This window comes from Microbulbifer aggregans (assembly GCF_020524005.1).
GTDB classification, from domain to species: Bacteria; Pseudomonadota; Gammaproteobacteria; order Pseudomonadales; family Cellvibrionaceae; genus Microbulbifer; species Microbulbifer aggregans_A.
Genome location: NZ_JAIVKK010000010.1, coordinates 1 through 57671, shown reverse-complemented (window position 1 = coordinate 57671; position 57671 = coordinate 1). Strand labels below are relative to the sequence as shown.

At 55.7% G+C, this 57671-nt stretch carries 46 protein-coding genes and 1 pseudogene; 27 read left to right on the top strand and 20 right to left on the bottom strand.

Translation table 11 applies throughout. The features are described 5' to 3' along the window. Positions 1–269: 269 nt before the first annotated feature. Positions 270–1784 (top strand): arylsulfatase, encoded by a 1515-nt coding sequence (locus LC093_RS16670; RefSeq protein WP_319004943.1) that lies wholly within the window; start codon positions 270–272, stop codon positions 1782–1784. A 69-nt stretch (positions 1785–1853) separates the two neighbouring features. Here the strand turns inward: LC093_RS16670 and LC093_RS16665 are convergent, their stop codons facing one another. Next, a complete protein-coding gene (locus tag LC093_RS16665) occupies positions 1854–4175 on the bottom strand; it encodes a tetratricopeptide repeat protein (protein ID WP_226667570.1) in 2322 nt (773 codons plus the stop codon). 205 nt (positions 4176–4380) lie between these two features. Here LC093_RS16665 and LC093_RS16660 point away from each other — a divergent pair, with 205 nt between their 5' ends. The 11 genes from LC093_RS16660 (at position 4381) to tatB (ending at position 16564) form a co-directional block, all read left to right on the top strand. Next, positions 4381–5373: an AAA family ATPase gene (locus tag LC093_RS16660; RefSeq protein WP_226667569.1), complete on the top strand. Its 993-nt coding sequence runs from the start codon at positions 4381–4383 to the stop codon at positions 5371–5373. Positions 5374–5394: 21 nt separating this feature from the next. Further along, the gene (locus tag LC093_RS16655) at positions 5395–6420 is read left to right on the top strand and encodes a DUF58 domain-containing protein (RefSeq protein WP_226667568.1); all 1026 of its coding nucleotides are present in this window, start codon (positions 5395–5397) and stop codon (positions 6418–6420) included. 6 nt (positions 6421–6426) lie between these two features. Next, the gene (locus LC093_RS16650) at positions 6427–6996 is read left to right on the top strand and encodes a DUF4381 domain-containing protein (RefSeq protein ID WP_226667567.1); all 570 of its coding nucleotides are present in this window, start codon (positions 6427–6429) and stop codon (positions 6994–6996) included. Further along, the gene (locus tag LC093_RS16645) at positions 6993–8000 is read left to right on the top strand and encodes a VWA domain-containing protein (protein ID WP_226667566.1); all 1008 of its coding nucleotides are present in this window, start codon (positions 6993–6995) and stop codon (positions 7998–8000) included. Before LC093_RS16650 ends, LC093_RS16645 begins: the two co-directional genes overlap by 4 nt. Then, complete coding sequence (locus tag LC093_RS16640; RefSeq protein WP_226667565.1) at positions 7997–9673, top strand: VWA domain-containing protein; 1677 nt, start codon at positions 7997–7999, stop codon at positions 9671–9673. Before LC093_RS16645 ends, LC093_RS16640 begins: the two co-directional genes overlap by 4 nt. Beyond that, complete coding sequence (locus LC093_RS16635; RefSeq protein WP_226667563.1) at positions 9670–10914, top strand: BatD family protein; 1245 nt, start codon at positions 9670–9672, stop codon at positions 10912–10914. Before LC093_RS16640 ends, LC093_RS16635 begins: the two co-directional genes overlap by 4 nt. Before the next feature lie 129 nt (positions 10915–11043). Next, a complete protein-coding gene (locus LC093_RS16630; protein ID WP_226667561.1) occupies positions 11044–12051 on the top strand; it encodes an HAD family hydrolase in 1008 nt (335 codons plus the stop codon). A 45-nt stretch (positions 12052–12096) separates the two neighbouring features. After that, positions 12097–13686: an arylsulfatase gene (locus tag LC093_RS16625; RefSeq protein WP_226667559.1), complete on the top strand. Its 1590-nt coding sequence runs from the start codon at positions 12097–12099 to the stop codon at positions 13684–13686. Positions 13687–14252: 566 nt separating this feature from the next. Then, positions 14253–15911, top strand: a complete 1659-nt coding sequence (locus LC093_RS16620; RefSeq protein WP_226667555.1) for a GMC oxidoreductase — start codon at positions 14253–14255, stop codon at positions 15909–15911. A gap of 107 nt (positions 15912–16018) precedes the next feature. Further along, positions 16019–16231 (top strand): twin-arginine translocase TatA/TatE family subunit, encoded by a 213-nt coding sequence (gene tatA, locus LC093_RS16615; RefSeq protein ID WP_226667553.1) that lies wholly within the window; start codon positions 16019–16021, stop codon positions 16229–16231. A 24-nt stretch (positions 16232–16255) separates the two neighbouring features. Beyond that, positions 16256–16564 carry a Sec-independent protein translocase protein TatB gene (gene tatB, locus LC093_RS16610; protein ID WP_226667550.1) on the top strand — a complete coding sequence of 103 codons (309 nt, stop codon included), beginning with the start codon at positions 16256–16258 and terminating at the stop codon, positions 16562–16564. Between the two features lie 113 nt (positions 16565–16677). Here the strand turns inward: tatB and LC093_RS16605 are convergent, their stop codons facing one another. The 4 genes from LC093_RS16605 to LC093_RS16590 all read right to left on the bottom strand — a co-directional run bounded on the left by LC093_RS16605 (position 16678) and on the right by LC093_RS16590 (position 24905). Beyond that, positions 16678–19152, bottom strand: a complete 2475-nt coding sequence (locus LC093_RS16605) for an arylsulfatase (RefSeq protein WP_226667548.1) — start codon at positions 19150–19152, stop codon at positions 16678–16680. Positions 19153–19183: 31 nt separating this feature from the next. After that, complete coding sequence (locus LC093_RS16600; RefSeq protein WP_226667546.1) at positions 19184–21169, bottom strand: DUF3604 domain-containing protein; 1986 nt, start codon at positions 21167–21169, stop codon at positions 19184–19186. A 55-nt stretch (positions 21170–21224) separates the two neighbouring features. Beyond that, complete coding sequence (locus tag LC093_RS16595; RefSeq protein WP_226667545.1) at positions 21225–23237, bottom strand: DUF3604 domain-containing protein; 2013 nt, start codon at positions 23235–23237, stop codon at positions 21225–21227. Positions 23238–23369: 132 nt separating this feature from the next. After that, positions 23370–24905, bottom strand: coding sequence for an arylsulfatase (locus tag LC093_RS16590; protein ID WP_226667542.1), 1536 nt, complete (start codon positions 24903–24905; stop codon positions 23370–23372). A gap of 240 nt (positions 24906–25145) precedes the next feature. Between LC093_RS16590 and LC093_RS16585 the strand changes: the two genes are divergently transcribed. Next, on the top strand, positions 25146–26264 hold the full coding sequence (locus LC093_RS16585; RefSeq protein WP_226667540.1) for a cation diffusion facilitator family transporter: 1119 nt from the start codon (positions 25146–25148) through the stop codon (positions 26262–26264). A gap of 86 nt (positions 26265–26350) precedes the next feature. Here LC093_RS16585 and LC093_RS16580 read toward each other — a convergent pair whose 3' ends face one another. Both LC093_RS16580 and LC093_RS16575 read right to left on the bottom strand, forming a co-directional pair. Continuing rightward, positions 26351–26674: a TfoX/Sxy family protein gene (locus LC093_RS16580; protein ID WP_226667537.1), complete on the bottom strand. Its 324-nt coding sequence runs from the start codon at positions 26672–26674 to the stop codon at positions 26351–26353. A 496-nt stretch (positions 26675–27170) separates the two neighbouring features. Continuing rightward, positions 27171–28319 (bottom strand): sterol desaturase family protein, encoded by a 1149-nt coding sequence (locus LC093_RS16575; protein WP_226667535.1) that lies wholly within the window; start codon positions 28317–28319, stop codon positions 27171–27173. 215 nt (positions 28320–28534) lie between these two features. On the opposite strand from LC093_RS16575, the gene LC093_RS16570 reads away from it, so the two are divergent. Next, entirely contained in the window at positions 28535–30121 is a 1587-nt protein-coding gene (locus LC093_RS16570) for a PQQ-dependent sugar dehydrogenase (protein ID WP_226667532.1), read from the top strand. Between the two features lie 268 nt (positions 30122–30389). On the opposite strand, the gene LC093_RS16565 is transcribed toward LC093_RS16570, so the two are convergent. From LC093_RS16565 to purL, 5 genes are all read right to left on the bottom strand, one after another. Then, positions 30390–30758 (bottom strand): DUF3592 domain-containing protein, encoded by a 369-nt coding sequence (locus LC093_RS16565; RefSeq protein ID WP_226667529.1) that lies wholly within the window; start codon positions 30756–30758, stop codon positions 30390–30392. A 277-nt stretch (positions 30759–31035) separates the two neighbouring features. After that, positions 31036–31524 (bottom strand): hypothetical protein, encoded by a 489-nt coding sequence (locus LC093_RS16560; RefSeq protein WP_226667528.1) that lies wholly within the window; start codon positions 31522–31524, stop codon positions 31036–31038. Between the two features lie 34 nt (positions 31525–31558). Continuing rightward, on the bottom strand, positions 31559–32131 hold the full coding sequence (locus tag LC093_RS16555; protein WP_226667527.1) for a cation transporter: 573 nt from the start codon (positions 32129–32131) through the stop codon (positions 31559–31561). Positions 32132–32325: 194 nt separating this feature from the next. Beyond that, on the bottom strand, positions 32326–32910 hold the full coding sequence (locus tag LC093_RS16550) for a hypothetical protein (protein ID WP_226667526.1): 585 nt from the start codon (positions 32908–32910) through the stop codon (positions 32326–32328). 206 nt (positions 32911–33116) lie between these two features. Then, positions 33117–36995 (bottom strand): phosphoribosylformylglycinamidine synthase, encoded by a 3879-nt coding sequence (gene purL / locus LC093_RS16545; protein WP_226667524.1) that lies wholly within the window; start codon positions 36993–36995, stop codon positions 33117–33119. A 498-nt stretch (positions 36996–37493) separates the two neighbouring features. Between purL and mltF the strand changes: the two genes are divergently transcribed. From mltF to dld, 4 genes are all read left to right on the top strand, one after another. Further along, positions 37494–38972, top strand: a complete 1479-nt coding sequence (gene mltF, locus LC093_RS16540; RefSeq protein ID WP_226667520.1) for a membrane-bound lytic murein transglycosylase MltF — start codon at positions 37494–37496, stop codon at positions 38970–38972. 215 nt (positions 38973–39187) lie between these two features. Continuing rightward, entirely contained in the window at positions 39188–39616 is a 429-nt protein-coding gene (locus LC093_RS16535) for a hypothetical protein (RefSeq protein ID WP_226667515.1), read from the top strand. Positions 39617–39676: 60 nt separating this feature from the next. Further along, positions 39677–39949: a PepSY domain-containing protein gene (locus LC093_RS16530; protein ID WP_226667509.1), complete on the top strand. Its 273-nt coding sequence runs from the start codon at positions 39677–39679 to the stop codon at positions 39947–39949. A gap of 69 nt (positions 39950–40018) precedes the next feature. After that, on the top strand, positions 40019–41734 hold the full coding sequence (dld, locus tag LC093_RS16525; protein ID WP_226667504.1) for a D-lactate dehydrogenase: 1716 nt from the start codon (positions 40019–40021) through the stop codon (positions 41732–41734). A 20-nt stretch (positions 41735–41754) separates the two neighbouring features. On the opposite strand, the gene LC093_RS16520 is transcribed toward dld, so the two are convergent. Together LC093_RS16520 and LC093_RS16515 are read right to left on the bottom strand one after the other, a co-directional pair. Then, a complete protein-coding gene (locus LC093_RS16520; RefSeq protein ID WP_226667500.1) occupies positions 41755–42255 on the bottom strand; it encodes a DUF6702 family protein in 501 nt (166 codons plus the stop codon). A gap of 126 nt (positions 42256–42381) precedes the next feature. Then, positions 42382–44745: a M1 family metallopeptidase gene (locus LC093_RS16515; protein WP_226667495.1), complete on the bottom strand. Its 2364-nt coding sequence runs from the start codon at positions 44743–44745 to the stop codon at positions 42382–42384. 218 nt (positions 44746–44963) lie between these two features. Between LC093_RS16515 and LC093_RS16510 the strand changes: the two genes are divergently transcribed. Next, positions 44964–45395 (top strand): hypothetical protein, encoded by a 432-nt coding sequence (locus tag LC093_RS16510; protein ID WP_226667494.1) that lies wholly within the window; start codon positions 44964–44966, stop codon positions 45393–45395. On the opposite strand, the gene LC093_RS16505 is transcribed toward LC093_RS16510, so the two are convergent. Both LC093_RS16505 and LC093_RS16500 read right to left on the bottom strand, forming a co-directional pair. Next, positions 45379–46455, bottom strand: a complete 1077-nt coding sequence (locus tag LC093_RS16505) for a peptidase M42 (protein WP_226667490.1) — start codon at positions 46453–46455, stop codon at positions 45379–45381. The two genes, LC093_RS16510 and LC093_RS16505, sit on opposite strands and share 17 nt — an antisense overlap. 112 nt (positions 46456–46567) lie before the next feature. Then, complete coding sequence (locus LC093_RS16500; RefSeq protein WP_226667487.1) at positions 46568–47596, bottom strand: alpha/beta hydrolase; 1029 nt, start codon at positions 47594–47596, stop codon at positions 46568–46570. A 281-nt stretch (positions 47597–47877) separates the two neighbouring features. Here LC093_RS16500 and LC093_RS16495 point away from each other — a divergent pair, with 281 nt between their 5' ends. From LC093_RS16495 to LC093_RS16475, 5 genes are all read left to right on the top strand, one after another. Continuing rightward, the gene (locus LC093_RS16495) at positions 47878–48066 is read left to right on the top strand and encodes a hypothetical protein (protein WP_226667485.1); all 189 of its coding nucleotides are present in this window, start codon (positions 47878–47880) and stop codon (positions 48064–48066) included. Beyond that, positions 48067–49638, top strand: coding sequence for a cytochrome ubiquinol oxidase subunit I (locus LC093_RS16490; RefSeq protein WP_226667482.1), 1572 nt, complete (start codon positions 48067–48069; stop codon positions 49636–49638). A gap of 27 nt (positions 49639–49665) precedes the next feature. Then, positions 49666–50799, top strand: a complete 1134-nt coding sequence (gene cydB, locus LC093_RS16485) for a cytochrome d ubiquinol oxidase subunit II (RefSeq protein WP_226667480.1) — start codon at positions 49666–49668, stop codon at positions 50797–50799. A gap of 12 nt (positions 50800–50811) precedes the next feature. After that, a complete protein-coding gene (gene cydX / locus LC093_RS16480; RefSeq protein ID WP_226667478.1) occupies positions 50812–50931 on the top strand; it encodes a cytochrome bd-I oxidase subunit CydX in 120 nt (39 codons plus the stop codon). Positions 50932–51001: 70 nt separating this feature from the next. Continuing rightward, positions 51002–51262 (top strand): cyd operon YbgE family protein, encoded by a 261-nt coding sequence (locus tag LC093_RS16475; RefSeq protein ID WP_226667476.1) that lies wholly within the window; start codon positions 51002–51004, stop codon positions 51260–51262. Positions 51263–51287: 25 nt separating this feature from the next. Here LC093_RS16475 and nhaA read toward each other — a convergent pair whose 3' ends face one another. Continuing rightward, positions 51288–52733: a Na+/H+ antiporter NhaA gene (gene nhaA, locus LC093_RS16470; protein WP_226667473.1), complete on the bottom strand. Its 1446-nt coding sequence runs from the start codon at positions 52731–52733 to the stop codon at positions 51288–51290. Between the two features lie 137 nt (positions 52734–52870). On the opposite strand from nhaA, the gene LC093_RS16465 reads away from it, so the two are divergent. After that, positions 52871–53629: a TlyA family RNA methyltransferase gene (locus LC093_RS16465; RefSeq protein WP_226667471.1), complete on the top strand. Its 759-nt coding sequence runs from the start codon at positions 52871–52873 to the stop codon at positions 53627–53629. On the opposite strand, the gene LC093_RS16460 is transcribed toward LC093_RS16465, so the two are convergent. Together LC093_RS16460 and LC093_RS16455 are read right to left on the bottom strand one after the other, a co-directional pair. Beyond that, complete coding sequence (locus LC093_RS16460) at positions 53630–53860, bottom strand: DUF1272 domain-containing protein (RefSeq protein WP_226667468.1); 231 nt, start codon at positions 53858–53860, stop codon at positions 53630–53632. A gap of 121 nt (positions 53861–53981) precedes the next feature. Next, positions 53982–54326: a 4a-hydroxytetrahydrobiopterin dehydratase gene (locus tag LC093_RS16455; protein ID WP_226667466.1), complete on the bottom strand. Its 345-nt coding sequence runs from the start codon at positions 54324–54326 to the stop codon at positions 53982–53984. 197 nt (positions 54327–54523) lie between these two features. Here LC093_RS16455 and LC093_RS16450 point away from each other — a divergent pair, with 197 nt between their 5' ends. After that, a complete protein-coding gene (locus LC093_RS16450; RefSeq protein WP_226667463.1) occupies positions 54524–56380 on the top strand; it encodes a DUF885 domain-containing protein in 1857 nt (618 codons plus the stop codon). A gap of 113 nt (positions 56381–56493) precedes the next feature. Here LC093_RS16450 and LC093_RS16445 read toward each other — a convergent pair whose 3' ends face one another. After that, positions 56494–57183 carry a hypothetical protein gene (locus tag LC093_RS16445; RefSeq protein ID WP_226667462.1) on the bottom strand — a complete coding sequence of 230 codons (690 nt, stop codon included), beginning with the start codon at positions 57181–57183 and terminating at the stop codon, positions 56494–56496. A 347-nt stretch (positions 57184–57530) separates the two neighbouring features. On the opposite strand from LC093_RS16445, the pseudogene LC093_RS16440 reads away from it, so the two are divergent. Continuing rightward, a pseudogene (locus LC093_RS16440) lies at positions 57531–57671 on the top strand (transposase); the annotation flags it as partial.

The following is a 57671-nucleotide window of genomic DNA, read 5'->3' as shown; positions in this document are numbered from 1 at the left end:
CTATCTATTTTTTTCTTTTTAATAGGGTCATTTATTCGCCAGGGCGTAACCGTAATTAAACAATCCCCGATAAGAAAAATTACGATTACGCCTCCTTCTTTTATTTCAAATTTCAATATCCAACCATCTGCCCGCTAGGAAAACATTCTGCGGATCTCCCTATTTTTAGTCCTCACTCGGCGCAAATTTCCAAGTCCCTGGATTTCCTCAGCTATGCTGAAAAACATCACCGATAGTGAAATCCCTTACCCAATAGAGGAGGACATCCTTTGGGCAGTTTACGTAAGCGATTTGCTTCCATGGCGCTGCTGGTCGGGCTCGGTACCGCCGCAGCAGTACAGGCCGCCGAGAAACCCAACATTCTCGCCATTATGGTGGATGACGTGGCGTCGATATCACTCAGCGCTTACTCCCACGGCATGACCTACCCCACCCCGAATATCGATCGCATTGCAAAAGAGGGCGCGCTGTTTACCGACCACTATGCACAACCCAGCTGTACCGCCGGGCGCGCGGCGTTCTTTCTCGGCCAGTTGCCGGTGCGCTCGGGTTTGGCCACGGTCGGGCAGCCGGGCAATCCTCTGGGTATCGATGAAAAGGATCCAACCCTGGCGGAATTCCTGAAGGCCCAGGGCTATATGACCGCCCAGTACGGGAAAAACCATCTCGGTGATCTGGATCAGCACCTGCCCACCAAACACGGGTTTGATGAGTTTTACGGTAACCTCTATCACCTGAACGTGTCCGAGGAGCCCGAGCAGGAGGACTATCCGAAAGATCCCGAGTTCAAAAAGAAATTCGGCCCGCGCGGGGTGATCGAGTCCTATGCCGATGGCCGCGTCAAGGATACCGGCCCACTGACCCGCAAGCGCATGGAAACCTTCGACGAAGAAATTCTGGAGCGCAGCCTGAACTTTATGGAGAAGGCTAAAAAAGCCGGCAAGCCGTTTTTCATCTGGCACAATACCAGCCGCATGCACGTGTATATTCACCTCAAAGCGGAAAGCCGTCACCTGGCCACAAAAATCAGCTCTGAAGATGACCTCTTCGGCAGTGGCCTGATCGAGCACGACGCTCAGGTCGGCAAGCTGCTGGACAAGCTGGACGAGCTGGGAATCGCCGATAACACCATCGTCATCTACACCACCGACAACGGTCCGGAGCAAAGTTCATGGCCGGACGCCGGCACCACCGGATTCCGCGGTGAAAAAATGACGACCTGGGAAGGCGGCGTGCGTGTACCCTTCCTGGTGCGCTGGCCCGGCCATATTCCCGCTGGTCTGGAGCTGAACGGTATTTCATCTCACGAAGATGTGTTCCCCACCATTGCCGCGGCACTGGGAGAACCTAAACTGCGCGAAAAACTGATGAAATCCGACAAGGTCTATATCGACGGTGAAAACAACCTCGCTTACTGGACGGGGAAAAGCAAGGAATCTGCGCGTAACAAGATCTTCTACTACTACGAATCACAGCTGACCGCACTGCGCGTGGGCCCGTGGAAAATGCACTTCGCCACCAAGCCTGATGGTCTCTATTACGGCGACCTGGTCTTTCACACCATGCCCAAGCTGTTCAACCTGCGCAAAGACCCCCTGGAGCACTACGACGGTGTCACCGGCTTCCATCAGATCATGCGCAAAAGCTGGGTATTCCAGCCGGCGATCAGGATCCTGAATGAGCATCTGGCCACCTTCAAAAAATTCCCACCGCGCCATAAATCTGCATCGCTGAATATCAACAAGGCGATCGAGGCGGCGATGCAGACACAGGAAAACCATTAACAAGCCCCTTCCGTCAAAACTAAAAAGCGCGGCCTGACGGCCGCGCTTTTTTATTGAGACACCCAACAACTACTGAAGCTGCTGCTGATATTGCTGCGCCGTTTCCTCGTTACCCAATTCGTGATGGATAGAAGCCAACGCAGAGAGAATCTGCCGGTCGCCAGGAAACCGTACCAGCGCCTGCTCAAGTTCCTTGATTGCCTCTTCCGGTTTTCCCTGTGAATTCAAACCGATGGCATACACGTAGACATAGTGCGACGGCGCCGTATCGCTGTGGGCTGCCGCGCGCAGAAATCCCAATGCTTCCGGCATTTTCTTCTGACGCACCAGAGACAGACCCAACGAATGCTCCACCGGAGTCTTGTCGAAAACTGTTGCCAGGGCATCACGCAACACCTGTTCACTGTCCTGTTCACGTCCAGTTGCGCGATACATGTCCGCCAGGTTGATGTACGCCGGGCTATAGCCGGGTTGCAGATCGATGGCATCGCGGAAGTACTTTTCCGACTTCGCCGGCTGCCCCTGCTGGAAATACATGCCTGCCAAATTGGCCAACGACTCCGGGCGGTCACTGTTGAAAATTTCCGAACGCTGGTAATTCGCCAGGCCGTTATTAAACTGCCGGCGCACCTCCTCGGGATACTGCTCCATCGGCGCGCCGGCCATGGCATTGGCCGCCAACGAATTGATGACCTTTTCATCCTCATACAGTAGCGGGATCGCCACCGCCGGGCGGATCCGCTCGGGTATATTTTCCAGTGCCTGCGCCAGTCCCAGATGTAAAAGCGCATCGTCGCCCTGGGCGATTACCTGCAAAATCTGCGCGCTGGTTTGGGACAAATACCTTGGCAGCAGTGACACCGCCGTGGCGCGCACGATTTCTGGCTGAGCCTCGTCCATGACCACATTCAGAAGTCGGGCTTCCGCATCCGGCAGGCCGTAGCGACCGGCAAACAGCGCCTCGCCATAATGAGGCTCCGGCTTGCCGAATTTCTCTTCCAGAACCTGCGCAGCCCAGCTCGCGGGCTGGTCCGTGTGGCAGCCGGTGCAGGCGTTGGGCGAGCCAATGGACATCGACAGATCCGGGCGTGGCACCCGGAAACTGTGGTCCCGACGCGCATCCACCTGCATATAGTTTTTTTCCGGCATATGGCAGCTCACGCATTGCGCGCCCTCGGTACCGGTTTTGTGCAAGTGGTGCTCTGCGGTATCGAACTTCTGCGGCAGGTGGCACTGCGCACAGAGTGCATTGCCCTCGGCACGTACTTTTGTGGTATGCGGGTTATGGCAGTTACTGCAGGTTACCCCGGCGCCATGCATCTTGCTCTGCAGGAACGAGCCATAGACATAGACTTCGTCATTGATCTGGCCATCCGCGTGATAGAGGCCGTCAGTGAGTAATGCCGGATTGAAATGGTCGAGGAACTTGCTCTGTGGGTGGGCACCGGGGAAGGCTGTACTGCGACGGGAATGGCACTGGGCGCAGGTCTGGATTTCTTTCTGTATTTCAACATTACCGCCGTTATTCACCAGTTGCGCGATACCCGTTTCCAGATTCATCTGCCAGGCACCCTTGAGGCGATCCCGGTAAGAAACTTCCAATCCCAGGTTTTCACCGTAGCCAGCTTTCTGATCTTCCGATGCACTGGCCCAGTCCACATGGCGTGATGCCGGGCCATGGCAGGCCTCGCAGCCCACATTGATTTCCGACCACTTGCTGGCGAAAGTTTTTGCGCTCGGGTCGTAATTTTTCTGGAAGTTGGTGGAATGGCAATCGGCGCACATGAAATTCCAGTTCTGGTTTAGTCCGGTCCAGTGCAGCGGATCGCCGGGTTTGATTTCTTCCTCCGGGTAAAGGTGGAACCAGCGCTGGCCGCCCGCTTCCTTACTGCGGGAATCCCAGGCAACCGACAGTGCCTGCAGCTTGTCGCCAGGCAGTTCGATAAGGTACTGCTGCAACGGCTCGATACCAAAGGTGTAGGCAACCGTGAAATCCTGAAGTTTTCCATCCGGTCCATCGGTACGGACGATGTACTTGTCGCCGCGCTTGGAAAAGCGTGAAACGGTGCCGAAATAATCAAACTCCGTATTGTCGAAGTTACCCACCACCGTCTCCGGTGTCGGCAGTTTCATCGCCATATCGTGGTGGGAATTCTGCCAGGACTGAAATTCCTCCGTGTGACAACCGGCACAGGTTTCCGAGCCCACGTATTCGCGTTTGGCCAATGCAGAGGATGGACTGCTGATCCTGGCGGATGCTTTTTGCGGCTCAGGTGCAGGCGTAACCTGATTCTTTTTTTCGGTCCCAGGATGGCTATCGACGGCTGAACGCTGTTTATCGCAACCGAGAATCGGTAGCGCGAGCAGCAGGATACACAACAGTTTGCGCATAAAGCTTCCAGGTATCGTTATTCATTTATTTTCGCTGGGCCAAACATGGCCCGTGAGAACCGGACAGTCTTTCAGTATAGCGGTGTGTCGTGACGTTACTCGCAACTCGAGTGTTACGAGTCGTTCAATTCGACAGCGACGGGTTTTCAGCCATAGTTCTGCTAGCGTTTAAAGAACTTATCCATTTAATTTCCCGAGGTTTTTCATGTCGGCACGGGAACAAATTGCGCAGCTGGAGGGCAATATAGGCCAGGCCATTATCGGCCAGCGTGATGTCATCCGCCGCCTGGTCATTGGCCTGCTGGCGAATGGCAACCTGCTGGTAGAGGGTCTGCCGGGCCTCGCAAAAACCCGCGCCATCAAGTCCATGGCGAAAAATCTGGAGGCGGATTTCAGTCGCATCCAGTTCACCCCGGATCTGTTGCCCGCCGATGTCACCGGTACCGATGTACTTTCCAAGGACGCATCCGGTTCAGAATTCCGCTTCCACCCCGGCCCCATTTTCGCCAACCTCGTGCTAGCGGATGAAATCAACCGCGCACCAGCCAAAGTGCAATCGGCGTTACTGGAGGCAATGGAAGAGCGGCAGGTAACGGTGGCCGGCAAGACCCATAAACTGCCAGCACTGTTTATGGTGATGGCCACCCAGAACCCCATCGAGCAGGAAGGTACTTATCCCCTGCCGGAAGCGCAGATGGACCGATTCCTGATGCATGTACTGATCACCTACCCGCCGGTAACCGACGAAGTGGACGTGATCAATCTGGTTCGCGGCGAGGAAGTGCTGGCGGCGGAAAGTGCTGGCGAGACGGACATAACGGTCGAACGCCCTAATGTGATACCGCAGCAGGCCATCTTCGACGCGCGCCGGGAAATCGCCACCATCCATGTGTCCGACGCCATGGTGCGCTATATGGCAGACCTTGTGGATGCCACCCGGCGGCCGGGAGAAATCTCCGACAGCCTCGGCCGCTGGATCGATATCGGCGTCAGCCCCCGCGGCTCCATTGCGCTGGATAAATGCAGCCGCACCAACGCCTGGCTGGAGGGGCGGGATTATGTGGACCCGCAGGATATTCAGGCCATTGCCCACGATGTTTTGCGCCACCGGCTCGGACTCACTTTTGAGGCCCAGGGCGAAGGGATCAGCGCCAATGGCGCCATCGACGAACTGCTGCGCAACGTCGCTCTTCCCTGAGCCTTAACCTGAGCCCCGGCCATGTTCAGACTCTACGACCGCTTCCGCAATCGCGCCCGCGGCAATGCCCTGCCCAAACAGGCGCAACGCACGGAGCAGGATCCGCGTATCCACGTGGATCTCGCCCACCTCCAATCCCTCGAAGCCAGCGCGCGCCAACTGCAGTTGTTGCCACGGCAGAAAGCACGCAGTGTGCTGAGCGGCCGACACGCGTCTTCGCTGCGCGGGCGCGGCCTTAACTTCGAGGAATTGCGCGAGTACTGGCCGTCGGACGATGTGCGCACCATCGACTGGAAGGTAACCGCGCGCACCGGCGAACCCCATGTGCGCGTGTATACCGAAGAGCGCGACCGTCCCGCGCTGATCGTGGTGGACCAGCGCATGTCCATGTTCTACGGCACCCGCCACGCGATGAAATCCGTCACCGCCGCAGAAGCGGCCGCACTGGCGGCTTTTGCCATTCTCGAACAGGACGACCGCGTAGGAGGCATCGTCGTCACTGATACCCAGTTGCTGCGCCAGCGCCCTCAGCGCAACCGCCGCGCTCTCACCCGTTTTCTCACCGAACTGGCCGGAGCCAATCAGGCATTAAATGCCGATGCCCCTGTGGCCGAACCCACGTCCCTCGACCAGGTATTGCAGGCCGTGGCAAATATCGCGCGCCGCGATCACCTGGTGTTGCTGATCAGTGATTTCGATGTGGTGGGCCCGGCCACCGAGCGGCTGCTGAGCGGCATCGCCCGCCACAACGATGTGATTCTGGTGCCGGTGGTCGACCCCAGTGCGGAAACAGTGCCGCGGTCGCTGGTAAGCGCGATTTCCGACGGCGATCTGCAGGCCACGCTCGATACCCGCAGCACCGACACCCAGGAAGCCATGGCGCAGTTCAACCGCCAGCGCCGCCAGATCATCCACGACTGGCACCTGCGCTACGGTATACCAATAGCGCAACTGTCCACCGGCGAAGATACCCTGCCGCAATTACAACGGCTGCTGGGATTGATGCCCCGCTCCGCGCGAATCGCCGAGCCACCGGGAAAGGACTGAGCAACCATGCAGGACACCCCGGCCAAACCAGTCACGGGCAATAAAACGCCTCCCGACGCACCTGCGGGCGAAGAAACCCTGCCGGACATGATCGCGCAGCTGGTGCCGCCGCCGGAGCCACCGGCCATATCCATGTGGCCGGTAACCCCTTTCGCAAAAGGACTCGGCGCGCTGCTACTTCTGCTGTTGCTGTTTTTTATCTGGCGACAACTACAAATCTATCGCGCCAATGCCTATCGCCGTGCGGCCCTCGCCGAGCTGCAGCAAACTGGGGACGATCCCGCGCAAGTCGCCGAGATACTGCGGCGCACGGCGCTGGGCGCCTACCCCCGCACGCAGGTCGCGGCACTGACCGGAGACGAGTGGCTCGCATTTCTCAATCAGCATTACCCCGGCGATGCGTTCGCCGGCGAAGTCGGCCGCACCCTGCTGCAAAGTCCATACGCCAGAACGGTACCGACACAATCCCGCGCACTGGCCGAGGCCGCACGGGACTGGATTCGCCGACACAAAGTGACGCGCCCGACACTGCTCGCTTCCTACCTGTCGAACAGGGCTATGGAGGCTTCCCCATGATTACCTTTGCCGCACCCTGGGCTTTCCTGTTATTACCACTGCCGTTTCTGGTGTGGAAATTCGCCCCGGCCCACCGCGAGCGGGTGCGCGCGCTGCGCGTGCCGTTTTTTCGCCAGCTGGTGCAGGCCATCGGCATTCAACCGGGTTTCGGTGCAGTGGTGCTCGACCGCAGCCGCTGGCAGTGGTTGCTGGGCGCCTTGATCTGGGCACTGATCGTCACCGCACTGGCGCGCCCCGAATACGAGGGAGATGCGGTGAGCCTGCAGAAACCGGCGCGGGACCTGATCGTCGCCGTGGATATTTCCGGGTCCATGGAGCAGGAAGACTTTATCGGCGATGACGGCAAAAGGTTGCAGCGCCTGGACGGCGTGAAACAGGTATTGAAACCATTTCTGGAAGGGCGCGAAGGCGAGCGTGTAGCACTGATTGTGTTCGGCACCAAGGCCTTTGTGCAGGCTCCGCTCACCACCGACCTGGATACCGTACTGGAATTGCTGCAGGAAACCGATGTGAGCATGGCCGGCCCGCACACCGCACTGGGCGACGCTATCGGTCTCGCCATCCGCCAGTTTGAGAGCAGCGAAGTGGAACAGCGCCTGTTGATCCTGCTGAGCGACGGCAGCGATACCGCCAGCACCATGAGCCCGGTGAATGCCGCCGCCATTGCCGCCCAGCGCAAGGTCAAAATTCTCACCATTGGCGTGGGCGATCCCAACAGCGAAGAAAAAGAAAACCGGGTGGATGTGGATACCCTCAAGGCCATCGCCAAACGCACCGGTGGCCAATTCTATTTTGCCAACGACGAAAAAGCCCTCGCTGCGGTCTACAGCCAGATCGACAAGCTGGCGCCGAAAATGGTGGACAGTGAAACCTACCGCCCCCACCACTCCCTGGCCCACTGGCCCATGGGTATTGCCCTGTTGCTGAGCCTGCTCGGGCTGGCCAGCCGCCTGCTGCCAAATGCGGGCTGGCGCACTTCTGGACAGCGCAGGACGGTGTCATGAGCGACCTGTTCACGGGCCTTTCCGCATTTCATTTCCTGCGTCCGGCGTGGCTACTGTTGCTGCCGCTGATTCTGCTGTTGTGGTGGGCACTGCGCCGCGACCGGCGCAGTGCTGCCGAGGCCAGTGAACAGATCGCCCCGCACCTGGCCAGGGCGCTGGCGGTTGGTGATCGTACCAAGCGCCATTTCAAACCGGTGGACCTGATTGCCCTGCTGCTCGCGTTGCTGACCCTCGGCACCGCCGGCCCCAGCTGGACGCGCCTCCCCGACCCGCTGATGGCGAAAACCACACCGCTCGTGGTGGTGCTGAAAGTCACTGACAGCATGCTCGAGAAAGACGTCCCCCCCGAACGCCTCGCCCGCGCCAAGCAGAAAGTGCTCGACCTGCTGGAAACCCGCGATGGCGCGCCTACCGCGCTGGTGGCTTATGCCGGCACGGCCCACCGGGTGGTACCACTCACCGATGACCCGGACCTGCTGCGCCCTTATCTGGAAGGCCTCAATCCCGAGGTGATGCCAACGTCCGGGGAGAATGCCGCCAGTGCGCTGAAACTCGCCGAGCAGATCCTTGCCAAAGACAAAACACCCGGCGGCATCCTGTTTTTACTCGACGGGCTGAGCGACAGCGACGCCAGCGCCCTGTCACAACGGGACAACCAAAACGGCCTCGGCTTTCTACTGGTCGCGCCCGGCAATCTGAAAGGCGATGCGGTTTCCAAGGTACGCAGTGCCAAGGTGGAACGGGTGACGCCCGACAAGAGCGACCTGCGCGCACTCAACCGCTATTTCGACAGCGCCTTCCGCCAGGCGCTGTCATCTGACAAAAACCTGCAATGGGAAGACCGCGGCTGGTGGCTGGCATGGCCAGCGGCACTGCTGGCACTACTGTGGTTCCGACGCGGCTGGGCAATGTCCAGGAAAGGTGGATCCAGAAGAGACAGGTCACGCAAGGCGGCATCTGTCAGCACCAGCCTGATACTCGCTCTGCTGTTGCTGCAATTTTCCTCTGACCGCGTGGTGGCGCACCCGAGCGGACAGAACCAGGCATCGTCCGGCGGTGGCGGGCTGCTGGGCCTGTTACTCACCCCGGACCAGCAGGGACAGTGGTTCAGTTTCCGTAAGGACTACCGCCGCGCCGCCAGCCATTTTGAGGACCCATACAGAAAGGGCTACGCCCTCTATGAAGCCGGGCAGTTTGAAGACGCGGTTTTAGCCCTGGCCAAACTGGATACGCCGGAAGCGGTGTTCACTCGCGGTATGGCACTCGCCAAAACCGGGCAGTACGAACAAGCCATTGCAGCCTTCCAGCATGTACTGCAACTGGATCCGGAATTCCCCGGCGCACAAAAAAACCTGGCGCTGGCCCAGAAAATTCTCGCCTATATGGAATCTACCCGCGGCGAGGAGGACGAAGAACTGACGCAGTCGGATGAAGAAGCCGAAGAATCCGACTTTGAACAACCGGAGCAACAGCAACAAGAGCAAGAAAAAACGCAAAAAGACAAACCGGTCAGCGCAGACCAGTGGATGTCCACCCTCGACACCGACACCAGTGAATACCTCAAGCAACGCTTTGCTGCCGAGGCCAGCGGAGGCGACAGTACCCAGCCCAGTACCGAGCCGCGCAGGGACACCAATACCGAACAACCGAGCTCTGAGGAGGACAACCCGTGAAGCCCTGGATGGTCTCCCTCGCCTTCTGGCTGTTTGGCAGCGTCGCTGTGATCGCCGCGGAAGCGCCGCGGATCGACTCGAAATTGTCTGACACCGAAGCGGTTCCGGGCCAGTCCATTTCCCTGTTCGTCACCATACTGGTGCCCACCTGGATGACCCAGCCGGCGGATTTTCCGGAATTCGACCAGCCCAACCTGTCCGTTACTCTGCCGTCGCGCTCGTCACAGGCAGTGAGCCAGGTCATTGACGGCACCACCTGGTCCGGGGTCACCCGCGAATACCTGATCATACCGCTGGCACCAGGCACCTATCACCTACCCGCGGCGCAGATCAAACTCGCCTACAAAAACCCCGATGGCGGTGAAGATCTGCAAACGACGCTCGAACTCGCCCCGCCGCCAATCACGGTGAGCGCACCGCAGGGCGCTGAAGGATTGAATCCGTTTATCGCCGCCCGTGACCTCACGCTTACCCAGGAAATTGAAGGAGAGCCAGAAAAGCTACGCGCAGGCGATGCCTTCTCCCGTACCGTCACCGCCACCATCGATGGCTCGACGGTGATGTTTATTCCCCAACTGCTGAACAGCCGCAGTCCGGACGGCCTGGCGGCCTATCCCGATACCCATAAAGCCGAAGACAAAACTGATCCGCGCACCGATGCCACCACCGGCACCCGCACGGAGCGTGTTACCTACGTTGCAGAAAGCGGCGTGCGTGGCACGCTGCCCGCGGTGACGCTGCGCTGGTACGACCTGGACGATGGCACCATCAAGACCAGCAGCGTCGATGCCGTCGAAGTGCACGCCCGTGGCCCCGGGCCCTTGGCCGGCACCAGTCTGTGGGAAAAACTTCTCATGCTCATCGCCGCGATTGCCTTGTTGTGGCTGGTGTGGCAATGGGCTGTGCCAAAATTCCACACGCTAAAACAGCAGCGGGAATTACAGGCGAACCGTTCCGGGAAAATCGCCTGGCAGAACTTGCAAAAAGCCTGCGCTGAACGGGATTACCAGTCGTTGCTGCTGGCGCTCGCCGGATTCAAGGTCTACCGCCCCTCGGCCGCGAATGCCCTGCAGCCCGCACTTCTGGTGCTGGGCGCATCGCAATACGGCGCTACTTCCACCGGCGCCAATACGGGCTGTTCTACTGACTCGGCCTGGCAGCAGCTGGCACAGGCCATCGAAACATTACAACCATCCACCGCCCAGCAAAAAGCGTTTCCCCTTCCGCCGCTGAATCCGTAACGAAACCATCGCGTCATCGCTTTTTCCGGCCTATCCCCGCCTTTACACACGCGAGTGGGAAATTCCGTCTAAGGTAAATGGAGACGGCGTTCTATCCGCCAAATCCTCAAGCGGTTTAGAGGAACCTTCATGCACATGCGCTACCGGATTCAATCGTGGCTCGCTGTGAGCCTGCTTTTCATCTGCCTGGCGGCTACCAGTCTGGCTCAGGCCGCAGACCCACTGCCCTCCTGGAACGATGGCCCCACCAAAGACGCGATCACAGGGTTCGTGGAGAAAGTCACGAAAAAAGGATCCGCGGACTTCGTACCGGAAAACCAGCGCATCGCCGCCTTCGACAACGATGGCACTCTGTGGTCGGAACAACCGCTGTATTTCCAGTTCATCTATGGCCGAGATCAGGTCAGGAAAATGGCTCCCAAGCATCCGGAGTGGAAAACCGAGGAGCCCTTTGCCTCCATTCTCAAGGGCGATACCAAAAAGGTGCTCGCGAGTGGCGAGGCAGGCCTGATGAAGGTCATCGCCGCCACCCACGCCAATATGACCGCAGAAGAGTTCCGCGCTAACGCAGCCGACTGGCTCAAGACCGCACGTCACCCGAAAACCAAACGTCCATATACTGAAATGATCTACCAGCCCATGCTCGAGCTGCTGGACTACCTGCGCGCAAACGGTTTCAAGACGTTTATCGTCTCCGGTGGAGGGGCGGATTTTATCCGCGTATTCGCTGAGCAGGCGTACGGCATTCCCCCGGACCAGGTGGTGGGTACCAGCCTCAGGGCCAAATACGAAGTGCGCGACGGCAAGCCGGTGATCGTCAAGCAGCCGGAAATCAACCTGGTGGATGACAAGGAAGGCAAGCCCGTCGGTATTCACCAGTACATAGGCCAGCGCCCCATATTTGTTGCCGGCAATTCCGATGGCGATTACCAGATGCTCGAATGGGCCACCGCCGGTGATGGTCCACGCTTTGGCATCATCCTGCACCATACCGATGGCAAACGGGAATGGGCTTACGACCGCGACTCTCACATCGGCCAACTAAACAAAGGGCTCGACGACGCAGGCAAAAAAGGCTGGACCGTCATCGATATGCAAAAAGACTGGAAAACGGTCTTCCCTCCAAGCAAGCAGTAACCCTGTCACTGAAAACCTGTTGATGTATTCCTCCGGGAGGAAAAAATGGTTCGCTCCTATTTTAAACAGACGAAATGGCTCAAACGAATGCTGCGGGTTCCGCTCGCGGCCACCTCCATTGCTCTGATGTGCCTTGCCAATAGTGCCGCCCAGGCACAGGACAAACCCAACATCCTGGTGATCTGGGGCGATGACATCGGTGTATGGAATATCAGCTTCAATAGCCGGGGCATGATGGGCTACAAGACACCGAATATCGACCGCATTGCCAAAGAAGGCTTGTCGTTCACCGATTACTACGGCCAGCAATCCTGCACCGCCGGACGAGCCGCATTTGTGGGGGGCAACGTACCCATACGCACCGGCATGACGAAAGTTGGCCTACCCGGCGCGAAAGAGGGATGGCAGGAAACAGACGTCACCATCGCAACCGTAATGAAAAGCCAGGGCTATGCCACCGGCCAGTTCGGCAAGAACCACTTTGGTGACCGCGATGAACACCTGCCCACCAATCACGGCTTTGATGTGTTCTTCGGCAACCTCTATCACCTGAATGCGGAACAGGAACCGGAAAACCGCGACTACCCGAAAAGCCCGGAATTCCGCAAGAAGTTCGGACCGCGCGGTGTAATCAAATCCACCGCTGATGGCAAGATCGAGGACACCGGCCCGCTCACCATGAAGCGAATGGAGACCGTCGATGAGGAAACCCTCGCGGCGGCCATGGACTTTATCAAACAGCAGGTGAACGCCGGCAAGCCCTTCTTCGTGTGGTGGAATGCAACCCGTATGCACTTCCCAACCTATGTAAAGGAAAGCCACAAAAACCTGGCCGGCCCTCAAAGTAACGAGTACGCGGATGGCATGGTCGAACATGACCAGCATGTAGGGAAGCTACTGGATTTGCTCGATCAACTTAAGATCGCCGACAACACCATTGTCTTCTACTCCACCGATAATGGCCCCCACTTCAATACCTGGCCGGATGCGGGTACTACCATTTTCCGCAGCGAGAAAAACTCCAACTGGGAAGGCGCTTACCGCGTACCAGCCTTCGTTCGCTGGCCGGGCAAGTTTCCTGCGGGTAAAACCCTGAACGGTATCGTGGGTCATGAAGACTGGCTGCCAACCTTTGCCGCAGTGGCCGGTAACACCAATATCAAGGAGCAGTTACTGAAAGGCGTAAACCTGAACGGCCGCAAGTACCGCAACTATATCGACGGCACGAATATGCTGGACTACTTCACCGGCAAAACCGAGGAAGCACCGCGCAAGCAGTTTATCTACGTCAATGATGATGGTCATATTGTTGCCATGCGCTATGACGCCTGGAAAGCGGTCTTCCTGGAAAACCGCGGCAAGGCCTTTGGCGTGTGGATGGAACCCTTTACCGAGCTGCGGGTGCCGCTGATTTTCAACCTGCGCCGGGACCCCATGGAGCGCGCGCAACACAACGCTAATGGCTACTATAACTGGCTGATCGACCGCGCTTTTGTTCTGGTTCCCCTGCAGCAGATGGCCGGGCAGTTCCTTAAAAGCATGCAGGAATATCCCCCAAGTCAGACGCCAGGCTCGTTTAACCTGCAAAAAATTGAGGAGCAGTTAAAAAGGGGTACAGAAGGTGTCACCCATTAACAGGGTGCGCTGACCAACGCCATAAATAAAGGCTCCAACGTTTGGGGCCTTTTTTAATCTCTTATCCATGACCCAATTTAACCTGAATTTACCTCCCTGCACCGTTATGGTTACCTCGCTCTGATTACATTCAACCTGGATTTAAAATTCGCTTCCCTTTCTCATAAAAATTGCCAATCCGTTTATGCCAACAATGAGCATTCCTACCGACTAAAAAGTCAAATATAAGCAATTTATTTTCTATTAACTGAACGCCCACCGAAAAACTGCACGTAACAAAAATTTAAAAATCCCAAAAGCGAAAACGCATCACCCAAATTGACCTTAAAGTCACAGATTTATATTTGAACCCGTTCCCACTCACTAGCGATAAACCTCACAGTTATTCGACATCCCCAATAAATTTTATTGAGCGCCATTTTTCTCACTGATAATTTCCGAACCAACAAATACCGCACACAAAAAAATAATTTCCGCTGTTCGGAACTTGGCGATGCAGAGCGAGTCTTTAAAGTCCATCTCTTAGCGCACCATGAGCGTGCACATTAAAAATAGTAGGAATCAATATGATTGATAAAAAACGTCGATTGATCTTGGGGGGCGCCGCAGGTGCAACTGCCGTCGGCATGTTGGGCGGCGTAAGCATTGCTCGTGCAGCTGACTCCGTGAACGAAACCACAGAAACGAATACTGTACCCACAACGGAAGAAATCCAGAGAGTAACAATTATCGGATCGGGATTCGGAGGCGGTATTGCGGCCTTGCGGTTTGCCGAGGCCGGCATTGAATCGGTGGTACTGGAGCGCGGGATCCGCTGGCCTACCGGTCCCAATGCAGACACTTTCCCGCGCGCAAGCTCGCCAGATGAACGTGCGATCTGGTACGAGACTCTGGACAGCCTCGGAGAAAATGCACCAGAAAATCTCGATATCAGTGAAGCCCCCGGGCTGCTGGGCCTGCCGTTGGATACTGATATCAAATTTGCCGGGTTAATCGAACCGGTATTCAATGAAAACATGACCGTTATGTGTGCGGCCGGTGTCGGCGGTGGCTCGCTGGTTTATCAGGGCATGACTTTGCAGCCATCAAAAGAAGTTTTTAATCAGGTGCTCCCGGAAGCTCTCGATTACGACACGATGGATCAAGTGTACTACCCTCGTGTTGCTGAAATGCTCAAGCTGGAAACCGCTCCAGACGAGTTGATCGACAGCCCCAACTACGAAGTAGCCAGAATTTTTGCCAAGCGTGTGGAAAAGGCCGGTTATGACGTAGAAAAAATACCCATGCCGATTGATTGGGATTTTGCGCTGCGCGAACTGAATGGCGAGATGGAGCCCGCATACACCAATGGCGACGCCGCGCTAGGGGTTAACAACGGCGGCAAGCATTCCGTGGATGTCACCTACATCGCACAAGCAGAAGCAACCGGCCTGGTTGAGGTGAGAACCCTGCATAATGTGACCAGCGTCGCCAAAGACGCAGACGGCAAATGGAAAGTCTACGTCAATATCACCGACGAAGCTGGAACCCTGCTGGAAAAGAAAATCATCACTACCACCGCGCTGGTGATGGCTGCAGGAAGTGTCAACACCACCAAGCTGCTGTTGAAAGCGGATGCCGAGCAAACCATCCCGAACCTGCCCTCGGCACTGGGTGAGGGATGGGGAACTAACGCTGACCGAATCGTTACCTGGACCCGACCGATCAACGGTTTTGGCAACGAGATCCAGGGTGGCCCCGTTATTTACGGCAGCAAAGACTGGGACAACCCGAACTGGGCCAGCACGATTATCCAGGCATCTCTGCCGCCATTGGGAACGGACCTGAAAACCACGGTAATGGTGGGCTTTGGAGTCAGTGATCAGCGCGGAACCTGGAGCTACGACGCGGAAACCGGCGAGTTCACACTGGACTGGAAAAAAGAAGGCGACGCGAAGATTCACAGCAAGATCATGGCCCAGATGTTCAAGATTGCCGGCGCCGGCGCAGTACTTGGAGATACCCATTCCATTCTTCCCAGCACCTGGCACCCGCTTGGTGGCGCATGCATGGAAACCGTGTGTGATCTGGATGGTCGCGTACACAATCACACCGGGCTCTATGTATTGGACGGTGCTTTGATTCCCGGGAATACCGGCGCATGTAACCCTTCCATGACCATTGCAGCCGTCGCTGAGCGAGCCATGGACAATATCGTCCGCAACGATATTGGCATCGCGATCTAATAAGACACGCATAGCAAATAATGTCAGCGCCCTTGAGAATATCGTATTCCTTGGGCGCCTGATCGTTTGTGACCACCATGCAGAAACAATTACGACAGGAAGATAACATGGCAGGAATCAGCGTTTGGCAACTTCTTATTGTTTTGGCCATTGCCATTATGTTGTTTGGCTCAAAGCGACTCGGCACAATCGGCTCGGACCTGGGCGGCGCCATAAAAGGCTTCAAGAAGTCCATGAGTGATGAAGACAGCGGCGTGGCTGTCCCACCAGCAAGTAAGACCGATAGGAACGCCGACCATCAGTCAGACTTATTTCACTGATGCAAAATTTCAGGAAAAATCCTAATGTTTGATATTGGTTTCTTCGAAATGTTGCTTGTTGCCATCATCGCACTGATGGTATTGGGTCCGGAGCGTTTACCCCGAGCTGCAATCAAAACCGGTAGGATGATCGGACAGGTGAAAAGGCAGGTTCGGCAGTTCACCGTAGAAGTTGAGCGGGAATTGAAGACGAATGAAATCAAGGAAAAACTAAAACAAAGCCGCTATGAAGTGGGCGTCGATAAGATGCCATCTCTTGATTCCTTCATCGATAAAGAAACCCTGACTCCGGAGTTCGATGGTGCAGAACGCTTAAAAGAAAAAAGAGCCTAAAAGTATACCATCCAGCGTAAGCCCCTCCGAATTCGATCGGGCCCCGCAATGCGGGGCCTTTTGAAACTACATATCCGAATCATTCAATCCTGTCCAGGATGCCTTGAGTCGTATTATTTCATCTCCACAACGACCTTTTCGATTTCGCCAGTAAATGCGTTTGGAGGCGCGTATTCATGGGTCACCGGTTGCCCGGTGTCTTCGCCGATGCCAAAGGTATCGATACCAAAACGTCCGGCAACGGTCTCTGGCACCTCTCCTGTGGCTACCGTTTCACCATTGACCTTGAGAGCCAGCTTCGCCGCACCGCCGGGCTTATCGCCCTGATAGTCGAAGTCCACTTCTATCGTCGCATCACCGGAGACGGCTTTGGAGCCTTTCAAAGTGGTGTGTTTTTCAAAGAAGTTGTAATCAAATAAAGGCACCCCTCCATCCAGATACAGTACCAGCCCGGCGGCCACACCACCTACGGCCAGGATCACGCCTTCGGTCTTGGCACCGTCGGCTTTCACATTCGCGGTCAGGGTCCAGGAAGCGTTCTTCATGGAAGGGCCGGCCACTTCGGGAATACGCACCGCCCCCGGGTAATAGGTGTAGATTTTGGAACCGTGAATAGCCCCCGGTACCGGCGGCTTGGGCATACCCAGCCGGCCCGCGCCGCGGTCGTCCATGGGATACACCTCGTTGTCCTGTGCAGCCTGATCAAATTTTTGCTTCAGTTCTGCAAGCTTGTCGGGATTTTCCGAGGCAAGGTTATTGGCCTCGGAGAAATCCTCTTCGAGGTTGTAGAGCTCCCACTCGTCTTTCTCCCAATTGCCCGGCGCCAGGTCCTGGCGCCACGGCAGCGTATGCTGCGCATTCGCCTTCCATCCATCGGCATACATAGAACGGTTACTGAATACCTCAAAGTATTGCTCGTCGCGCCCGCTAAACTGCGGGTCGCTGAAACTGGCGAGGAACGACTTGCCCACCAGCGGCTTCTGCTCAATACCATTGACCGTATCCGGCATGGGCACATTGGCAGCTTCCAGAATAGTGGGCACCACATCCACCAGATGCAGGAAGGCGTCCCGGGGCTGGTCATCGTGCTTGATCTTGGCGGGCCAGCGGATCACCATCGGGTTACGGGTACCGCCAAGGTGGGAGGCAACCTGTTTGACCCACTGGAACGGCGTGTTGCCTGCCCAGGCCCAGCCGACCGGGTAATGGGGTTCCGATTCTGGCCCGCCCAGCTTGTCGAGATTTTCCAGAATTTCATCCAGTGTCGTCGGCAAGCCGTTCAGGTTTTTTATCTCATTCATTGTCCCATCGGGCCCACCCTCCGCGGATGCGCCATTGTCGCCAACGATGTAGATCACCAGCGTATTGTCGGCATCGGGCAACTCATCCACTGCGTCAATAAGCCGCCCGACCTCGTGGTCGGTAAAGGCAAAGTAGCCGGCAAAATTTTCAAACAGCGCGTTGTAGGCTTTTTTCTGATCGTCACTAAGGCTATCCCACGCGGGCACCCACTCTGGCCGCTCCGTCAGCTTGGTATCCGCCGGTACTATGCCCATGTCCTTCTGGCGCTTGAATACCTCTTCGCGATATTTGTCCCAGCCCATATCAAACTTGCCCTTGAACTTCTCACGCCACTCGGCGGTAACGTGATGCGGCGCGTGCATGGCCCCCGGGGCGAAGTACATGAAGAACGGCTTCTCGGGAGCCACGGATTTGGCGAACTTCATTCGGGCGATGGCCTTATCGGTCATATCCGTCATGAAGTGGTAGCCCTCTTCCGGGGACTTGTCCGGTTCTACCGGTACCGTGTTCTCAAACAGCACCGGATAATACTGGTGGGTTTCCCCGGCATTGAATCCGTAGAAGTAATCAAAGCCCAGGCCTGTGGGCCAGCGATCGAAAGGACCGGATACCGTAGCTTCCCAGTCCGGGGTGTTGTGGTTTTTGCCATACCACCAGGTGCTGTAGCCGTTGTCTTTCAGGATTTCAGCAATGGTGGCGGTGCTTTTGGGAATGTAGGAGGAGTAGCTGGGAAAGCCTGTCGCCCACTCCATCAGGAACCCACTGCCAGACTGGTGATGGTTGCGTCCGGTCAGCAGCGCGGCGCGGGATGGCCCGCAGATGGCCGTGGTGTGGAAGCGGTTGTAGCGCAGCCCCTGTGCCGCCAGCTCATCCAGGTTGGGCGTCGGGATCAGGCCACCGAAAGTCGAAGTCTGACCGAAGCCGACGTCGTCCAGCAGAATGACGATGACATTGGGCGCGCCTTCCGGCGCGGTGGGCACCTTTTGCCAGCTGGATTCGGATTCCTTGTAGGTTTTGCCGACCTTGCCATCAAACGGTGAAAGCTCGTTGGGCAGGTTTTTGCGGTCTGGCCAGGACCCCGCATCAGTTTCCGCCCCGTTATTAGTCGCGGCTACGTTGTTTTCTGCAACGGAAACCTGCTCCGCTTCTTCAATGACTTCGACTACTGGTGACTCAGATTTTGATGCTGATCGTTCAGCCTCCCGGGAGCAACCGCCAATCGCCAGAGACAACACCAATGTCGATGCCGCGACGCCCAACAACTTTGTCATGGAATCCATTTCCATTTACAACTCCTATTCCAACATCAATTCCGATTTACGGCGTATACCAGATAGGTGAAGACCAGGCGCGCTCACGAATGGTTTTTTGCAATTCCTTGGGGTACTCGACGTTCGCATTTTTTGCGTCATACATACTCCAGCGGCATACCGGGTTTTCCAGTACACGGGCGTAGTAAAAGGCGTGTTCGGCGGGGTCAAAGTCCGGGTCGGTCCAGGTAGCCGCCAGTTGCGCGTCGCCCTTGTCGGTACTGATGGAGCAGTCCTCAAGATTGACGGTGGCACCGTTGTCCGGGCACTGGTGGGTTTTGGTATCGGGCTCAGCGCCATCGGAGCAGGCCACGTCGTAGGTCATTTCTTCCAGCTTATCGTCGGCGGTGCGCCAGCCTTTGATAATCTGCAGACGTGCCAGTGGTGCGCTATTCGGATCGCGCTGCGCCCACACCATTAGGGTTGGGGCTTTGCCTTCTGGCGCCGCACTGAGATCGCCACCCTGGGGCACGCCGCTCTGGTAACCCACTTCTACCCAGTTATTTTTCGTGTACAGGTCAGCGGGGAAGTTGTAGCCGGCAAACAGGCGAATCTTGGTGCGGGTACCGCTGGTACCAAACGTCTCCTTGCGATGCAGCGCATCCCAGATGCCTTCACGGGTATTGCTCTCGGCCCAGACCCCGGCAATACCGCCGGGGTTGTAGCGCTTGGTGGGGTCATCCTCGGCGCTCAAACCCATGGCCTGGGCCGTCGGGTTCAGCTCCAATCCGAGGCGCACTTCCGGGGTGGCATCATTGTTGGCGTAGTGACCCTCAAAGTCGCTCTCTGTGGTGTCGCTGGGCGTGCCATTATGGTTGTCCGTTGAACCGATAATCCCTTGCTTGAACGGGTTTACACCCAACTCCTTCTGGTGGCGCAGACCAAACTTGAGGCCATTGCGCACAAGCCCATACTCATTCGTACAGCTCACCGAGTTGTCCCCGGTGCACTTCTGGAACACCATTTCAAAGTTGCAGGCCTCGTCCGACGTCATAATGCCAGTCTGGCACTCGGAATTACCCTTGACTTGCATGACTTCGGCCAGCCGATCCATGCGCTCACGCAGCTCGACAATATCCTGGGTCCACTCCGTACCATCGGTATTCTTTCCCCAGTACAGTCGGCCCCAATAAAAATTCGGGTTATGGGGAATGGTGAGAACCTGGCAATCTCCGGTGCAGTTGGTGTCAAGCCACCGCAACAGGTCCTCCGGTTTGCCTTCAAATGCAGAAAACACCGTTTCTGGCACTTTATCGCTACGGAAGATGACGTTGCGATGCATCATGCCGCCAGCGCCTTCTGGTGCCCCGGCCGAGTATTCAAACGCAACCAATGAGGTAAATTTCCCGGGCTCATAATTTTCAGCCGCGGCCTGCTGGATACGAGACCAGGGATTGGACACCGCGTCCCTACAGGTCTTCCCGTCGTCACCGCAGATTTCCACGAGGCGCTTTGCCGGGACTTTTGAAACCCCGGCGAAAACTTCCTGGAAAATTTTCATTTCATTGGCACGAATACCTTTACAGACTGCGGTGTCGTAACCCTTCATGTCTGGATTGGTGCAGATTTCATATTCACCCAGCGCTTCCGCGTGGTCAGTGACGGCAACGAAATCCAGCGGCGCAATGATGGTTTTCTCCATACCAGTGGGCAACTTCACCGTCTCACCCTTGGCAAACCGATAGGCGGAAAACGGGTCATTCAGTGCATTGCCGAATATGTAGGCGTCCAGCGAGTAGGCAGTGTGGATATGTAGCTCGCCGAAGTAAGCATCGCGCAGTGGATTAGTGGGAACTTCACTGCTGCTCTCTGCCCCTGTTGTGGTGGTATCTGCCGGTATCGGCGTGTTGGCCGACTCAGCGGATTCGGGCTCCTCGACCTCTACCGTAGCGTTCAGCCCGATTGCCTCTTCCGTTTCCACTTTTTTGGGTTCAGATTTACCGCCACAGGCGGTAAGCAGAGTCGCCATTAGTAAACAGAGAGGGTATCGCATGGGGCATCCTCGTCTAGAGAGATTTTTAGGGTGAGCTATTCACTACATATTGAATTCAGGGGCTGTACCAAATCGGGCTGGAAAAGGCGCGTTCCTGCTGGACCATGGGCACCTTCTTGTCCATTTCGATCCCGTTCCTAACCTTGTCGTACAGGGTCCAGCGCGGAGTGGGAATTTGCAGTACACGCACGTAGTACACTGCTTTGTATTCGGGGTTAAATTCCTCGTCCTCGAAATAGCCGATCAGCTGTGAATCACCTATGTCGTTGCCGTACTCCGCTGTTTCCAGATTCACCGTGTCGCCCACGGGCGGGAGCTTACCCTTCGCATCTACCGTTCGATCACCGGACCATTTGACGTTGAATATCTTTTCGTGGGCCTCGCCGTCTCCATCTACCCAGCCCTTGATGATCTGCACCCGGTCGAGATTCGCCCCCTCCGGGTCTTTCATCGCCGCCACCAGAAACTTGAGCTTCTGCCCTTCTGTACCGCCGCTTAATTTGGCTCCCATGGGAACACCTTTCCCATAACCCGCGGCAACGAGATCCCTTTCCGCGTCCGACTCGTCGAAATCAAACCCACCAAAGAAACGCACCGTCATGCGCGGGCCGGTGGTGGCAAAGGTCTCTTTGCGCATCATGGCGTCCCAGATGGCTTCACGGGTATTTTCCGCGGCCCAGACACCGGTAATGCCCGAGGCAGCCATTTCCCAACCCATATAGGTATCTGTGGGGCCACTCAACAACGGGAAATCCCAGCGGGTCTTGTTGCTGGGTTCCAGGGTTTTGAATTTTCCGAAGAAGTTATCGTCGTCCGCGGTAGATAACCCAGTGTGTGTATCGGTGCCGGCATTAGCGCCGTATTGGAATGGGTTGGTACCCAGTTCGGCCTCGAGACGCAACCCGGCCTTGAGCGCGGGGCGCCAGTATTCGTACGGGAAGGAACCCGGCGGCTTCGGCTTCAGAATCAGGTTGCCGCGATCCCACAGATCCCAATTGGCAAACTCATCTTCGGGCGACAGGCTCGGGTGGGATTCACTCTGGCCCTTGATCTGGGTGACTTCATAGAGTGGCTCGTAACGCGCGCGCATTTCCGCCCACTCCTTGGTCATGGGAGATCCATCAAAGCGCTTCTCTTCAAACATCCGGCCGTTGGACATATTGCCGTTGTGTGGAATCGCCAGTACACGACCGCCGGTTTTGTCTTCGTAGGCTTTCATCCACGCCCAGAGTTTCTCGGGGTCCTGAGTTTGGAAAGTGGTGAGCGGTAACAGGCTGCGGGTCTTGCTGCCATCATCGCGGAAGATCACATTGCGATGCAGGTTGTCGCCGCCGTCCGCGTTCACTGTCCATTCATAGGCGATAAAAGTGGAGAATTCTCCTGGCTTGTAGAACTTGTCCGCGGCATCCACGGTCTTTTCCCAGGCGGACTTCATCCACTTGGGATCCATGACTTCCTTGGGCAATTTGCCTTCGGACTGCATCACGATCAATTCGCTTTTGGCTGCCGCGGCCCTTTTTTCATCACCGGAGTTCAGGGCTTCATTCCAACTCTTGAGTGTCGGGTTCGCCATCATTTCCGGGTTACCCGCCACCAACTCGTTAATGACCCCCATACCGTCGGAGTGGTCGGTGATCATGAACCAGTCGTAGGGGCGGCTTAGCTTGGCCTTAAGTCCGCTATTCGACTTTACTTCCTCACCAAGCGCAAAACGGTAGGCATCTTCCGGGGTGAGAATGGCACCATCCATCCCGGCATCCGCAGACCAGCCTGTATGTACATGGGTATCGCCGAAATAAGCCTGGACTGGATAGCTGGAACTGGCATTGCCATTTGCACTCGCTTCAGCTGTATCAGAGCCAAGCTCTTCACCAATGATTTGCTCATTTTTCGTCGAATTATCGGCGTCAGGCGGGACCTCAGAATCCACCTGAGGCTTCCCTTCCGCCCGTGTCGTTTCTTTTGTAATTTCGACTTCAGTCGTGGCCTTGTCGTGCTTCTCTCCACTGCAGGCAGACAGTGCAATGACCGCCGCGAGAACCGAAAAACTCCATCCCTGCTTATTCATGCCGACCTTCGATATTTACCGTGTGCTTAAAGAAGTTTGCCCCGCACTGTCGGCAACGCCAGATTCATTGGCAATCGCGTACAGTGACGGGGCAGAAATTACGCCTTTAGTGCGTTATCAACCTACATGCTGCTACCGTTGCTGACCAGCAAGTGAATTGATCAGGGTGCTGACCTCCCCAACCTGCGCAGAAAAGCTCTTCTGCACAGGCGGAAATTCCTGAAAGCTTTTAACAAACTGCTTGATCTGGCCACCCGCCGGGCCCAATGTCCAACTGCGGTTTTCGGCCCACTCATCGTAGCCGCGCGCGTCGATGAAGCGCTCAAACGGATCCAGTTTCAGGTTGATGATATAGGGCGTGGTCAGAGGAATCTGGCTGGCCCGGAACCACTCTTCCTGATCGATAAACAGGAACTTCCAGTCGCCATAGCGCATACCGTGGAAGGTAGTTTCGGTGAAGTAATAGAATTCCTTGCGCTTGCTTTTCCCCTGTTTCAGCAGGATGTCGGTCTGGTCGTAGCCGTCCAGGTGGACCTTGAAACTTTTGTCGCCGATCTTGGTTCCCGACAGCAATTTCTTTTTGATGTCTTTGTCACCAACAATGGACATGATGGTGGGGACCCAGTCTTCCATGGCCATAAATTCGCCGGTAGAAACACCAGCCGGGATGCGCCCCTTCCATTTCACGAGCATCGGCACACGGAAACCACCTTCCCAACCACCAACACCTTTTTCCCCATGGAACGGCTGGTTGCCGCCATCCGGCCAGGAATTTGATGCCGCGCCGTTATCCGTGGAAAACATGACCAGCGTATTGTCCGCCACGCCGAGCTTATCAAGCAGATCAAGGAGCTCGCCGACGTCATCATCCAGTTCCATCATGCCGTCGGCGTAGATGCCATAGCCGCTCTTGCCTTGATACTCCTTGCTCAGGTTGGTGCGGTAGTGCATGCGTGTTGTGTTGTGCCAAACGAAGAATGGCTTTTTGGCTTTAACCGCATCGGTAATAAAACGCTTCGATTGCTCCAGCACTTCCTGGTCGATGTTACGCTGCCGCTCTTTACCCCAGGCGCCCATGTCCTCGATTTTCTGCTTGCCATCGGCCATCGCCTTCGAGTGGATAACGCCGCGCATTTTCAGCCCGAACTGCTTCTGCACTTGCGGATCTTTCGGGTAATCGTATTGCTCGGGGTACTCACCCGCATTCAGGTGATAGAGGATGCCAAAAAATTCATCAAACCCGTGTGCGGTTGGCAAGTGCTCATCCCGGTCACCCAGGTGATTCTTGCCAAACTGCCCAGTGACATAGCCGTGAGGCTTGAGCATTTCTGCCAGGGTTGGCGTCTCAGCTTTTAACCCCTGCTCAGCGCCTGGCAGCCCCACAGTACTGAGACCGATACGCATGGGATACTGGCCGGTAATAAACGACGCTCGCCCCGCGGTGCAGGACGCGTGAGCATAGTGATCCATAAAGATCATGCCGTCTTTGGCAATGCGATCAATATTCGGCGTTGATCCCCCCATCATTCCCCGGTGATAGGCGCTGACATTCCACATGCCGATATCATCGCCCCAGATGATGAGAATATTGGGTTTGTCCGCTGCATTGGCCAACGACATGGAAAGCAGAAATGCAATCGCGATTAGTAGGCGATTAATCATGGTCATAAGTGAACTCTACCAACAAAAAATGAAATAACGACGCGCTCGAAAATTCGGCCACCGGAAGTATAGGCAGGCCATATGTGTTTCAGGCCCGGATGGCGCACAACAGGTTGTTTCATCAAAGCGATGAAAACTGGTCCCGTTTTCTATACTCTCTTGTCCTCGCGCAATGCCTCACCTGGCCGATGCGCAAGTAACCAATCAAGAAATCGACTCACCTGTTTCCAGTATTCCGGGGGAAAAATGGCTCAAGGTTCCAAGAAGGCCGTTCTTTACGCGATTTGTGTCAACGCCATCATTACGGTGTTAAAGACCATCGCGGCGCTGGTGACCCACTCCGCCGCCATGATGAACGAGGCGGTGCACAGCCTGATGGACACCCTGAACCAGGTATTCCTGCTGATCGGTCTCAAGCGCGGAGGACTGCCCGCAGATCAGGAGTACGCCTTCGGTCACGGGCAGAAGAAATACCTGTGGAACCTGTGGAGCGCCATTGGCCTGTTTTCCATCGGCTGTGGACTCGGCCTGGCGCACGCGTGGCACTCCTGGCACAAGCTGGGGCACTCAACACCCCCGGATGCGATAACGATTCTCGGGCTGGAAATTGCGCCGGTGTGGATATCCGCAGCGGTGTTGGTCATCGCGTTTTTACTGGAAGGCTACGTCCTACTGGTAGCAGGCAAGGAATTCTTTTCGCGTATGCGCGCCGCCGGGCGTCGCAATCCATTTGCGTACCTGATGAAGGCAGATGATCCAACCCTGCTCGCGGTGCTGCTGGAGGACTCCATTGCCGTCACTGGTGTGATCCTGGCCGCTACAGGTATCGGTATGACCTATTCCACCGGTAACCCCAAGTGGGATATCGGATTCTCGGTACTGATCGCTTTGATGCTGGGAGTCACGGCAATCTTTCTCGGTAAGATCAACACTCGCTATCTCACCAGCGTGCGCGATCCAGGCGCCGAGCGGGCCTTCCACGATATCGTCAAGCAACACCGGGAGATCGAGCGCTATCACGACCTGCGCTCGGTGATCGTGGACGACACCCATACGGTGGTGGTTGCGGAAATTGAATTGCGCGAAGAGGTGCTGATGCGCGAAATGCGCGAACGTATCGCTGCGCACGAGCGGGAGTTACTGGAGCGGGTACCGGAACACCGGCGTACCGACGCAGTGATCGAATATGCCGAAACCCGAGCTACGATCCAGGCGACGCTTGAAGCCACGGAACAGGTGATCGATTCGCTAGAGGCAGAACTGAAGAAACGCTGCCCACAAGTGTTCCACCTGACCATCGAGATCGATGGGATTGCGGCGCCTTCCAAGCTGGATGACCCGCAACAATTGGATAGCGGTCACTGAGCAAGGAAACCGTTTACAGGTTGCTCGTGCGCCGGGCCTTTCGTGGTCCCGGCGTAACAGGGTTAAACTGCTGTAGACTGGTCAGTTTACTTGGGCGGCAAAGTGCCCACGAATTCAACGCCCTTGTTGACCCAGCCATCCAGGTCCGCAGCAATGGCGTCTTCTTCCACATAGACCATACCTTTGAGCGGCCGTCCGGTGTAATCCATGGGACGGGTATAGCGCTCGCTGAGGGCGGTGTCGTAGTTATCCGGTCCCACCCGCACCATCAACTCCTCGCCCACTACCCCGCACGCCATATTGCCGTGGAGCATGAAAGCGAGACCACCGAACATCTGCTTTTCCGTGAGGCCATCATTTGGCTTCAGTAAGTCGCGCACCTTTTCTGCCAGCAGTTTGTTATATCCCATTGCCGTCTCCTTACTGGTCAACAATCCTTGCAAAACTTCGAGCTCCCTGTACCAACGGGCTTCCCATGACATGGTCTGAAGTCACGGGACGCAAACCCTATTCAATGATGAAGTCGCTTTGGCAAAAAATTAAGGCAACCCTTTATCGCTCTAAACCGGCCCGCGGCCATCCGGATACAGCTGCATATACCGCCCCGCTCGTAGGCCAGCATCATGTACTTGAGAGATAACTCCGCCGCGGGGGTATTGCGTGACAATAATGCAGTGCAAGGGTGCGATTCGCTCACCGCGCTCGGCAGGAAATGCTGAAATATACTCGGCAAGTATTTGCGGAAGTGATGCCATGAGTAAAAAGTTATTGCCGTTATTGTTTTAAGTGTAGACGAGAATATGGAAATTGCCCGCCACAGGGCCATGAGGTGCCAGACAGAGCGGATTTTCACTTTGGGTTCAATAGGGAGCTGGCAATAGGCAGCCCCGCCCCAGAACCCTAACATCACCTTTTGATCATTTTTCGCACAGAAACCAATGGGTGTAATAGCTGTCCGAGGAAGGTTCTGGGCAAGCGTACTGTCGTCCCATAGTCCGCTGGCCAGTGTTTCTCTGGCATATGGTAGGTATTGAAAAGACGGTCAAACAGCACCGTATGTGCGGAATAATTGGTGTCGATCGCCGGCTTTTCTGAACTGTGATGCCAATGATGGAATTGCGGTGTCACAAAAATATATTTGAGGAAACCAAAAGAAAAACGCACGTTGCAGTGAATCAGGATCGCCTGTAACGCCGCGAACGCTACATATATATCCAGCGCGGTCTTGTCGGCCCCAAGCAGATACAGCGGTATCATCACCAGCGCCCGTTCCGAAAACACCTGGAAGAAGTGCCCACGCGAACCTGCCAGCCAGTCCATCTGCTCCACCGAATGGTGCACCGCGTGCACCGGCCACAGCCACCGTACTTCGTGGTAGAGACGGTGTTCCCAATACAATACGAAATCCGCACACAGTACGATCAAAACGACCTGCAACCAGACCGGCACACTCTGTACCACATCGTGCACGGCAGGGCTGAGTGCCCAGTCGAAATGACTCGCATGATAGTTGCCGTAAATGAGAATGGCCGAGATCGCCAGATGATTAAAACAGAAGTAGAAAAGATCCAGGTCCCACTCTTGCCGGAGGATGACCTGGTTTCGGTATTTGGGGAACAGCTTCTCCAGGGTCATAAATACCCCAACGGAACCCAAAAATGCGAGGATCAGCCAATCGACTCCCAAAGATAAACGAACGGGCTCTACCGGCCCGACCGGGATGTTGTAACCACCCAGTGCAAACCCCAGTAACGTTAAACCGATGCCCGCAACACCCAAGCGTCGATGCCGGCCAAAAACAAACGTCAGCACACCAAAAAACAGGGAAAAGTACATACCGTACTTCAGGATCTCCTGTAGATATTCCGCATCATAAACCTGGCGGAGCTCGATGGTGGTGAGATAGGCGGGATAGCGATACGCGAAAACCGCCAAGAGGCTCAACAAACCGAGAGCAACGGATGCATAGCCGCTGATTTTACCCTCACCAAAGCGGAATTCATTCTTCCGATCCAGTGCAATACGACGCTTGCGATACTGATATTCTGTATCCATTACAACCCTTCCGATTTACGTCCTTGAATTCGAGGGCGGCAATATTACCGTTTTATTTCTTTCCAATACATATAAACCGGCGATGACTTTTCCAACTTATCCCCATTCAAAGGTTCAATATTTTAGCGAGATCCGTTAACTTGCCCCACTGCAGGCAGGGCGACCGATTCAATGGCGATGCCTGTCGGTTAACGGATTGTAAGAGTTATAGAATTATGGATTTACCCCGCACATGGATAACAGGGCTATTGCTTAGCCTCTATGCATCCACAAGCTCCGCGAATTACCAGCCCCTGAACAGCGATTGTGACGGACCTCCTCAAGTGGCCGTCGGCACCATGGAAAATACCTGCCTGGGCCTGGTGGCCAATGCAGCCCGTGGAGCCGCATTTGTAAAACCCCGCAAAGCGCTGGAGGTTCCTCAGGATGGACAACTGCTGGTTACCGATATGGGTGGCTGGGGAGCGAAACGGGGAATACTCTGGTTACTGGAATTTTCGGATAACCGCTACAGCCAATTGCGCAGTGCACGCAAGTTATCCACAGGCCTGAACTTGCCCCACGACATCAAATTTGGTCCCGGTGGATATATCTACCTGGGTGAAGCGGATCGAATCACCCGCTTCCGCTTGCAAGGCGGTGAACAGACACCGCCAGAGACGGTCGTTGAAGGCCTGCCCTTTGCCGCGGGTAAGCACCTGCACCCGCTTACCAGCTTTGTTTTTCTTGCCAACGGGGATCTTCTGGTTAATGCAGGATCCAGGAGCGACGATTGCGGCTTATCTGCTGGCCAACAGCTTTGCGATGAAATTGAGTCTGTCGGTCTGCGACGCTATCGCTACCTCCCGGAGAATGATCGATGGGATACGGACTATGAGCTCTATGCCAGCGGACTGCGCAATTCCGTAGCATTATTGGTCCACCCGAGTGGCACGGTACTTCAGGCGGAAAACAGTACCGATCTCAAGGAGGCAGAAGAACCGCACGAGGAAATCAATATAATCCGCCCCGGTGGCTTTTACGGCTGGCCTTATTGCGCCAACCGTAACCTCGACACCGGCTACATCCCCGACGGTTGCAAGCAATCCAATTACATTGAGCCCTATAGCTTAATGCCACCTCATGTTGCCCCGTTGGATATGATCTATTACAACGGTGAGCGGATTCCCGCGTTAAAGAACCAACTACTAGTCAGTTGGCACGGCTACCGCGTCATCGGCAACCGCCTGGTTAGCTACCCCGTTGACAACGAAGGGTTACCGCGACTCAGTAATAATGTGACCTACAACCGGGATCCGATTCCGCCAGAACAGGCCTTTACTTCTCACGCTCTGGTACCGCGAGGCGGCACAAGCGCAGACGCCCAGCACTCAGAAGTCATTGGCTACTGGAACCAGAAAAAAGGCGTACGACCCGAAGGCGCACCCGTAGGCCTGCTGCAACTCCAAGACGGGTCACTGCTGATTGTAGACGACAAAAACAAGGCGCTGCTCCGCCTGTCCCGGGGCGAACCCTATATGGATGAGGGTTCAGTGGGTGTGTATGCGGTCATCGACGGAATCCAATTCGATGGGCCGACCAAACACCTGTTGCTGGAAAACTGCTCCGGCTGTCATAACGAATTAAAGGGTAATCCCGGGCAATTGTTGAACCGGCTGGATGGGTGGCTGAAACAAGCGGAAGGAAGAACTTTGCTTGAGCAAAAACTCACCGCTGATTCGGGTTTTATGCCTCCAAACGGAAAACTGGAGGACCGAAAGATAGCCACCATCCTCGGTGCATTGAGCGAAGCAGATAAATAGCAACACAAAGTGCCACGCTGATACTTCTCTAAAATTTTCCGTCCATGAAAATAAGCCTGCTCGATTGGGTCGGCTTATTTTCTTCCCACTGATTTCAGCACATGGCCTATAGCATCTTCCCGATACTGAAAACAATATAAGGAAAAACAGCACCCATTTGTATTAGGCCAATTGAACCGCAAAAACCACACCGCTGGCAAAGAACGAAAGCACTATCATAAATCCCAGCACAGCGCCGAATGAAAGCCCTGGCTCCAAACAGGCCTCCTCAGGGTTCCTCAGGGTTCCTGGCGTTATAATGAACCGTAACTACTTTTCCTACAGGATATTTTTTGCCGATCAATTTTTCGACAAAATAGTTATTGCTTTCTCCGCGTAAAAATTTAAGTGTTGAACACTTATACGCTTTACCCAGTACTTTATACCTGTACTCAACCGTCAAGGTACTTACAGGTACTCTTGCATTTCCCCCTAGACCATCGCTGCCCGTTGTCGTTTCCACTGTATTAACCTTGTTGTATACAATTTTTCCACGTACGGTTGGCCACCGTTTGCTTTCAAAACATTTTTTTGCATTCTGCAAAAGAACAAAAAAAAGAATCAATGAAATACAAATGATCATGATTGGACCGAACACACCTTTCCCCTATTCCGTTTATCATTGACATGCTCCAAGGGTTATTCACCACTCCCCATACGTAAATGAGCAGGGCTCCCCTCTCTCGCACCAGATAAACTCTTCCTTAATTTTTCTACACGCCCCGACACTTTTTGCCAACTTGACATAGTATGTATATTTACCAACTAATTGCACATGAAAAATATTAGACTTACTTTGCTGATAAATACGCTTATATTTTGACTCTTCAATAGGAGCCCCGTCGATTGTACAACTTTTGAACCCTTGAATATTCTTATATCTTCCTTGCCATGACTATGGCATTCCCCACCAGCCACACGACCGAAAGTGCGAAAAGGTATGCGAAAGGGAAATAACTCCCTTTAGACAGGTAGTATCTACCATTATTCCCCAGGTAGGCATCGTAAATCTCTCCGACTTTGTAATTACCCAGGTATTTTCGCTGTGATGACCATATATTTTTACGATTAGATGAAACACTGAAGGGAAAAATGCCAGGTTCTATTCCAACCCGCTCTTTCACGAGCAAATTTGTGGCTGTATTTTTAGCGACAAACTGGACGTGATCGCATAATTTCCTGATACCACAACGCTCCGACGTCAGGTATATATTTTCAATTTTTATTCGTTCTGGCGTAGCACTGTTCACTGAATAGACGTTGCTGATTTCTCCCGGCGCACCGAATACAAAGAAAATCGAGAATCCCCAGGCCGTCAGCACTAACAAAGCGCGCAGTTTTTCTTTAAATTTCAGGTGTTCCATTACCTACCCAGAATTAAACCACCAAAATACATTGTCAGGCGCCACCAGCTGATTTTCGTGTTTCGTTCGCGTCTTTCAGTATCTTTAATCCACCACGAACAACTATTATCGATATTAATGTACCGATAATTAAATCTGGATATCGATTTCCAATTAAGGAAACAAGTATGCCAGATAAGATGACCCCAAGATTAGCAATTACATCATTTGTTGAAAATATCCAGGAAGCCTGCATATGAACACCCCCTTTTTTATGTTTGGAAATCAGAGCAAGACATATGATATTTGCCAACAACGCGATACCGCCGACTATGACGATAAGGGTACTCTCAGGCTCGCTACCGAATAACAAGCGTCTGAGAACTTCAAACAGGACACCAGCTCCTAATAGAATTTGCAAATACCCACTAATCCTCGCGGCCTTCGCCTGCTTCAGGCCCCCCTTTCCGACAGCATACAATGAAAGGCCATAGACGGCCGCATCCGCAAGCATATCGAGAGAATCAGCAATTAACCCCGTAGACTGCGCTATCCACCCAAGGATTAATTCAGCAACGAACATAGATGCATTAATGGCCAGAAGAATAGCAAGCGTCTTTCTTTCCAAGTGTTCTGTTTGTTCCGATCCACAGCCACAGCCTGACATTTTCCGCTATCCTAAGTCACTTAACCCCTGAAATCCGGCCACCAAATCCAACAGGATCGTTAACTTTTTGACACCTGCCTTATCAAATTTGGTCCCCGGTGGATATATCTACCTGGGTGAAGCGGATCGAATCACCCTCATAGCTTGTTAATGCTCTACAGAGCGACGTCATATTGCACTACGAATAGCTCTCCATCCGAAGTGTTTTCCCTGGACAAATAAAGCATCTCATACCCTTCCATAAGAGTAATTTCTTCAGGGATATCTTCGCCTTCTTTGAGCTGTGATATAGCGTCGGAAATTGAAGGGGTGAATGAACCAGAAACCTTCGCAATTGACGCCATGGTAGCTTTTAACAGCCTTACCTTTTCGGGGTTGTTTACGCCAGCAAGGTGGAATTGATACGCAAGGCCAAAATGAGCACAACCATATTGCCTGATTTTTACTCCTTGGCCATTACTTAACACAAAGTTTTCTTCTAACTCACCCTCTTTACCGACAGTGGCAAAGTAAGAAGACACTGATTTTTCATCATCAATGATTGGCTCCGGCTCCCCTCTAACACATTCGTCCTGCGCATATGAGGTGATTGATAAGAAAAACAAAGCTAAAAGTTGAAACCGGACTATTTTCATAATTGCCTTAACATTTATATGTTGGTCATCGGGACTGAAATCCCTCTGCCTTCTATTTTTAATAGTTGATAGAAATAGAATGTCTTCAAAGGCCTTGAGCGTCAAGCCTGCAGTCCACGTCGCCACCAACAGCCTTTCAGCATTTTAATCGCGCCGATTGATAGACCGGATCAAATCGAGCCAACTTAATCAATACCTATTCGCCGGAGACACGTTGCATATTGAAAATTTTCCTGAAGCAATAAAAAAAGCCCGCTCGAATGAGCGGGCTTTTTTCGCCTGCAAGCAGGCTCATACGCAGAGGTATCGGCTTAGTCCACAAATACCCGCGCGTTGCGGAACAGGCGCATCCAGCCGGAGTCCTCTTTCCAGTCGTCCGGATGCCAACTGTTGCTGACAGCGCGGGCGACACGCTCCGGATGCGGCATCATGATCGTCACGCGGCCGTCTTCGGAACAGAGTGAGGTAATACCGTTGACCGAGCCATTCGGGTTGGCCGGGTAGGTTTCGGTAATCTGCTGGTTGTTGTTCAGGAAACGCATGGCGATGGTGCCGGACTGTTCACAGGCTTCCAGAGCGCTCTGGTCTGCGAATTCCACGCGGCCTTCACCGTGGGCCACCGCTACCGGCATGTAAGAACCGGCCATGCCCTTGAACAACACGGACGGGGAATCTTCCACGCCCACCAGCGCGAAGCGCGCTTCGTACTGCTCGGACAGGTTGCGCACGAAGCGCGGCCAGTGGTCGGCACCCTGGATCAGTTCCTTGATCACAGAGAACATCTGACAGCCATTACACACGCCAAGACCGAAGGTGTCCTTACGGTTGAAGAAGCCTTCGAACTGGTCGCGGGCGCGATCATTGAACAGGATGGTCTTGGCCCAGCCCTCACCGGCACCGAGTACGTCACCGTAGGAGAAGCCACCACAGCCCACCAGGCCCTTGAACTGATCCAGTTCAACGCGGCCGGCCAGGATATCGCTCATGTGTACGTCGACGGCATTGAAGCCGGCGCGGTGGAAGGAATGCGCCATTTCCACCTGGCTGTTTACGCCCTGCTCGCGCAGGATCGCCACTTTCGGGCGCACACCTTTTTTGATGTACGGCGCGGCGATATCTTTACTGATGTCGTAGGTCAGGTTCACAGACAGACCCGGATCTTGCTCGGCCGTCTTGGCGAGAGCATCGAATTCCTGCTTGGCGCAGTCGGCGTTGTCGCGCAGGGCCTGAATGCGGTAGCTGGTTTCGCTCCAGATCTGCTCCAGGTCGGCGCGCTTGCGGTTGAAGATCACCTTGCCATTGCGGGTAATGCGCAGCTCTTCCTTGTCGTTAAGCTGGCCAATCTGGTGCGCGGGCACGCCCACGGCGGCAAAGCGCATTACCAGCATTTCCGCTTCGGAAGCTGGCACCTGCAGTACCGCACCCAGTTCTTCATTGAACAGCGCGGCAACCGGATCTTCGCCCAGGTCGAATACTTCAGCGTCGATACCTACGCGGCCGGCAAAGCTCATTTCCGCCAGGGTGGCGAACAGGCCGCCATCGGCGCGGTCGTGGTAGGCGATGACCTTGTCTTCTTCGAGCAGCTCCTGCATGACTTCGAAGAAGCCTTTCAGGCGCTTGGCATCGTCCAGGTCGGCGGGCTTGTCACCCAGCTCGTTGTACACCTGTGCCAGACAGGATGCACCGAGACGGTTTTTACCGGCACCCAGGTCGATCAGCAGCAGCTCACTCTCACCTTTCTTGGTACGGCGCAGCTGTGGGGTAACCACTTTGCGCACATCGCTGACCGGGGAGAATGCGGAGATCACCAGTGACAGCGGTGCGGTTACGGCTTTTTCTTCACCGCCATCGTTCCACGCCGTGCGCATGGACATGGAGTCCTTACCAACCGGGATGGTGATGCCGAGATCCGGACACAACTCCATACCCACCGCTTCCACGGTGCGGTACAGCTTCTCTTCTTCACCCGGGTGGCCCGCGGCACACATCCAGTTGGCAGAGAGTTTGATATCAGACAGCTGCTTGATCGGGGTACAGGCGATGTTGGTGATCGCTTCACCCACTGCCAGACGGCCGGAAGCCGGCGCATCCAGCAGTGCCACCGGGGTGCGCTCGCCCATGGACATGGCTTCACCGGCGTAGCTGTCGTAGGCCACGGTGGTTACGGCGCAGTCGGCGACCGGTACCTGCCAGGGGCCAACCATCTGATCGCGGGAAACCTGGCCGGTAACGGTGCGGTCGCCGATGGTGATCAGGAAGTTCTTGCTGGCAACGGTGGGCAGGCGCAGTACGCGTTCCGCCGCTTCGTTCAGGTCGATCTTGCTGGTATCGAATGCGGTGGTTGCCGCTTCATGCTTTTCTGCCACGCGGTGCATCTTCGGCGGTTTGCCGAACAGCACGGACATGGGCAGGTCTACCGGCTTGGCATCGAACTGCTTGTCGTTCAGGGTGAGGTGCTTCTCGCTGGTGGCTTCACCAACAACGGCAAACGGTGCGCGCTCGCGCTCACAGATCTTCTGGAAACGCTCGAGGTCCTGCGGCATCACCGCCATCACGTAGCGTTCCTGGGATTCGTTACACCAGATTTCCAGCGGGCTCATGCCCGGCTCGTCAGACGGTACGTTGCGCAGTTCGAACTTGCCGCCGGTGCCGCCGTCTTTTACCAGCTCCGGGAAGGCGTTGGACAGACCGCCGGCGCCCACATCGTGGATAAACGCGATGGGGTTCTTGTCCCCGAGCTGCCAGCACTGGTCGATGACCTCCTGACAACGGCGCTCGATTTCCGGGTTCTGGCGCTGCACCGACGCAAAGTCCAGGTCCGCGGAACTGGTGCCGCTGGCCATACTGGAGGCCGCGCCACCGCCGAGACCAATCAGCATCGCCGGACCGCCGAGAACGATCAGCTTGGCCCCGGGCTGGAATTCCGGCTTGTCCACGTGCTCTTCACGGATATTGCCGTAACCACCCGCCAGCATAATGGGCTTGTGATAACCACGGCGCTCGCCGCCGAAATCTTCTTCAAAGGTACGGAAATAACCGCAGATGTTCGGACGGCCAAATTCATTGTTGAACGCGGCACCGCCAATGGGGCCTTCGATCATGATGTCCAGCGCGGTCACGATGCGCTCGGGCTTGCCGTAGTTCACTTCCCACGGCTGCAGGTGACCCGGAATCTGCAGGTTGGACACAGTAAAACCGGTCAGGCCCACTTTCGGCTTGGAGCCACGGCCTACCGCGCCCTCGTCACGGATTTCACCACCGGCACCGGTACCTGCACCGGAGAAAGGTGCAATTGCGGTCGGGTGGTTGTGGGTTTCCACCTTCATCAGCAGGTGAATGGCTTCCTGGCTGAAGCCGTATTCCTTGGTTTCGGGATCCGGGTAGAAGCGGCCAGCTTCATGCCCTACTACTACCGCAGCGTTATCCGCGTAGGCAGACAGTACGTCTTCACCGCCCAGCTTGTAGGTGTTCTTGATCATGCCGAACAGGGAGTGTGGCATCTCTTCGCCGTCGATGGTCCAGCTGGCATTGAAGATCTTGTGGCGGCAGTGCTCGGAGTTCGCCTGGGCGAACATCATCAGTTCCACGTCGGTGGGGTTGCGCTCCAGTTCTTCAAAGCTGGTCAGCAGGTAATCAATCTCGTCTTCCGCCAGTGCCAGGCCCAGGCTTACGTTGGCTTCAGTCAGCGCCTTGCGGCCACCTTTCAGCACATCGACGCTGCCCATCGGGCGGGCTTTCTCCACCTGGAACAGCTGCTCGGCCTGCTCCAGCTCGAAATACACGCTCTCAACCATGCGGTCGTGCAGTTCAGCCGCCAGCTCGGCCCGTTCAGCTTCGGTTAATTTGACACCAGTAATGTAGTAAGCAAGGCCCCGTTCCAGACGATGGATCTCGGTCAGGCCTGCGTTGTGGGCAATGTCCGTCGCCTTGGAAGACCAGGGCGAGATGGTGCCGGGGCGCGGTACTACCAACAGCAGTTCACCCTCGGGCTGATGCTTTTCTTCGGTGGGACCGTACTGCAGCAGGCGCTCCAGCAGCGCCTGGTCTTTCTTGCCCAGCTTCTTGCTGTCGGCAAAGTGCACAAACTCGGCGTACACATCAGCTATGGCGGGCTGCAACGCGCGGAGTTGGGTGAGAAGTTTTTGATGGCGAAATTTCGACAGTGCGGGAGCACCACGCAGAACTAGCATCGCGGGAGTTTGCCTCTTGTCTGGATTTTGAGCATCTGCGGGACTGGGAACAGTGGCTTACAAGGCCCCACAGAGGCACCGGGAATCGGAGCGCGCGCATTGTACCTGAAGCTCAGCGTCTCCAACACTGCTCTGCCAGTAAAGATGAGCATATAAGTAGAAGCCAGTCCATCGAGGTCTATAAGGAGTAATTCCTGGCGCTCGGGACAACCTCTACTGCACGGGAACCGGTTTCAACAAGGCGCGAGCTACTACACTTAATAGCGCAAAACAAGCCGGTTGTTCACAAAGCAATAAATGCCAAATGCATCAAGTTGGTCAATTGGGTAGGGTTTAGGGTAAAATTGCCGCGCTTTTGTCCCAGGCCAGACCAAATTATATACAGCCGGGCACCGAACACGGGCAGCAAGGGATAGCTGACCGCGTGACTGTCGCCGCTCAGGAGAGCGGGCAACGTCATTGAAAATAAAGCAAAGAATGGACTCCAGGGGATTGCCTATGATCATGAAAAGTCGATTGCTGCGCTACAGCCGCCGCCTCATTAAAGGGGCTGCGCTGGCTTGTTGCGCCTCGCTTTTGGTGGCCAGCAAGGCGCCCAGCACGCTTGAGAAGGTCAAGGCGTCGGGCAAACTGGTGGTTATCTCCCAAAACGGACCCACCACGTATTACGAAGATGCCAACGGACGCTACACCGGCTTCGAGTACGACATGCTCAAGGCCTTTGCCCGTGAGCTCGGGGTCAAGCTCGAGATCCGCGATGTGCACGATCTCCCCCACTTGTTCCGCGAGCTGAGTGACCCGGATTCCGATGCCCACCTGGCGGCCGCCGGCCTTACCGTTACCCCGGAGCGGCGTGAGCAGGTCCGTTTTGCACCTTCTTATTTCGAGATCCGCCAACAGGTGATCTACCGCCTCGGCGAAAGCCGCCCCCGCAGTATCGCGGACCTCGAAGGCAAAACTGTGGCCACCATCGCCGGTAGTGCCCACGCCGAGCAACTCCGCAAACTCTCCCAGCGCTACCCCGGCCTGCAGTGGGAAGAAGTCTCAGATGCAGATGCCATGGAGCTGGTGGAGATGGTCAACACCGGCAAGTACAACTACGCCATGGTTGACTCCAATGCCTACGCAGTACACCGCGGTCTCTACCCCAATACCTACGTGGCCTTTAACCTGACCCAATACCAGCCGGTATCCTGGGCCTTCCCCAAAAGTGATGACGACAGCCTCTACCGCGCCGCGCGCAATTTCATGTTGCGGGCCAACACCGGCGGCCTGGTGGCGGAGCTGCGGGAACTGTATTTCGGTCATGTAAGCCAAATGAACGCGGGTGGCGCCCAGACATTTGCCCAGCTGACTCGTGATCGCCTGCCCCGCTGGCGAGATGAATTACAGAAAGCGGCGAATAAATACGAACTCGACTGGGAGCTGCTGGCCGCACTGAGCTACCAGGAGTCTCACTGGAACGCTCGAGCCAAGTCACCTACCGGTGTACGCGGCCTGATGATGCTGACTCGCACCACCGCCAAGGAAATGGGTGTCAATCGCCTCGACCCGCTCGAGAGTATTGACGGCGGTGCCCGCTACTTCCTGCAGGTGCGCGACAAGATCCCCGAGCGCATTCGTGAGCCCGATCGCACCTGGATGGCACTGGCAGCCTACAACGTCGGCTACGGCCACCTCGAGGACGCGCGAGTACTGACCGAGAAACTGGGCGGCAACCCGGATCGCTGGCCGGACGTGCGCGACCACCTGCCATTACTGGCCAAGCGCCAGTACTACAAACACCTGAAACACGGCTATGCGCGCGGCTGGGAGCCGGTTACTTACGTACAGAACATTCGCCATTACCAGGCCCTGCTGACCTGGAACAGCCGTATTGAAGAGCAGCGCCTGGCAGCAGCCGCGGCCAATGATGATGGAGCCTCGCTGGCGGAAGCCAACAGCGCGGAGGCAGGCGGCGCGGCACCCGCGCTTTAAGCAGCGCCAAACCAGATCGAAAATCCCGGACTCTTCCGGGATTTTTTTTGCCTGCGATACTCAACCAGCAAGAAAACTTCCAGTACCAGTGACTCCCCAGACAGGTTTGCATCCGCTCCCGCGGAGACCAGCCGGTGGAACCGTGTTTAGTAAGTCACGAAATTCAACCTATGCTTACTAGCGAACCGGATCATAGCTTTCCAGATGGAGTGACCATGAAAAGATTCTCAAGAGGCCTAAACGTATGCGTCATTGCCTTGCTGTCAGCCTTCGCGCTGGGTGCATGTGGCAAAAAAACGGAAACTCACGATCCCGACATAGCCCCCACTGCCGTGGAGCCAGCCAGCCCCGTTACCGAACATTCGCCCGGCGACAGCCCGAATTCGGAAGGACAACTGATCTGCAATGCCACCTGGTTTGAATGGGTCAACAAACAGATACTGAGTATTCATAGCGAAGACGTCACCAACCAGTATCCCTCCGGACTTCCGGCGGTGGGCAGTGACGAATGGTTCACCGCAGTGGATAAGCTCACCGGCGGCGACGGCGCCCACGGGCCGGATGGCGGTAGCGATGAGTGGTGCTTCATGATCCAGCAACGCCTCTCGTCCGCCAGCTCGGCCCCCGACTCCGACCAAGAGTAAGACCAAGAGTGAATTGCACCAACAACCCAGATCTGAGACATTCAACGACACGGTGATCAGATGAAAAAACTCAGCACGACACTGGCCGGAATCGCCCTGGGGATTCTGACAATCGCGCAACCGCTACTTGCCGATGAAAAACCACCGCCCGGCGCTATGGCGCTCTCGGTGGTGCTCACCAAGCTGGAGCAACAGGGTTTTACGCCGATCATTGATGTATCCCTGGACAAGGAGCGCTGGGAGATTGAAGCGTTCAAGGAAGGGGAAAAATACGAACTCGTTGTCGACCCTAATAGTGGCGAGATCCTGGAATCAAGGAAAGATAGCGAGTGAGCTCACTCGCGGCTACAAACTATCCGCACGTGAACGCGCGCCACGGTCGGCCCCGGACTAGCAGACTTTATGCATACACTGATCGAGCAATTGCAGGACCTCCTGGGACCCAGGGACATACTCACCGACCCTGAGCGCACTGAGCACTACCGCAAGGGGTTTCGCTCCGGTGAAGGCGATGCAATAGCGGTACTTTTCCCGCGTCGGCTGGTGGACCTGTGGCGCTCGCTGCAATGCTGTGTGGATGCAGGAGCCATTATTATCCTGCAGGCGGCCAACACCGGACTCACCGAGGGCTCCACGCCCAGTGGCCACGATTATGATCGCCCGGTGGTGATCATCAGCACCCTGAAAATGGACGGCATCCACCTGCTGGAAGAAGGCCAGCAAGTGGTTGCCCTCCCCGGCGCCACCCTGCACAAGCTGCAAAAATTACTGACTCCCATCGGGCGCGCGCCTCACTCAGAGATAGGCTCTTCCTGTATCGGCGCCTCGATTGTGGGCGGCATCGCCAATAACTCCGGCGGCGCCCTGTGCCAGCGGGGGCCTGCGTATACCGAACTGGCGATGTACGCGCAGGTCAATGCAGACGGCAAGCTGGAACTGGTCAATCACCTCGGCATCGACCTCGGCAAAACGCCGGAGGAAATGCTACACAATCTCGAGCAAGGCAAGTTCCAGGCGATCAGCGCGCTGCCGCGATCCGCGACCGATACCACCCCACGCATGGCCTCAGACCGGGAATACCTGCAGCGGATTCGCGAAGTGAATGCCGACTCACCTTCCCGCTTTAATGGCGATGCACGGCGGCTGTTCGAAACCAGTGGCTGCGCTGGAAAGGTGGCGGTATTTGCCGTGCGCCTGGACACCTTCCCTACACCCCGGAAAACCCAGACGTTCTATATCGGCAGCAATGATCCCGCGGTATTTGCCCGCCTGCGGCGCGGCCTTTTATCGGAATTACCGACGCTTCCGGTACTCGGGGAGTACCTGCACCGGGATATGTTTGATCTCGCCGCACAGTACGGCAAAGACAACTTCTACGTGATTGAAAAACTCGGCACGGAAAAAATGCCACAGTTTTTCAGCAGTAAGGGAAGAGTCGATGCCTGGCTGGAAAAGCGCCGTTTCCTGCCCGCGTTTTTGACCGATCGGGTGCTACAGGCTTTCAGCAAACTGTTGCCAAATCACCTCCCGGACAGAATGCTCGATTACCGCAAGGCCTATGAGCACCATCTGATTCTTAAAGTGGCGGACGACGGCATCGAGCCCACAAAGCAGTGGCTAAAAGCTTTTTTCAGCAGCGGGGAAAATAGCGGGGATTATTTTGAATGCACGGAGCAGGAAGCGGCCAAAGCCATGCTGCACCGCTTCGTTTCTGCCGGAGCGGCGATCCGCTACCAGAATGTGCATCACCGGGAAGTGGGCGAGCTGCTCGCGCTGGACATCGCCCTGCGCCGCAACGACCTCGACTGGGAAGAACAGTTACCACCGGAGATCGACAGCCAGATAGAACACCGGCTGTACTACGGGCACTTCCTGTGCAATGTATTCCACCAGGATTACATCCTGAAAAAAGGCGCTGATGCCAAGGCGGTCAAAAATGCCATGCTGGCGCTGCTCGACCAGCGCGGTGCGCGCTACCCGGCCGAGCACAATGTTGGGCACCTGTACCAGGCATCAGAGGCACAGCGGCAATTCTTTGAGCAACTGGATCCCACCAATACCTTTAACCCGGGTATCGGCAAAACCGACAAAACCCGGCGCTGCTGCAGCTGTGGCTGACGTCCCTTTCCGACTGCCAGTTACAGGCTGATCGCGACCTCGCTGGCACCCGGCTTCAGGGTAAAGCTTTCGGTTTTGCCATCGCGCGTCAGATTGACGGTATTGACCTGGTCGCGCTCGATCTCCATCAGCATGGACTGGCGCACCTGCAGTTTCTTACCCTTCACTTCCGCCAGGGGCAGCTCCTGGTAAACCCACACATCGTGCACATCGGACTCCACCCCCACCCACTTGGGCTTCAGGACCTTGCCGTCTTCGGTGCGGATCTGGAAGCGCTCATTCACATAGGCTTCCATCGGCTCCTGTGCATCCTTGATTTCCTTACTGGCACTCAGTGACAGTGCGCGCTCCATGTCAGCGACAAAAAATCGGTGGGAGATTTCCACAGACTGGGTGCGCTCATTCACCGCCAACTCGGTGATACCAAAGTGATAGCGGTGCGCCTGGGCGTGCGCCGCCAGCAGGAAAGTGGCCAGTGCAATAACACTGAAACTGAAAAAACGTGCGAATGGTTTATGCATGGCAGAAAACCTCTGATTCCCGCGGTCAATCCCGGCATGGCTTCCGGGCAACGGGTTTACGAATAGGAAAGTGTAAGGAAAAAGCGGGGTGGCCAGAACGGCCACCCCGGGAGATCAGGCTTCAGGTCAGTCTTCTTTCAGCTCGACTTCCCAGTCCTTCATCAGGTTGCGAGACTTCTCGTCTTTGAACAGCTCCAGACGGGACTTGATGATACGGCGCGGGAAGAAGTTGTTCTCCACGTCCACATCGGCCGTCTCCCAGTGAGGATCCAGCACGACAGACTTCAGCACCTTGTCTTTGCCGCGTACCAGCATCTTGGAGGTCTTCTGGGCGTTGCGCGTCCAGATTTCTGCCGGGATACGCAGCTCTTCGCTGCTGCCGTCTTCGTAATCGAGCTGCAGGATCAGCGGCATAACCAGGCCACCGATATTGCTGAAGTCCAGCACGTACACGTTGCTCTCGACCTTGAGCAGGTCTTTTTCCCAGTCTTCCAAGCCTTCCAGCATACCGGTGTAGCTGTTGCGATCGGCATTGGATACGTCGAACTCATCGTGCTCGTTGTAGAAGTCAGACAGTTCCGGCTTGGCGTCCACAATGCGGTTCAGCTTGTTGGCGCGATTGATACGCTTGGTGACCGTCTCCGGCTCCTGCTCGAATTTCTCACGTTTCAGCGGATTTTCGACATCCGGATTCTTGGTGCCCACGTTGTAGTGGCGCACCTGGTCCAGGCTGATATCCACGTGGTCGGTGGTGTAGAACCAGCCGCGCCAGAACCAGTCCAGGTCCATACCGGAGGCATCTTCCATGGTACGGAAGAAATCGGCCGGCATCGGACGCTTGAACTTCCAGCGCTCGGCGTATTCACGGAACGCGAAGTCGAACAGCTCGCGGCCCATGATGGACTCACGCAGGATGTTCAGCGCAGTAGCCGGCTTGCCGTAGGCGTTGTTACCGAACTGCAGGATGGATTCCGAGTTGGTCATGATCGGAACCTGGTTCTCGCTCTTCATGTACTCGACTATCTTGCGCGCATCGCCGCGGCGGGACGGGTACTTCTCTTCCCACTCCTGCTCGGCGAGGAACTGAACGTAGGTATTGAGGCCCTCGTCCATCCAGGTCCACTGGCGCTCGTCGGAGTTGATGATCATCGGGTAGTAGTTGTGACCTACCTCGTGAATGATGACCGAGATGAGGCCGTACTTGGTGCGACGGGAGTAAGTACGCTTACTGCGGTCTTCCTCGTCGATTTCCGGGCGCGGGCCATTGAAGGTGATCATCGGGTATTCCATACCGCCGACCGGGCCATTCACGGAAATGGAGGTGGGGTACGGGTAATCGAAGCTGTAGCGGTTATACACATCCATGGTGTGGATGATGGACTCGGTGGAGTACTTGTCCCACAGCGGCGTACCCTCTTCCGGGTAGTAAGACATCGCCATGGTGTCGGTGCCGCCTTTCTTGTAGCCCTGTGCGTCCCACAGGAACTTGCGCGAGGATGCCCAGGCGAAGTCACGCACGTTATCGGCTTCGAAGACCCAGGTCTTGCGCTTCTTACTGCGGCTCTTCTCGTTTTCCAGCGCTTCATCTTTGGTGATGATCATCACCGGCTTTTTCGCGGTGCGGGCCTTCTTAAGACGCGCGCGCTGCTCGCGGGTCAGTACGTCTTCCGGGTTTTGCAGCACACCGGTAGAGGCAACCACATGGTCTGCCGGCACTTCAATGGCTACGCGGTAGTTACCAAACTCCAGGGCGAACTCACCGCGGCCCAGGAACTGCTTGTTCTGCCAGCCGCTGACGTCGTTGTACGCCGCCATGCGCGGGAACCACTGGGCGATTTCATACAGGTAGTTGCCATCGCGCTCGAAGAACTCGTAGCCGGAACGGCCACCCAGCGCCTTCTGCTCGATCACGTTGTAAGCCCAGTCCACGCGGAAGCTGACCTTGGCACCCGGCTTCAGCGGCTGCGGCAGGTCGATGCGCATACCGGTGTCCACAATGGTGTGGCGCAGTTTGCGGCCGTTGGCGTCCGCCACTTTGGTGATCTTATAGCCGCCGTCAAACTCGGAGGAAACCACTTCGCGACGGAAGCTGCCGAAGGGAATGGTGTCCGGGGCGATGGATTCCACATCCACCGGTGCCGCCAGGTTGCCGGAAGAATTCGGCTTGAAACGGTTCTGGTCCAGCTGCAGCCACAGGTAGCGCAGGGTGTCCGGGGAATTGTTGATATAGGTAATGGTTTCAGACGCGGTGATGCGCTGCTTTTCGTCGTCCAGGGAGACCTTGATGTCGTAGTCCGCCTGCTGCTGCCAGTAAGCGTGACCCGGTGCACCGGAGGCTGCACGATAGGTATTGGGCGTGGGCAACAGTTCTTCCAGCTGGCGGAACTTGTCACCGGTTACGTTGAGCGGGTCAGCCGCGATTGCCGCGGTGCTGCCAGCAAATCCGAGCAGTACCGTACCCAGGCGACGGCAGAGGGTTTTTAGAGTCATAGTGGACGCCATTCTCATCGAAAATGATAAATAGCGCGCCATTCTAGCAGCCTTTACGTGACCGGCCATTCCGCAGCGTCACAGTCAACGTGCCAAAGACTCCTTCTGTCGTATCGATAACCTGCCACGGCCGACTTTCATCAAACCGCAAAACAATGCTTGGATCCGGCCCCCCCCCAGCCTACCAATGGTCTGATAAAGGCAATTTGGGGAATACCATGCAGTTTGCCGGCGCTCATCGGCTGCGGCTTCTAGCCGTCGTGATCATCTCACTCGCCCTGCTCGGCCTGGGATCAGGCCTGGCCACCCGCGCCGCTGCCCAGCAACCGGGGCCCTTTACCGCCAATGACTTCCAGTTCTCCGGGCCCGGGCAGACCCAGATCCCGCCACACCTTTACGGCCCCGACCTGGATGGCAACACGCCCTCGGAGGTGGCCCTCAGTGCCGGCCTGGTGCGAACCCGCCTGCAGCGCCTGGGATTCCACACCTTCGGCAGTATCACCTTCCGCAATGGCTACTGGAACGTAGTCGCCTTCCACGGCAATAAAAAACGCCAGCTTACGGTACACCCGGAAACTGGCGTTATTCGTTCAGACAAGCCCTATTGCAACAATCGCTGCAACCAGTACCAGCTCAGCGAAGAGTTCTGAACCCTTCTCCTTCTGCAGCAATCGCCACCAGCAGTTCACTGAAGGCACTATTGGCCCTCATGGCCGCAGACTCTTCCATGGTGTGATAGCCGGTGGTGGGAATCTGTAATGTAGTGCCCTGCACATAGCCATTGGAGGCCGCCACGATTCGCCCGAGCTCGGTACTGCCCAGTGATTGCGGTTCCTGTCCCTGCGCCAGGGCGATGCTGTTCTGCTCGTCGATATAGGCATCCTTGAAGCTGTATACGATGTCGTGCTTCAGGCAGAGCTTCTCCAGCCCGGTAGTGGTTGCCCGGTGGAACTCGGCGTTGGCATCCCGGCGCCGCAGTACCACCTGCTGCATATCCGCTGCACGGCGATCCGGATAGGGGCTTGTATCTACCACGATCAGCTTTTCCGTACCCCCATTGAAGCGACGGAACCACTCCAGCAGATAGCGCCAGCTACTGCCGGACTCTTCCTGCGCAGTGAAAAAAGCCGTGCCCTCAAACCCGAGTGAGAACAGGTGCACCAGGTGGGCCGCGGTCAGCACATTGTCGAGCTGGGCGGTGAGAATGCCATCGGTGACGCGCAGCCGATCGGTAAATGCCACCGGCGTCCCCGCTACCAGATGCTCGAGTCCGGTCACCTCAAAGATCAGGTTGTTGCGGTACTCACAGACATAAGCGCGCCGGATTACGCCGGAACCGAAGTAGGAGCCGGACCAGGGCTCATAAGCCGTAACCGGCACGCCCTTGAAGCGGTCGACGATTTTCGTCATCAGCTTTTCGGAAACGGAGTTTCCCAGGAGGTCCGAGCGGCGCCCGGAAACAAACGCCGCGTACTGAAATTCGTTGGGACCGGTACAGATCAGGCCATGACGATCAATATGCGCGGAAAACATCGCGCTGTGGGGACGGCTGCCCTGCGCCACCAGCAGGCCTTCGTACCAGGTCACCTTCGCGCCGCGCTCTTCCAGCTCCCGCTGCAGGACCCGGAGAAACGAGTGCTCGGCGCCGACAACACTGGGACTGCGCACCAGTAACTTGAGCAAATCGATAAACTGATCGGCCTGCTGCATGGGCCTGTCGCCTCCACAAAAATGTAGGTAATGGGCCGCGAGTATATCCAGCAATCCTTCGCTGCGGCGACAGTTATTTACAGCGTTTTAACCCCGCGATTTCCACCGACGTTCAACCGGCAAAATGCTGCTGCAGGAAGGCTTCGACACGGTCTGCAGTCGGGGTAAACCAGGGTTCAAACAGCCAGAACGCGTGGGGGGTATCCGGGTGGGTCAGCACTTCCGCGGCCACTCCGGCCTGATGCAGCTTTGCCCGGTAGTCATCCCGCCCGGCGTGAAAGCGCGGCTGGCTGCTGTTGACGAATAGTGTGGGCACCAGGCTAGTCCCCACCGCATCATCCGCACTCGAGCTTTCCACATAAACCAGGGGCGATGCCTGTCGCCAGAGCTCCGGCACTTCTTCATAAGTGCCGCCGAACCAGCCACCCGCCGCCGAAGGCTTCTTGCGCGGATCATTCTCATACTTCAGCGCCAATGGTGCGGTAAAGCTGACCACTCCATCCAGGTTGATGATTGCCCTAACCGCTTCATCGTCAGTATTTCCAGCGCCGCCGAAGATTTCCGCTCCCGGAGTTACGCCAACCAGGTTCGCCAGCTGGCCACCCGCGGAAGCGCCAAGTATGGCGAGGTTACCCGGATCAAAACCGTAATCCCCTGCCCGCTCCCGCAACCAGCGCAGGGCTGCTTTGATATCCACAACCGCGGCGGGATAGCGTGCTTCCAGTGAAAGGCGATATTCCACCGTGGCGGTCACGAAGCCGCGGTTGGCAAGGTAAATGGCCATGGGTTCCTGCAACGTGCGATTACCGGAGCGCCAGCCGCCACCGTGCACCAGCAGTACCGCCCCACGCGCTTTTATTCCCCGCGCAGGACGAAACAGGTCCAGGTGCAGCTGGCGCTCACCCAGCTGTCGGTAGACGAGGTCACGCTCAACCGCGACACCTACCGCCGGCGCAACGCGGGCGATTTCGATCTGCGGGAAGTCTTTGCGATATTTGGTGAACGCCTTGTCCAGGGTGAAAGAGTCATCCACCGGATATGGCTGCGCCGATGACAGGGCCTGGGCCGACGAAGCGAGAACCAGCGCCTTAATAAATAAAGCCAGACATATCGCGCCCCGACCGATTCCTGCACTCCGCATTTTTCTCACTCCCTGCTTGTTTACGGCCCGGTGGCAGCCCCCTGAGCCGAGTATTGTTTGGTTGAAGCCGGTAGCGACTTACCCACAAGCCGCCGAAAAGGCAGACCAAAATAGTGGAAAAAGATAAATTTGGACTGACCAATAATGGCTGATGCGATGCTAACACAAAACAATGCGCAAACTGGCGCGCCAAAAATACCTTCCCCGACCTCACTGTCGCCCGTTCGTTGCTAGGCTGATTTCGCGCAGCGTGTCTTCATGAATGAACTGGCGGATTGCCTATGACCCTCGCCGACCGTCGCCTGCTGCTGGAGCTTGGCGCCGTTCTGATCATAAAACTCATAATTATTGTCCTGCTCAAGATCGTCTTCTTCAGCCCCGATCCTGAAAAAGCCGAGCCGGTACCTTCACGCCTGCTACATACCGAAGCGGCAACTCCACCCCACGATCACCGCAATAAGGAGCGTTAAGTGATTGATGAAGCTGTTGTCGATTTATCCCGGCTGCAATTCGCGCTGACAGCCCTCTACCACTTTTTGTTTGTGCCACTGACCCTGGGGCTGTCGTTTATCCTCGCGATCATGGAATCCTGCTATGTGATGTCCGGCAAAACCATCTACCGCGACATGACCAAGTTCTGGGGCAAGCTGTTCGGGATCAACTTTGCGCTCGGTGTCACCACCGGCATCACCATGGAATTCCAGTTCGGGACTAACTGGAGTTATTACTCACACTACGTGGGGGATATCTTCGGGGTGCCGCTGGCCATTGAAGGGCTGATGGCCTTTTTCCTCGAGTCCACATTTATCGGCCTGTTCTTTTTTGGCTGGGATCGCATGAGTAAAGTACAGCACCTGATCTGTACCTGGCTGGTGGCCATCGGCTCCAACCTCTCGGCGCTGTGGATCCTCATCGCCAACGGCTGGATGCAGTACCCCATTGGGGCCGAGTTCAATTACGAAAGCATGCGTATGGAGCTGGCAAGCTTCAGCGATGTGCTGTTCAACCCGGTCGCGCAGGTCAAGTTCGTCCACACCGTGGCCGCGGGCTACGTGACCGGGGCAATGTTCGTACTCAGTGTCTCGTCTTACTACCTGCTGAAAAAGCGCGACATACCTTTCGCGCGGCGCTCGTTTGCCATCGCCGCCAGTTTCGGGCTTGCCTCCATTCTGTCGGTGATCGTACTCGGGGATGAAAGCGGTTATACCGTGGGCGATGTGCAAAAAGTAAAACTCGCCGCGGTAGAGGCGGAGTGGGAAACCCAGAAGCCGCCCGCCGGATTCACCCTGTTCGCCTTCCCCGACCAGGAAGAAAAGCGCAATCATTTCGAAGTAAAAATTCCCTGGATGCTGGGGCTGATTGCCACCCGCTCGCTGGACGAAGAAGTGGTCGGCTTTGACCGCATTATCCCGGACAACGAAAAACGCATCCGCCGCGGCATAGAAGCGTACGCCCTGCTGGAAAAACTGCGCGCTGGCGATACCAGTCAGGAAACCAAAAATGCCTTCGCCGATATGCAGTTTGATCTTGGCTACGGCCTGCTGTTGAAGCGCTATACGGAAAATATTACCGACGCGACCGACGAGCAGATCAAGCTCGCCGCAGAGCATTCCATTCCCAGAGTGGCGCCGCTGTTCTGGACCTTCCGAATCATGGTGGCGGCCGGCTTTATCATGCTGTTTGTGTTCCTCGCCGCATTTATCCAGTCCGCCCGCCACCGCAGTGCCGGCAGCCGCGCGATTCTGTATGCCAGCCTGTGGGCCCTGCCCTTACCCTGGATTGCTGCGGAGTGTGGTTGGATCGTCGCCGAATACGGGCGCCAGCCCTGGTCCATCGCGGAAGTCCTGCCCACCTACATGTCGGCGTCATCCATCAGCCGCGGCGAAGTGATTGGCAGCCTGACCGCGATTATCGCTTTTTACACGGCGCTGGCCGTCGCCGAGGTGTACCTGATGCTGCGCTTCACACGCCTGGGCCCATCGAGCCTTGGCACCGGCAAATACCACTTCGAACTGATCGGCAAACCCGAACCCCAGGCTTAGAAACAGGAGCAGGAGAGGATTTCCAGCATGGACTACGAAACACTCAAACTGATCTGGTGGATATTAATTGGTGTGCTGCTGATCGGCTTTGCGATAACCGACGGCTTTGATATGGGCGTGGGCATGCTGCTTCGGATCATCGGCAAAACCGATATGGACCGCCGGGTAATGATCAATACCGTCGGCCCGCACTGGGAGGGTAACCAGGTCTGGTTTATCACTGCTGGCGGGGCCATTTTCGCGGCTTGGCCGATGGTATACGCAGCGGCTTTTTCCGGGCTCTACAGCGCACTGATTCTTACCCTGTGCGCACTGTTTTTCCGTCCGGTGGGTTTTGATTACCGCTCGAAAATCGACGACCCGCGCTGGCGCAACATGTGGGACTGGGGACTGACCATCGGTGGCTTCGTGCCTGCACTGATTTTTGGTGTGGCCTTCGGAAATCTCATGCTGGGCCTGCCATTCGAGCTGGATCCCATGCTGCGCCCCAGTTACCACGGATCTTTTTTCGGACTGCTGCACCCTTTCGCACTGATTTGCGGGCTGCTGTCCGTGGCCATGCTGGCCATGCAGGGCGGCGCATGGCTGCAACTGAAAACCCACGGACTGCTGCTGATACGCGCGCAGTCTATTACGCAGATCACTGCCGGTGCCGTCATCATTTTGTTTGTACTGGCCGGTATCTGGCTGTTGCTCGGTATCGACGGTATGCACATTGTGGATACCAAACCGGTGGGCGACAAAATTCATCCATTGATGAAAACCGTGGCCTACGGCAATCGCGGCTGGCAGGCCAACTACCTGCAATACCCGCTGTTGTGGGCCATCCCGGTACTGGGCATTGTGACAGCGGCGATCACTCTGCTATTGAGCCGAGCGGAAAGTGTACTGGCGTTTCTGTCCAGCTCACTGTGTGTTGCCTGCGTCATCCTCACCGCTGGCGTGGCACTGTTCCCGTTTGTCATGCCCTCTTCCCGTGACCCGAATATGAGCCTGACCATGTGGGATGCCACCTCGAGCCAGCTGACCCTGGGACTGATGTTCGCCGCGGCAGTGATCTTTGTTCCGATCATCCTGCTGTACACGGCCTGGTGCTACCGCAAGATGTTTGGCCGGGTGACGAAGGAATACATCGAAGAAAACTCACACAGCAGCTATTGAGGAGGCGTTGTCATGTGGTATTTCACCTGGATTCTCGGCGTATTACTGGCGTGCTCCTTTGCCATCGTCAACGCGTTGTGGCTGGAGGTTACGGAAGATATGGACCGGCGGGAAACGGAATTCGAAGACTGAAAATACACATATGAGTGAAATGGATCCGGCAACACCACAATCTCCGGCACACACAACAATTGGGGAGCCCATGACGGGTCTTAGAGTCACAACCTTCGCCTTGTCCCTGATCACGGCGCTGGGCGTCACTTTCTGGCCGGTTCTGCTATACCGCAATGGGCAAGCGCCCAGCCATGGCCAGACCAGCCTGCTACTGATCGGACTTTGTATCGGCGTGATTTATGGGTCCGGCATTCTCAGCAAGGCACCGCGTGCCTGGCAGCTTGCCTGTGCGGTGGCGGCGTGGGCCTCGCTACTGGGAATTGGCTGGCTGGCGCTGCCAACCCGGTGACAGCGCCACAACCAAATGAAAGCCTTCAGGGCAGCTTGCTTGCGCCCTGCTGCTGGGAATGGTGGGAATGTTCCAGCTCGCCACTACCTTGTGTGGATTCTTCAATCGGCGCACGGCGCAGCACCATAAAGCCCGCAATACCGGCGATCAGCGACGCCAACAACACCCCTGCTTTCGCCTGAATCAGCATTTCATGGCTACCGGCAAATGCCAGCTCGGAGATGAAGATCGACATCGTAAACCCGATCCCCCCCAGCAGGGCTACACCGATAATGTGATGGAAGGTTCCCGAGCTCGGCAGTTCTCCCCAGCCCAGTTTCCAGCCAACCCAGGTGGCACCGGTAATACCGATCAACTTGCCGAATACCAGGCCACAAATAACACCGAGGGTAAGCGGGTTAAATACCGCTTCCGTACTGGTAAAACTGTCCACGGGAATGCCCGCATTGGCCAGCGCGAAAATCGGCACCACAATGAAGGCCACCGGCGTGTGCAAACGGGTCTCCATGCGCTGCAGGGGGGACTGCACCAAGTGAATACCGTTATCCAGAGCGGAAACCCGCGCGCGCAGGGCATCGTTGGCAATGATTTTGTCCCCGGGACGGAAACAGCGGTCAAAGCTGCGGATGATGTCTTTGACAAAGGTACTGAATGCCACCGGATCATATTTGGGCCGCGCGGGGATAGCCATGGCGGTAATCACACCGGCCAGAGTGGCGTGCACCCCGGTTTTGTACAGTGCATACCAGAGCAAAACGCCCACAAAGAGATAGGCCGGGGCACGGCGCACCCCGGCGCCGTTCAGCAACCACAGCAAAACCACCAGGCCAATGGCTGCTGCCAGCGCCGTCATATTCACGCTCTCGGTATACCAGATGGCGATCACCAGGATTGCACCCAGGTCATCCACAATCGCCAACGCTACCAGGAAAGTGACCACTGCACGGGGCACCCGGTTGCCGAGAATCGCGATACAGCCCACAGCAAAAGCAATATCTGTGGCCATGGGAATGCCCCAGCCGCGCTCTGAAGGGCTTCCGACGTTCATCCCCGCAAAGATCAACGCCGGTACGACCATACCGCCTATGGCCGCCATAACCGGCAGTACGGCATGCTTCAATTCCGATAATTCGCCAACCAGAAATTCCCGCTTGAGCTCAAGCCCCACCAGCAGAAAGAAGATGGCCATCAGGCCGTCGTTGATCCAGTGGTGGAAACTCATCGACAGAGACCAGTCACCAAAGTGGTAGCCGGCCGGCAGGTGCAGGATATGTTTGTACGCTTCCTGCCAGGGGGAGTTGGCGATCACCAGTGCAACAACCGCGCACAGCATCAATAACAGGCCACTGGTGCTCTGGCGGTGGATAAACTCCTCAAAAGGCGTTACCAACCGGTCAAGCGCATTTTCCAGTGGTGCCTGGAATACCTCTCCTTTGCGAATCTGGAATTTGCTCAAAACATTTTTGGCCATCGAGTGCCGACTCCTTCTTGTCCTTAAATCTTGAATGCCCAAACGCCAGAATCTTTCCGGCGCTTCTCAGAGCGAGGAACAGAAGTTAGCATGGCAGCCGCTTCCACCTCCAACCTGATAGAACTATAGTGCCGTTCATGACCCGTCTGGATCTCTTATTGGTACAGCGCCAACTGGCCAATTCCCGTACCCACGCCAAAAAGCTTGTCGACGCCGGGCGCGTGCTGCTTGCGGATGGCCACAACTGGCGGCCAGCGCAGAAGGCCAGCCAGTCACTACCAGAAGACACCCAGATCCGGGTGGAACCATTGCCGGAAGACCGCTATGTCTCCCGCGCCGGCCTGAAACTGGCCGGGATCCTGGATCACACCAATCTCGACCCCACCGGCTGGCACGCGCTGGATGTGGGCTGCTCCACTGGCGGCTTCAGTGACTGTCTGCTGCAGCGTGGCGCGGAATCGGTTGTCGGTGTGGACGTAGGGCGTGACCAGCTGGCCGACAAATTGCGCCAGGATCCCCGCATGCACCTGTTCGAGGGGGTAAACGCCCGCCATCTGACCGTCGACGATATCGCCCCGTTTGGTGACGATGGCTTTGATGCAATCGTTATGGATGTGTCGTTCATCTCCCAGACGCTGATACTCCCCCAGCTACCCCCGCTACTGAAAAACGGCGGCCACCTGCTGAGCCTGGTCAAACCCCAGTTTGAAGTGGGCCCGGAGAATATCGGCAAGGGCGGACTGGTTCGCAACGAGCAACTGTACGTTGACGTACAGGAGACCATTTCGGAACTGTGCGCACAGCTCGGTCTGACGGTACACCACTATATCGACAGCCCGATCAAGGGCGGTGACGGCAACCGGGAATTTTTGCTGTGGGCACAGAAAAGCGCCTGATCAGGGCAGGATTTCTTCCAGCTTGGCCTTGAAGCCGGATTTGGCCACCTCGGTGGGGGAAGAACGGCGGCTGGGGCGAGGAACCAGGTTGCCCTGGCAAGTGGGACAAACTTGCCGGAATTGCTCTGCACAAGCCGGACAAAAGGTGTTCTCGTAAGAGCAGATAAAAGCTTGGCCCGCGAGACTAAGCGGTGCACTACAACATTCACAGGCTGCTTTCATTTTCAGCATGGAAATTTCCTGACTGTTTCCGATTCGAACTGATAACAGAACACGCAACGGCAACAGGCAGTTGATGTATCAACCGCCACCCGATACCAGCAGTGGCGGCCATACAACCAGGTTTGGCGCGCTATTCCGCGTCCACCTGCTTGTCCGTACGCGCAGCCATGATGAAATCATTCTTGTGTAGGCCGCCCGCTTCGTGGCTCCACCAGGTCACCGTTACCTTGCCCCACTCGGTGAGCAGTGCCGGGTGATGGCCGACCTCTTCGGCAATCTCACCCACACGGTTGGTAAACGCCAGTGCCTGCTTGAAGTTGCGGAACTTGAAAACCCGCTCCAACTGCATGACGCCTTCCCGGACGACCGGGGTCCAATCCGGAATTTCCCGGACCAGTTCCGCCAACTCTTCATCACTGACCAGAGGTGCATCTGCACGGCAGGCTTCACACGCCTGTGCTGCTAGTTCTGTCATACCCAGACTCCTTATACCTATTTAGAATTTTGGAATCGTGGCACTCGACCACAAATTCGCGTTTTGCCACTTTAACCAGCCCCCTAATGTGAAACAAGGCGACCTGTATCACACAAAATAAAAGCCGGACATTGTGAGAACTACAAGTCAAGTGTGCTAATTTTTGCCCTGATAACCGAAAAAATCAGAGCATTATCATGAAACACTTAGTGGCCGTATTGTGTACCGCAATCCTCGCCAGCGGATGCGAACAAAAAACCGACACACCATCGAACCAGACGCTGACAACCAGCTCCGCCGTCAGCGAAAAAAGTGCCACGGAAAAAAGTGGCGCGAAAGATTCTGTTGCGCAGCCCCAGCCATCCGTCGATCAAAAAGCGTTCTACCAACTGAGTGACCAGATGATCGAGCGCATGTGGCAACTGTTCCCCACCTGGGCGATCAGCAATGGCTACTATGCGGTGGCCGACAAACTCGAAATTCCGAACGTCGACTTTCGGCGCAAGGCGCTGGTGTTTGCCCGCGGCTACCTCAATGACTTCGCCAAGTACGACTCGCAAAAGCTGGACGCCAATGCCCGTTCAGATCTCGCCCTGATCCAGAGTTTCCTCAATAAAACCATCTGGGACCTGACCGAATTCAAATCTCACGAATGGAATCCCGCCGACTACAACGTCTCCCACGGCTTTGCCCTGATTCTGAACACAGAATATGCGCCGCTGGATGTGCGTCTACGCACGTTCAGCGAACGCCTGAAGTCGGTACCGGCCTATTACGCAGCCGCGCAACAGACGCTCCACAACCCCGCCTCACCGCAATTGGTACTGGCAATCCAGCAAAACGAAGGCGCCAAATCCATATTCGGAGATGACCTGAAGAAAAAAGTTGCCGAGAGCGGACTGACCCAGGCGGAGAAAGAAAGCTTCGACCAGCGAATCAACGCCGCTCAGACTGCCATTGAAGACTTTATCACCTATCTGCAAACCACCCATGCCAGCCTGGAGCAAAGCGGGGATTTCCGTAACTTCCGTATCGGCAACAAACTCTACGAGCAAAAGTTCAAATACGACATCCAGATCGGTATGACCGGCGAGGCCCTGTACCAGCTCGCCCTGAAGGAAAAAGATCGCCTGCACAAAAAGATGGCTGAACTCGCCGACGAACTCTGGCCCGAATATTTCAACAACGAACAGCCCCCAAATGACCCTCTGGATAAAATTTCCCGGGTTCTCGAAAAGCTCTCCCTACAGCATGCCACCAAGGAAGCCTTCAAGGCCGACGTGGAAAAGCAGATCCCGGAACTGGCCGCGTTCGTTACCGAACACGACCTGCTCACTCTGGATCCGGAAAAACCTCTGGTCGTACGTACCACACCACCGTACATGCGTGGCTTCTCAGTGGCATCGATCAACGCACCGGGCCCTTATGACAAGGGAGCGAATACCTATTACAACGTCATGCCGATCGAAAACATGGACGACGCGGCAGCAGAAAGCTTTCTGCGCGAGTACAACACCTATCTCATGCAGATTCTCAATATCCACGAGGCTATCCCCGGCCACTACACCCAGCTGGTCTACGCCAACAAGTCCCCCAGCCTGATCAAGAATATCCTCGGGAATGGTGCCATGATCGAGGGCTGGGCGGTGTACAGCGAGCGCATGATGCTGGAAGCCGGCTACGGCGATTTCAAGCCGGAGCTATGGATGATGTATTACAAGTGGAATCTGCGCACCGTAGTAAACACCATTCTCGACTACTCCATCCAGGTGAAGGACATGTCGGAACAGGAAGCCCTGGACCTGATGATGAAGCAGGCCTTCCAGCAGCGGGCTGAAGCCATGGGCAAGTGGCGCCGCGCCACCCTGAGTCAGGTACAGCTCACCAGCTACTTTGCCGGCTATATGGCCATCATGAAACTGCGTGACGAAATGAAGGTGCGCCTGGGTGACAAATTCAATCTCAAGCAGTTCCACGAAAAATTCCTGAGCTATGGCAACGCGCCGGTACCAGTGATTCGTGAGCTGATGTTGAGCGAGCTCAAAGAAAAATAGCACTCATCGGCAAACTTTATAAGTTTTCTCGCAGTTGGAGAGCTTCGGTTAGTTTAATACTGAAGCTCTCCGGTTTCAGGGGAGATAAGCAACAGATTTATGTTCCGGAAAAATCACGGAACACAAACAAGGCGATTGCTATTCACGAAATATGTACAGGCCTTCCTGCTCCCAACTACTGTGATCTTATTGTTATCCTTATGCACCTTGATAACGTCACCGACATTTCTATGTACAGGTGTGCGGTTACCATTTTCATCAATCACGACAATTTGTTTCATTCTTCCTTTTTGAATACGAATGATAACGACCCAGCCATCACCATTCTCCGCTCTGTGGTGCTGAGTGAAGACACAATTTTCCAGATCTGGTGGTATTTCAAAAATATCTGGCCCGTTACGTTCCCCACCTGGCACCCCACCCCCTGGAGGATGACCATTTCCACCATCAGCTTCATCTATGATCACATTGTCACAGGGAATAACTTTACCCTTTTTAAGCGGTATCCCAACTGGTGGCTGACCTCCACCCGGAGGTGGTTCACCACCAGGGGGCTGCTCTCCGCCCGGAGAATCTTGATCCCCAGGTGGAGGACGAACAACCGTACCGCCCCCCTCTCGAGAGGCAGAATAGAAAATCGGCCCCCTCGGCGTATCGACTGCACCTATATTGAAAAAGAGGTCTTCAACCCCACTATTAATCGCCTTTAACTGCTCTCTACTAATCTTAGGTATCTGAACTTTATTGGCGAGATCACCACCACCAAAGTCTTTTTCAAAATCATGCTCTTCGTTAACCGCCATATAAAAGCCCTTTCCAAAAAGACAAAAATGGTAAAAAACAAACTCTTTACCACTGTTTTACTTTGACAACAAAACCAGCTTAGACCAAATACCGAAATCACTAGAAAACTTTAAAACCATAAAGAATAAAAAAAAACCATCTGATAACAACAATGAATTTACAAAATCCAACTTTAATCTGAAGTATCAAATCAATGCGCTCCGAAATCACAATAAGTAGAAACGCACTGGAACTTTCGTAGCTTTCATGGTTTTCATACAACGGCGAGTAAAAGTGTAGTGGCACACTCAATTTGGCCACCTGACTTTGAGTGGTATTGTCACGCTCAACGAGATCAGGTGAATTAATGACCAAGTCAACAAAGAAGTGATTTGACCCCGAGTTCAGGCTCGAGGCAGCCCAACTGGTAGTCGACCAGAACTACACCGTGAAAGAGGCTTGCGAAGCCATGGGAGTCAGTAAATCCACGATGGAGTCGTGGATTCGG

What these genes read in the sequence shown, in the direction of transcription:
- LC093_RS16450 (WP_226667463.1), top strand. Translation starts at nt 54,524, where the DNA reads ATGAAACACTTAGTGGCCGTATTGTGTACCGCAATCCTCGCCAGCGGA.
- LC093_RS16465 (WP_226667471.1), top strand. Translation starts at nt 52,871, where the DNA reads ATGACCCGTCTGGATCTCTTATTGGTACAGCGCCAACTGGCCAATTCC.
- dld (WP_226667504.1), top strand. Translation starts at nt 40,019, where the DNA reads ATGCATACACTGATCGAGCAATTGCAGGACCTCCTGGGACCCAGGGAC.
- LC093_RS16580 (WP_226667537.1), bottom strand. Translation starts at nt 26,674, where the DNA reads ATGGGATATAACAAACTGCTGGCAGAAAAGGTGCGCGACTTACTGAAG.
- LC093_RS16445 (WP_226667462.1), bottom strand. Translation starts at nt 57,183, where the DNA reads ATGGCGGTTAACGAAGAGCATGATTTTGAAAAAGACTTTGGTGGTGGT.
- LC093_RS16500 (WP_226667487.1), bottom strand. Translation starts at nt 47,596, where the DNA reads ATGCGGAGTGCAGGAATCGGTCGGGGCGCGATATGTCTGGCTTTATTT.
- LC093_RS16595 (WP_226667545.1), bottom strand. Translation starts at nt 23,237, where the DNA reads ATGAATAAGCAGGGATGGAGTTTTTCGGTTCTCGCGGCGGTCATTGCA.
- cydX (WP_226667478.1), top strand. Translation starts at nt 50,812, where the DNA reads ATGTGGTATTTCACCTGGATTCTCGGCGTATTACTGGCGTGCTCCTTT.
- LC093_RS16575 (WP_226667535.1), bottom strand. Translation starts at nt 28,319, where the DNA reads ATGGATACAGAATATCAGTATCGCAAGCGTCGTATTGCACTGGATCGG.
- LC093_RS16600 (WP_226667546.1), bottom strand. Translation starts at nt 21,169, where the DNA reads ATGCGATACCCTCTCTGTTTACTAATGGCGACTCTGCTTACCGCCTGT.
- LC093_RS16505 (WP_226667490.1), bottom strand. Translation starts at nt 46,455, where the DNA reads ATGCAGCAGGCCGATCAGTTTATCGATTTGCTCAAGTTACTGGTGCGC.
- LC093_RS16625 (WP_226667559.1), top strand. Translation starts at nt 12,097, where the DNA reads ATGGTTCGCTCCTATTTTAAACAGACGAAATGGCTCAAACGAATGCTG.
- LC093_RS16455 (WP_226667466.1), bottom strand. Translation starts at nt 54,326, where the DNA reads ATGACAGAACTAGCAGCACAGGCGTGTGAAGCCTGCCGTGCAGATGCA.
- LC093_RS16650 (WP_226667567.1), top strand. Translation starts at nt 6,427, where the DNA reads ATGCAGGACACCCCGGCCAAACCAGTCACGGGCAATAAAACGCCTCCC.
- LC093_RS16520 (WP_226667500.1), bottom strand. Translation starts at nt 42,255, where the DNA reads ATGCATAAACCATTCGCACGTTTTTTCAGTTTCAGTGTTATTGCACTG.
- tatB (WP_226667550.1), top strand. Translation starts at nt 16,256, where the DNA reads ATGTTTGATATTGGTTTCTTCGAAATGTTGCTTGTTGCCATCATCGCA.
- cydB (WP_226667480.1), top strand. Translation starts at nt 49,666, where the DNA reads ATGGACTACGAAACACTCAAACTGATCTGGTGGATATTAATTGGTGTG.
- LC093_RS16585 (WP_226667540.1), top strand. Translation starts at nt 25,146, where the DNA reads ATGGCTCAAGGTTCCAAGAAGGCCGTTCTTTACGCGATTTGTGTCAAC.
- LC093_RS16620 (WP_226667555.1), top strand. Translation starts at nt 14,253, where the DNA reads ATGATTGATAAAAAACGTCGATTGATCTTGGGGGGCGCCGCAGGTGCA.
- LC093_RS16665 (WP_226667570.1), bottom strand. Translation starts at nt 4,175, where the DNA reads ATGCGCAAACTGTTGTGTATCCTGCTGCTCGCGCTACCGATTCTCGGT.
- LC093_RS16460 (WP_226667468.1), bottom strand. Translation starts at nt 53,860, where the DNA reads ATGCTGAAAATGAAAGCAGCCTGTGAATGTTGTAGTGCACCGCTTAGT.
- nhaA (WP_226667473.1), bottom strand. Translation starts at nt 52,733, where the DNA reads ATGGCCAAAAATGTTTTGAGCAAATTCCAGATTCGCAAAGGAGAGGTA.
- LC093_RS16560 (WP_226667528.1), bottom strand. Translation starts at nt 31,524, where the DNA reads ATGGAACACCTGAAATTTAAAGAAAAACTGCGCGCTTTGTTAGTGCTG.
- tatA (WP_226667553.1), top strand. Translation starts at nt 16,019, where the DNA reads ATGGCAGGAATCAGCGTTTGGCAACTTCTTATTGTTTTGGCCATTGCC.
- LC093_RS16530 (WP_226667509.1), top strand. Translation starts at nt 39,677, where the DNA reads ATGAAAAAACTCAGCACGACACTGGCCGGAATCGCCCTGGGGATTCTG.
- LC093_RS16515 (WP_226667495.1), bottom strand. Translation starts at nt 44,745, where the DNA reads ATGACTCTAAAAACCCTCTGCCGTCGCCTGGGTACGGTACTGCTCGGA.
- LC093_RS16590 (WP_226667542.1), bottom strand. Translation starts at nt 24,905, where the DNA reads ATGACCATGATTAATCGCCTACTAATCGCGATTGCATTTCTGCTTTCC.
- LC093_RS16655 (WP_226667568.1), top strand. Translation starts at nt 5,395, where the DNA reads ATGTTCAGACTCTACGACCGCTTCCGCAATCGCGCCCGCGGCAATGCC.
- LC093_RS16630 (WP_226667561.1), top strand. Translation starts at nt 11,044, where the DNA reads ATGCACATGCGCTACCGGATTCAATCGTGGCTCGCTGTGAGCCTGCTT.
- LC093_RS16605 (WP_226667548.1), bottom strand. Translation starts at nt 19,152, where the DNA reads ATGGAAATGGATTCCATGACAAAGTTGTTGGGCGTCGCGGCATCGACA.
- LC093_RS16570 (WP_226667532.1), top strand. Translation starts at nt 28,535, where the DNA reads ATGGATTTACCCCGCACATGGATAACAGGGCTATTGCTTAGCCTCTAT.
- LC093_RS16535 (WP_226667515.1), top strand. Translation starts at nt 39,188, where the DNA reads ATGAAAAGATTCTCAAGAGGCCTAAACGTATGCGTCATTGCCTTGCTG.
- LC093_RS16510 (WP_226667494.1), top strand. Translation starts at nt 44,964, where the DNA reads ATGCAGTTTGCCGGCGCTCATCGGCTGCGGCTTCTAGCCGTCGTGATC.
- LC093_RS16495 (WP_226667485.1), top strand. Translation starts at nt 47,878, where the DNA reads ATGACCCTCGCCGACCGTCGCCTGCTGCTGGAGCTTGGCGCCGTTCTG.
- mltF (WP_226667520.1), top strand. Translation starts at nt 37,494, where the DNA reads ATGATCATGAAAAGTCGATTGCTGCGCTACAGCCGCCGCCTCATTAAA.
- LC093_RS16640 (WP_226667565.1), top strand. Translation starts at nt 7,997, where the DNA reads ATGAGCGACCTGTTCACGGGCCTTTCCGCATTTCATTTCCTGCGTCCG.
- LC093_RS16660 (WP_226667569.1), top strand. Translation starts at nt 4,381, where the DNA reads ATGTCGGCACGGGAACAAATTGCGCAGCTGGAGGGCAATATAGGCCAG.
- LC093_RS16645 (WP_226667566.1), top strand. Translation starts at nt 6,993, where the DNA reads ATGATTACCTTTGCCGCACCCTGGGCTTTCCTGTTATTACCACTGCCG.
- LC093_RS16475 (WP_226667476.1), top strand. Translation starts at nt 51,002, where the DNA reads ATGACGGGTCTTAGAGTCACAACCTTCGCCTTGTCCCTGATCACGGCG.
- purL (WP_226667524.1), bottom strand. Translation starts at nt 36,995, where the DNA reads ATGCTAGTTCTGCGTGGTGCTCCCGCACTGTCGAAATTTCGCCATCAA.